Annotated in this window: 47 protein-coding genes, 1 tRNA gene and 1 pseudogene (2 of these 49 running past the window's edge); 25 read left to right on the top strand and 24 right to left on the bottom strand. The window is 72.3% G+C overall.

Annotation, left to right across the window (positions count from 1 at the left end):
* Positions 1-1,602: the 5' portion of a serine/threonine-protein kinase gene (locus BBK14_RS24305; protein ID WP_071065568.1), read on the bottom strand. The gene continues 153 nt to the left of window position 1, outside the view; 1,602 of the gene's 1,755 nt are visible here — the first part of the coding sequence; it begins with the start codon at positions 1,600-1,602; its stop codon lies beyond the left edge, outside the window.
* Between the two features lie 362 nt (positions 1,603-1,964).
* Between BBK14_RS24305 and BBK14_RS24300 the strand changes: the two genes are divergently transcribed.
* A complete protein-coding gene (locus BBK14_RS24300) occupies positions 1,965-2,558 on the top strand; it encodes a MarR family winged helix-turn-helix transcriptional regulator (protein WP_071065567.1) in 594 nt (197 codons plus the stop codon).
* Between the two features lie 19 nt (positions 2,559-2,577).
* Here BBK14_RS24300 and BBK14_RS24295 read toward each other — a convergent pair whose 3' ends face one another.
* Positions 2,578-3,078 carry a hypothetical protein gene (locus BBK14_RS24295; RefSeq protein ID WP_071065566.1) on the bottom strand — a complete coding sequence of 167 codons (501 nt, stop codon included), beginning with the start codon at positions 3,076-3,078 and terminating at the stop codon, positions 2,578-2,580.
* Between the two features lie 271 nt (positions 3,079-3,349).
* Here BBK14_RS24295 and BBK14_RS24290 point away from each other — a divergent pair, with 271 nt between their 5' ends.
* Positions 3,350-4,321, top strand: coding sequence for a GlxA family transcriptional regulator (locus BBK14_RS24290; RefSeq protein WP_071065565.1), 972 nt, complete (start codon positions 3,350-3,352; stop codon positions 4,319-4,321).
* Here the strand turns inward: BBK14_RS24290 and BBK14_RS24285 are convergent.
* Together BBK14_RS24285 and BBK14_RS24280 are read right to left on the bottom strand one after the other, a co-directional pair.
* A complete protein-coding gene (locus BBK14_RS24285; RefSeq protein ID WP_071065564.1) occupies positions 4,305-5,147 on the bottom strand; it encodes an enoyl-CoA hydratase-related protein in 843 nt (280 codons plus the stop codon). The two genes, BBK14_RS24290 and BBK14_RS24285, sit on opposite strands and share 17 nt — an antisense overlap.
* 130 nt (positions 5,148-5,277) lie before the next feature.
* Positions 5,278-6,246 carry an HdeD family acid-resistance protein gene (locus BBK14_RS24280; protein WP_071065563.1) on the bottom strand — a complete coding sequence of 323 codons (969 nt, stop codon included), beginning with the start codon at positions 6,244-6,246 and terminating at the stop codon, positions 5,278-5,280.
* Positions 6,247-6,483: 237 nt separating this feature from the next.
* Here BBK14_RS24280 and BBK14_RS24275 point away from each other — a divergent pair, with 237 nt between their 5' ends.
* The 3 genes from BBK14_RS24275 (at position 6,484) to BBK14_RS24265 (ending at position 9,531) form a co-directional block, all read left to right on the top strand.
* The gene (locus BBK14_RS24275; protein ID WP_071065562.1) at positions 6,484-7,491 is read left to right on the top strand and encodes an LLM class F420-dependent oxidoreductase; all 1,008 of its coding nucleotides are present in this window, start codon (positions 6,484-6,486) and stop codon (positions 7,489-7,491) included.
* Between the two features lie 195 nt (positions 7,492-7,686).
* Entirely contained in the window at positions 7,687-8,622 is a 936-nt protein-coding gene (locus BBK14_RS24270; protein ID WP_241831812.1) for a DUF2889 domain-containing protein, read from the top strand.
* Between the two features lie 78 nt (positions 8,623-8,700).
* Complete coding sequence (locus BBK14_RS24265; RefSeq protein ID WP_071065560.1) at positions 8,701-9,531, top strand: crotonase/enoyl-CoA hydratase family protein; 831 nt, start codon at positions 8,701-8,703, stop codon at positions 9,529-9,531.
* A 76-nt stretch (positions 9,532-9,607) separates the two neighbouring features.
* On the opposite strand, the gene BBK14_RS24260 is transcribed toward BBK14_RS24265, so the two are convergent.
* The 4 genes from BBK14_RS24260 to BBK14_RS24245 all read right to left on the bottom strand — a co-directional run bounded on the left by BBK14_RS24260 (position 9,608) and on the right by BBK14_RS24245 (position 14,743).
* The gene (locus BBK14_RS24260) at positions 9,608-11,023 is read right to left on the bottom strand and encodes an HNH endonuclease signature motif containing protein (protein ID WP_116430143.1); all 1,416 of its coding nucleotides are present in this window, start codon (positions 11,021-11,023) and stop codon (positions 9,608-9,610) included.
* A gap of 661 nt (positions 11,024-11,684) precedes the next feature.
* Positions 11,685-12,218 carry a DUF427 domain-containing protein gene (locus tag BBK14_RS24255; protein WP_241831811.1) on the bottom strand — a complete coding sequence of 178 codons (534 nt, stop codon included), beginning with the start codon at positions 12,216-12,218 and terminating at the stop codon, positions 11,685-11,687.
* A gap of 209 nt (positions 12,219-12,427) precedes the next feature.
* Positions 12,428-13,753 carry a DUF427 domain-containing protein gene (locus BBK14_RS24250; protein ID WP_241831810.1) on the bottom strand — a complete coding sequence of 442 codons (1,326 nt, stop codon included), beginning with the start codon at positions 13,751-13,753 and terminating at the stop codon, positions 12,428-12,430.
* Between the two features lie 93 nt (positions 13,754-13,846).
* Positions 13,847-14,743 (bottom strand): alpha/beta fold hydrolase, encoded by an 897-nt coding sequence (locus BBK14_RS24245; RefSeq protein ID WP_071065556.1) that lies wholly within the window; start codon positions 14,741-14,743, stop codon positions 13,847-13,849.
* Positions 14,744-14,825: 82 nt separating this feature from the next.
* On the opposite strand from BBK14_RS24245, the gene ddaH reads away from it, so the two are divergent.
* Positions 14,826-15,782 carry a dimethylargininase gene (gene ddaH / locus BBK14_RS24240; RefSeq protein WP_338045497.1) on the top strand — a complete coding sequence of 319 codons (957 nt, stop codon included), beginning with the start codon at positions 14,826-14,828 and terminating at the stop codon, positions 15,780-15,782.
* Between the two features lie 209 nt (positions 15,783-15,991).
* Complete coding sequence (locus BBK14_RS39125) at positions 15,992-16,138, top strand: hypothetical protein (RefSeq protein WP_165938603.1); 147 nt, start codon at positions 15,992-15,994, stop codon at positions 16,136-16,138.
* A 92-nt stretch (positions 16,139-16,230) separates the two neighbouring features.
* On the opposite strand, the gene BBK14_RS24235 is transcribed toward BBK14_RS39125, so the two are convergent.
* Positions 16,231-16,560: a hypothetical protein gene (locus tag BBK14_RS24235; protein ID WP_071065554.1), complete on the bottom strand. Its 330-nt coding sequence runs from the start codon at positions 16,558-16,560 to the stop codon at positions 16,231-16,233.
* Between the two features lie 504 nt (positions 16,561-17,064).
* On the opposite strand from BBK14_RS24235, the gene BBK14_RS24230 reads away from it, so the two are divergent.
* Genes BBK14_RS24230 through BBK14_RS24220 form a run of 3 tightly spaced genes read left to right on the top strand, consistent with a single transcriptional unit; the run spans position 17,065 to position 20,838 of the window.
* On the top strand, positions 17,065-18,240 hold the full coding sequence (locus BBK14_RS24230; RefSeq protein ID WP_071065553.1) for an LLM class flavin-dependent oxidoreductase: 1,176 nt from the start codon (positions 17,065-17,067) through the stop codon (positions 18,238-18,240).
* A gap of 5 nt (positions 18,241-18,245) precedes the next feature.
* Positions 18,246-19,442, top strand: a complete 1,197-nt coding sequence (locus BBK14_RS24225) for an LLM class flavin-dependent oxidoreductase (RefSeq protein WP_071065552.1) — start codon at positions 18,246-18,248, stop codon at positions 19,440-19,442.
* A 28-nt stretch (positions 19,443-19,470) separates the two neighbouring features.
* Positions 19,471-20,838 carry an NtaA/DmoA family FMN-dependent monooxygenase gene (locus BBK14_RS24220; RefSeq protein WP_071065551.1) on the top strand — a complete coding sequence of 456 codons (1,368 nt, stop codon included), beginning with the start codon at positions 19,471-19,473 and terminating at the stop codon, positions 20,836-20,838.
* A gap of 87 nt (positions 20,839-20,925) precedes the next feature.
* On the opposite strand, the gene BBK14_RS24215 is transcribed toward BBK14_RS24220, so the two are convergent.
* The 7 genes and pseudogenes from BBK14_RS24215 to BBK14_RS40550 all read right to left on the bottom strand — a co-directional run bounded on the left by BBK14_RS24215 (position 20,926) and on the right by BBK14_RS40550 (position 28,434).
* On the bottom strand, positions 20,926-22,332 hold the full coding sequence (locus tag BBK14_RS24215) for an FAD-binding oxidoreductase (protein WP_071065646.1): 1,407 nt from the start codon (positions 22,330-22,332) through the stop codon (positions 20,926-20,928).
* The gene (locus BBK14_RS24210) at positions 22,329-24,167 is read right to left on the bottom strand and encodes a rhodanese-like domain-containing protein (protein WP_071065550.1); all 1,839 of its coding nucleotides are present in this window, start codon (positions 24,165-24,167) and stop codon (positions 22,329-22,331) included. Before BBK14_RS24210 ends, BBK14_RS24215 begins: the two co-directional genes overlap by 4 nt.
* Positions 24,164-25,455, bottom strand: a pseudogene (locus BBK14_RS24205) (ATP-binding cassette domain-containing protein). The gene BBK14_RS24210 and the pseudogene BBK14_RS24205 overlap by 4 nt, the downstream one beginning before the upstream one ends.
* A gap of 164 nt (positions 25,456-25,619) precedes the next feature.
* A complete protein-coding gene (locus BBK14_RS35835) occupies positions 25,620-26,402 on the bottom strand; it encodes an ABC transporter permease (RefSeq protein WP_083391210.1) in 783 nt (260 codons plus the stop codon).
* Between the two features lie 112 nt (positions 26,403-26,514).
* The gene (locus BBK14_RS24195; protein WP_071065549.1) at positions 26,515-27,699 is read right to left on the bottom strand and encodes an acyl-CoA dehydrogenase family protein; all 1,185 of its coding nucleotides are present in this window, start codon (positions 27,697-27,699) and stop codon (positions 26,515-26,517) included.
* 52 nt (positions 27,700-27,751) lie between these two features.
* Positions 27,752-28,075 (bottom strand): alpha/beta fold hydrolase, encoded by a 324-nt coding sequence (locus tag BBK14_RS40555; protein ID WP_241831809.1) that lies wholly within the window; start codon positions 28,073-28,075, stop codon positions 27,752-27,754.
* Positions 28,076-28,116: 41 nt separating this feature from the next.
* Positions 28,117-28,434 (bottom strand): alpha/beta hydrolase, encoded by a 318-nt coding sequence (locus BBK14_RS40550; protein WP_241831808.1) that lies wholly within the window; start codon positions 28,432-28,434, stop codon positions 28,117-28,119.
* A 504-nt stretch (positions 28,435-28,938) separates the two neighbouring features.
* Here BBK14_RS40550 and BBK14_RS24185 point away from each other — a divergent pair.
* Positions 28,939-29,820, top strand: coding sequence for a LysR family transcriptional regulator (locus tag BBK14_RS24185; RefSeq protein WP_071065548.1), 882 nt, complete (start codon positions 28,939-28,941; stop codon positions 29,818-29,820).
* A gap of 80 nt (positions 29,821-29,900) precedes the next feature.
* On the opposite strand, the gene BBK14_RS24180 is transcribed toward BBK14_RS24185, so the two are convergent.
* Entirely contained in the window at positions 29,901-30,338 is a 438-nt protein-coding gene (locus tag BBK14_RS24180) for a nitroreductase family deazaflavin-dependent oxidoreductase (protein ID WP_071065547.1), read from the bottom strand.
* Positions 30,339-30,554: 216 nt separating this feature from the next.
* Between BBK14_RS24180 and BBK14_RS24175 the strand changes: the two genes are divergently transcribed.
* Positions 30,555-31,472, top strand: a complete 918-nt coding sequence (locus tag BBK14_RS24175) for an alpha/beta fold hydrolase (protein ID WP_241831807.1) — start codon at positions 30,555-30,557, stop codon at positions 31,470-31,472.
* Between the two features lie 838 nt (positions 31,473-32,310).
* On the top strand, positions 32,311-33,579 hold the full coding sequence (locus tag BBK14_RS24170) for an ABC transporter substrate-binding protein (RefSeq protein WP_071065545.1): 1,269 nt from the start codon (positions 32,311-32,313) through the stop codon (positions 33,577-33,579).
* A 43-nt stretch (positions 33,580-33,622) separates the two neighbouring features.
* Here BBK14_RS24170 and BBK14_RS24165 read toward each other — a convergent pair whose 3' ends face one another.
* From BBK14_RS24165 to BBK14_RS24150, 4 genes are all read right to left on the bottom strand, one after another.
* A complete protein-coding gene (locus BBK14_RS24165; protein WP_071065544.1) occupies positions 33,623-34,078 on the bottom strand; it encodes an NUDIX domain-containing protein in 456 nt (151 codons plus the stop codon).
* Between the two features lie 17 nt (positions 34,079-34,095).
* Positions 34,096-36,678, bottom strand: coding sequence for an alpha-amylase family glycosyl hydrolase (locus BBK14_RS24160; RefSeq protein WP_241831806.1), 2,583 nt, complete (start codon positions 36,676-36,678; stop codon positions 34,096-34,098).
* A gap of 91 nt (positions 36,679-36,769) precedes the next feature.
* Positions 36,770-37,480 (bottom strand): DUF6629 family protein, encoded by a 711-nt coding sequence (locus tag BBK14_RS24155; RefSeq protein WP_071065542.1) that lies wholly within the window; start codon positions 37,478-37,480, stop codon positions 36,770-36,772.
* Positions 37,481-37,688: 208 nt separating this feature from the next.
* Positions 37,689-38,999, bottom strand: a complete 1,311-nt coding sequence (locus tag BBK14_RS24150) for a Kelch repeat-containing protein (protein WP_071065541.1) — start codon at positions 38,997-38,999, stop codon at positions 37,689-37,691.
* Positions 39,000-39,228: 229 nt separating this feature from the next.
* Here BBK14_RS24150 and BBK14_RS41405 point away from each other — a divergent pair, with 229 nt between their 5' ends.
* From BBK14_RS41405 to BBK14_RS24140, 3 genes are all read left to right on the top strand, one after another.
* Positions 39,229-39,360, top strand: a complete 132-nt coding sequence (locus BBK14_RS41405) for a hypothetical protein (protein ID WP_255565716.1) — start codon at positions 39,229-39,231, stop codon at positions 39,358-39,360.
* A gap of 239 nt (positions 39,361-39,599) precedes the next feature.
* Positions 39,600-39,977 (top strand): nitroreductase/quinone reductase family protein, encoded by a 378-nt coding sequence (locus tag BBK14_RS24145; protein ID WP_083391226.1) that lies wholly within the window; start codon positions 39,600-39,602, stop codon positions 39,975-39,977.
* The gene (locus BBK14_RS24140; RefSeq protein WP_071065539.1) at positions 39,977-41,197 is read left to right on the top strand and encodes an SDR family NAD(P)-dependent oxidoreductase; all 1,221 of its coding nucleotides are present in this window, start codon (positions 39,977-39,979) and stop codon (positions 41,195-41,197) included. The genes BBK14_RS24145 and BBK14_RS24140 overlap by 1 nt, the downstream gene beginning before the upstream one ends.
* Positions 41,198-41,203: 6 nt before the next feature.
* On the opposite strand, the gene BBK14_RS38475 is transcribed toward BBK14_RS24140, so the two are convergent.
* Positions 41,204-41,353, bottom strand: a complete 150-nt coding sequence (locus BBK14_RS38475) for a hypothetical protein (protein ID WP_157904326.1) — start codon at positions 41,351-41,353, stop codon at positions 41,204-41,206.
* 305 nt (positions 41,354-41,658) lie between these two features.
* Positions 41,659-41,734, bottom strand: a tRNA-Leu gene (locus tag BBK14_RS24130).
* A 165-nt stretch (positions 41,735-41,899) separates the two neighbouring features.
* Here BBK14_RS24130 and BBK14_RS24125 point away from each other — a divergent pair.
* The 7 genes from BBK14_RS24125 to BBK14_RS24095 all read left to right on the top strand — a co-directional run bounded on the left by BBK14_RS24125 (position 41,900) and on the right by BBK14_RS24095 (position 50,177).
* The gene (locus BBK14_RS24125) at positions 41,900-42,499 is read left to right on the top strand and encodes an ANTAR domain-containing response regulator (protein ID WP_020459639.1); all 600 of its coding nucleotides are present in this window, start codon (positions 41,900-41,902) and stop codon (positions 42,497-42,499) included.
* Positions 42,496-44,319 carry a branched-chain amino acid ABC transporter substrate-binding protein gene (locus BBK14_RS24120; protein ID WP_241831805.1) on the top strand — a complete coding sequence of 608 codons (1,824 nt, stop codon included), beginning with the start codon at positions 42,496-42,498 and terminating at the stop codon, positions 44,317-44,319. The genes BBK14_RS24125 and BBK14_RS24120 overlap by 4 nt, the downstream gene beginning before the upstream one ends.
* 155 nt (positions 44,320-44,474) lie before the next feature.
* Complete coding sequence (locus tag BBK14_RS24115) at positions 44,475-45,686, top strand: branched-chain amino acid ABC transporter substrate-binding protein (protein WP_020459641.1); 1,212 nt, start codon at positions 44,475-44,477, stop codon at positions 45,684-45,686.
* Between the two features lie 33 nt (positions 45,687-45,719).
* A complete protein-coding gene (locus BBK14_RS24110) occupies positions 45,720-46,649 on the top strand; it encodes a branched-chain amino acid ABC transporter permease (protein ID WP_071065537.1) in 930 nt (309 codons plus the stop codon).
* Between the two features lie 107 nt (positions 46,650-46,756).
* Entirely contained in the window at positions 46,757-48,217 is a 1,461-nt protein-coding gene (locus BBK14_RS24105; protein WP_071065644.1) for a branched-chain amino acid ABC transporter permease, read from the top strand.
* Positions 48,214-49,050, top strand: a complete 837-nt coding sequence (locus BBK14_RS24100; RefSeq protein ID WP_071065536.1) for an ABC transporter ATP-binding protein — start codon at positions 48,214-48,216, stop codon at positions 49,048-49,050. Before BBK14_RS24105 ends, BBK14_RS24100 begins: the two co-directional genes overlap by 4 nt.
* Positions 49,047-50,177: an ABC transporter ATP-binding protein gene (locus BBK14_RS24095; RefSeq protein WP_071065535.1), complete on the top strand. Its 1,131-nt coding sequence runs from the start codon at positions 49,047-49,049 to the stop codon at positions 50,175-50,177. Before BBK14_RS24100 ends, BBK14_RS24095 begins: the two co-directional genes overlap by 4 nt.
* A 206-nt stretch (positions 50,178-50,383) precedes the next feature.
* Here BBK14_RS24095 and BBK14_RS24090 read toward each other — a convergent pair whose 3' ends face one another.
* Positions 50,384-50,878, bottom strand: a complete 495-nt coding sequence (locus BBK14_RS24090; RefSeq protein ID WP_083391209.1) for a PaaI family thioesterase — start codon at positions 50,876-50,878, stop codon at positions 50,384-50,386.
* 171 nt (positions 50,879-51,049) lie between these two features.
* On the opposite strand from BBK14_RS24090, the gene polA reads away from it, so the two are divergent.
* Together polA and BBK14_RS24080 are read left to right on the top strand one after the other, a co-directional pair.
* Positions 51,050-53,785, top strand: coding sequence for a DNA polymerase I (gene polA, locus BBK14_RS24085; protein WP_071065534.1), 2,736 nt, complete (start codon positions 51,050-51,052; stop codon positions 53,783-53,785).
* A gap of 323 nt (positions 53,786-54,108) precedes the next feature.
* On the top strand, positions 54,109-57,429 hold the 5' portion of the coding sequence (locus BBK14_RS24080) for an EAL domain-containing protein (RefSeq protein WP_071065533.1). The gene runs 237 nt beyond the window's last position; 3,321 of the gene's 3,558 nt are visible here — the first part of the coding sequence; its start codon is at positions 54,109-54,111; the stop codon falls past the right edge of the window.

Below are 57,429 nucleotides of genomic sequence, written 5' to 3'. Positions count from 1 at the left end.
CCCGATGTCACGCAGGACCACCTCGGGCCCGGAACCCGCCGCGGTGCTGATGCCCACGAGCTGCTGGTCACCGACGCACCGGATCGGCGCGTCACCTCCCAACGCCCCCAGCCCGACCAGGGTGACCTCGGAGTGGCCGACCGTCTGACCGCTCTCGCCGGGCCGCAGCGTGATCACGACGTCCTGCGCGACCCCCAGCCGCGAGATGATGCGTCCCTCCCAGGTGCCGGCGTATCCGGCCGGCAGGGCTCCCGGCACCGTGGGACCCGACCCGCCCGAGGGCGCCGAACCCGAGCTCGCCGGCGGCCCGCCGACGGTCGGCCTCGAGGTCGGTTGGTCGAGGAGGTCGGTCAGGGAGCCGATCCCGGCGGTGGCCTTGGGGCTCGCGCCGGCGTCCGCGCCGCCGCCGTCCGAGCCGCCGTCCGAGCCGCGCAGGGCGACCAGCAGGACGGCCGTCACGATCACGGCGAGGCACACGACACCCAGGGCGGCCACGGTCACGAGGGCGCGCCGCCCACCGGCCGGCGGGGCGTCGGGCCCGACCGGGGTGCCCGATGGTGCGGCCGGTGCGCCCGGTGGTGCGGCCCGCGATACACCCGATGGTGCGGCCGCTGTGGCTGGCGGTGCGGCCGGCTCCGGCGGCCATGGCAGTGCCCGGTTGTTATCTTCCGATGTGGCGTGGTCGTTCGTCACGGTGGTGGTGGCGGGGACGTCCAGGTCGAGGAGCGCGACGGCCTGCCGGCTCAGCCCGGTGACCAGGTCCTGCGGCAGCCATCCGGCGGTGATCAGTTCGGCGGCGCCGCCGCCCGGGACGAGCTCCGCGAGCACGTCAAGCGGCCCCGGGCGCTCACCCGGCGCCTTGCGCAGGCAGGCGTCCACGATGCCGCGCAGCTCGGCAGGGACGGCGTCGAGCCGTGGCTCGCCCGCCAGGATGCCGTACATCACCGCGGGCATCCCGCTGCCCGAGAACGGGCCTGATCCCGTCGCGGCGAAGGTGAGCACCGAGCCGAGGGCGAAGACGTCGCTGGCCGGCCCCACCTCCTGCCCGCCGATCTGCTCGGGTGACATGAAGGCCGGCGAGCCGATCGCGGACCCGGAATGGGTGAGCACGGTGGCGTCGAACGCGCGGGAGATCCCGAAGTCGATGACCCGTGGCCCGTCCAGGCCGAGCAGCACGTTCGAGGGCTTGAGATCGCGGTGCACCAGGCCGGCGGCGTGCACGGCGCTCAGCGCCTCGGCGAGGCCGGCACCCAGCGCCCGCATGGTCGGTACCGGAAGTGGGCCGCGCCGGCGCACCGCCTCCAGCAGGGACGGTCCCGGGACGTACCCGGTGACCAGGTAGGGCTGCTCGGCGTCCGGGTCGGCGTCGATCACCGGCGCGGTCCAGGCGCCGCCGACCCGGCGGGCGGCCTCGACCTCGCGGCGGAACCGGGCGCGGAACGTCGGATCGCCGGCGAACTCCGGCCGGATCACCTTGACGGCGACGGTGCGCCCGCCCGGGCCGCGGGCCAGGTACACCCGGCCCATCCCGCCGGCGCCGAGCAGGCCGAGCAGCCGGTATCCGCCGGTGGTCCGGGGATCATCCGCGCGGAGGGGTTCCATCCGGGACGACTCCTCCCGCCCGTCGCGGACTGCCGGTCGGGGCCGCCGGCCGTCCCGCGCGGCCGGCCCCGTCCCGCCGCCGCGCGACTCAGGCGACCTGGAACGATCGTTTGGGCAGTCCCATCATGTAACCCTCGGCCGGGACGATGAGCGGCGCCTCGGGCCGCGGCGGGTCCGGCTCCGGCCCGGGCCTGCGGTGGCCGATCCCCGGAGTGTCGCAGGTCATCCGGAAGCGGCGGCGGTCCGAACCCGCTGAAGTCGTAGACAAGGGGGCGGCGGACGTCCGGGACGCCGGCCGGCACGCAGGCCCGGCCCGCCGTCCACCGGTCGGTACATCAAGTCGGAAGGCACAGGCAGACAGCTTGAACGCGCACGCAGGTCACGGGTCGGATGGCGCGGGGGGCCGGGGAGCGGGCCACGACCCCGGCCAGGGTGCCGGTCGCGAGCACGACCACGGGAGCGGCCGAGCGGGGGAGACCGCCGCCGAGCCCCGCTGGCTCGACGCCGACGAACGGGCGGCCTGGCGCGGTCTGATCGGTGTGATGACCCGGCTGCCCGCCGCCCTCGACACCCAGCTCCGCCGGGACGCCGGACTGAGCCACTTCGAGTACTCGGTGCTGGTCGGGCTCTCGGAGGCACCGAACCGGACGCTCGCGATGGCTCGGCTCGCCCAGTTCACCTGCGGCTCGCTGTCCAGGCTCTCGCACGCGGTCAAGCGTCTCGAGGACAAGGGCTGGGTGCGCCGCGCCCCGTGCGCGGCCGACGGACGAGTCACGAACGCCACGCTGACCGACACCGGTTTCGCGAAGCTGGCCGACTCCGCTCCCGGCCATGTGGAGACCGTTCGCGACCTGGTCGTCGAGGCGCTCGCGCGCGACCAGCTCGACCAGCTCGCGGCCATCTGCGGCCAGATCCTCGACCGCCTCGACACCGCGCCGCCGCCCCGGCCCCGCTGAACCGCCGGCCCGGGCCGGGTCAGACGCCTGTGGTCGACCCCGGACGGGCGATCATCAGCACCGTGACCACGGCCCACAGCAGGCTGAACATGCCGGTGGTCATCGCGAGCCGCTTCGTCCGGGCGGTGACGGCCGCCGGGTTCGCGTGCCCGGCGCCGGCCGGCCCGGTGGCCCCGCCTGGGGCGATCTCCTCCAGAAGCTGCCGCTGCCACGGGAGGACCACCGCCGCCAGCAGCACCGCGGCCAGCCCCGTCAGGATGATCGAGGTGACGAGCCACGGGTCGCCGAGGACGTCCATGCTCGCGGCGGTGGCGAAACCGAAGATCGGCACGGTGATGCCGATCGCCGCGTAGACGTTGCAGATGCGGTGCAGCGTGCCGACCACTCCCGCCGTCCTGACGTCGCCCGGGTCACGCAGCGCCGCCCGCACCGCCGGCGCGTACATGCTCGCCGCGACCGTCACCGGGCCGATGGCGATGATCGCTACGAGAACGTGGACGCTCAACAGGAATGTGGTCACGGGTCCGTCCTGGGAGTGCGGAGGCAGCCGGAGGATGCGGCAACCGCCACGGTAGGCGCCGAACCGCCGCTTTCGTGAGTGGCAGGAGTGCCATCTACCGACGGATTCCCGCCACGGGGACTCCTCCCCTTCGGCCCTTGACACCCACAGCTGTCGGCGGTGAATAGTTCCTGTTCATGGCGTAATACCCCCGTGAGCTGGGCTCAGGTCAGGGGTGGGACCGGCGGGATCGCCCGTTGGCGGGAAACAGTTGCCTGGTTATCGTCCTGCCATGCACACCGTGGCGGTTCTCGCCCTCGAGGGCGTGGTCCCCTTCGATCTCGCGGTGCCCGTCGACACCTTCGGCCGTGCCCGGCTCCCCGACGGCCGGGCGGCCTATCGGGTGAAGATCTGCGCTGGTAGGAGCATCAGCGGCACCGTCGAGGCCGACGGCGGGGCGTTCTCCCTGCGGGCCCCCTGGGGGCTGGACGCGCTCGCCGAGGCCGACACGATCGTCGTCCCCGGCGTCGGCGAGCAGGCCGGACCCCTGCCCCCGGAGTCCGTCACCGCGCTGCGGGCCGCCGCCGCGCGCGGCACCCGTATCGCCTCCGTCTGCGTCGGTGCGTTCCTGCTCGCGCAGACCGGCCTGCTGGACGGCCTGCGCGCGACCACGCACTGGATCGCCGCCGAGGAGCTCGCCCGCCGTCATCCCGCCGTGCAAGTGGACCCGAACGTGCTGTTCGTCGACAACGGGCAGATCCTGACCTCGGCCGGCGCCGCGGCCGGCCTCGACCTGTGCCTGCACATGATCCGCTCCGACCATGGGGTCGCCGTGGCCGCGGACGTCGCCCGGCTGTCGGTCGTCCCGCTGGCCAGGGAAGGAGGCCAGGCCCAGTTCATCGTCCGCGACCGCCCGCCGCCGGACGGCTCCGTCCTCGAACCACTGCTGCGGTGGATGGAGGCGAACTGCCACCGCCCGTTGACGGTGGACGACCTCGCCGCCCAGGCGATGACGAGCCCACGCACGCTCAACCGCCGCTTCCGCGAACAGACGGGCACGACCCCGTCCCAGTGGCTGCACCGGGTGCGCCTGCGGCAGGCGCAGTACCTGCTTGAGACCACCGGGCACTCGGTGGAGCGGATCGCCGCGCAGGTCGGCTTCGGATCGCCCACCGCCTTCCGGGACGGGTTCCGCCGGCTGGTCGGCACCAGCCCCCAGGCCTACCGCCGGGCCTTCCGTGACGCTGTCACGCCTCCCGGGTAGGGAGCGCGTCGAAGACGGCGGGCCGCTTCTCCGTGCGCGCGGTCAGCGCCTCCGCGAGCCCTGGGCCCTCGAAGGCGATGTCCATCCGGCGGAGCGTGTCGGTCAGCGCGTCGTCCTGGGAACGATCGAGGTCCAGGTAGACCTGTTCCTTGATCATTGCCAGCGAGAACGGCGAGCAGTTCTCGACCAGGTCCTTCGCGTAGGCGACCGCGGCCTCCAGAACGGTCCCGTCGGGGACGACCTGCTGGACGAGCCCGAGCTTCGCAGCCTCCTGGGCGCCGATGGTCCGCCCGGTGAGAAGCAGGTCCAGCGCCGGCTGGAGGCCGATGGCCCGTGGCAGCAGCCAGGAGACGCCGTACTCCGCCGCGAGACCGAGCCGGGAGAACGCGGTCGCGATCTTGGCTGACTCGGCGGCGATCCGGATGTCGCTGCCCATCATGTAGGCGAAACCGATGCCCACCGCGGCGCCGTTCACCGCGGCGATCACCGGCTTGCGCAGGCGCATCGTGAGGGCCGGCAGGTCCTCGCGAGCCGGTACGAACTTCTTGATCGCTTCGGCGCCGTCGCGCAGCACCGCAAGATCGGCTCCGGCGCAGAAGCCCGCGCCGGCACCAGTGACCACGATTGCCCGGACCTGCGGGTCGTCATCCGCCGCACGCAGGGCGGCCGCATAGGCGAGCGCCATCGTGCTGGTCACCGCGTTGCGTGCCTGCGGCCGGTTGAACGTGATGACGCAGACGCCGTCGCGGATCTCGGTCAGGATCTCCTTCTCATCGGTCTCCGCCGTCACCGTGCCCGCCTCCGTCACCGCGCCTGCCTCCGTCATCGTTTGTCGTCGTCCGTGAGCGTAGGCGACCGCGGGCAGGCGATGCGCCCGCTTGTGACATGCCTTGTTCGTGGCGGCCGGGAAACCCCGACCGCCACTTTCTGCTTCTGATCAATTACGTTCCACTCGGTTACCTTCCACCGCGAACCCGGGTGTCGCCGCGTGCCTGCGACCGCGCGGACTCGGCGGTGGCGCGTCCGCTGAAGCCGCTCTCGGCCAGCGTGTCCACCCCCTGCTCGTCGGCCCGACCACTGGACCGGAACGCCGCGGCCACCTTCGTCAGACCGGTGACGAGCGCGGCCAGCGCGACCCACAGGACGACGAACGAGTAGGTCGGGTAGTGGTGCGCCGCCGCCCAGAAGGCGATGCCGATCGAGAAGGCACCGATCGCCAGCGGCGCCCACCACGGAGCCCCACCACGCAGGTTCCCGGCAGCCGTGCCGAAGGTCGGGCCACCGCGGTCGACGCGCCGATGCGCGAACGCCGTCGCGATGGCGTGGATGCCCGCGACCAGCAGATACCACGCCACCATGCGGGCCACCACGGTGAGCGTGGGCGCCGGCCAGGCGAGCGCGACGATGCCGCCGATGACGAACAGCAGCGCCAGCAACGCATGCGTGGGGCGCCAGTCCGCCGCGGCCGTCATCGCGGCGGCGAGCTCACTGACCGCTGCGACCAACAGCATGATCCCGAGCAGGATGGCGATCGACTTCCCGGTGGTGAGGCCGAACATCGGTATGGCCAGCGCGAACAGGATCCATCCGATCCCGAGCATCAGCAGCGCGGGACCAGCCTTGGCCGCCAGTCCCGGGCCACCGAGGGTGCCGCTGCCGCCAGCGCCCGTCCGGCCGCCGTGCGCGTGCTCACCACGCAGGTGGTCAGGCTGGTTCTGGTAGGTGCGGTCGGGCGTCCGGGAGCGATCGGCGAAGATCGTCTGGTCGTCCGTACCCGCGTTCGGATGCTCTGCGCTCCCCCTACCCGATGCGGAATCTCCACCTGATCGGGTGGATCGGGTGGAGAAGTCGTCGGGCAGCTCCGGATCGGCGCGCCCGCCGCGTCGTTCACGCCGCGGACCGCCGGCGCCAGTAGATGCACTCATGAAGTCATCCCCTCCAGTGGAGTGGTGGTTGTGCCGCCTGTCCTCCTTCGCGCGTGCTCCTCATGTGTCCTCCGGTCTCTCACGTGCCCTGGGTACGGGCATGTCATACCGTGCGTGACGAGATCGGTCCGATCGGTGCACATGACGGACGTGGTGGCAGGATCGGTTGCCTGCGTCGGTCCGCTGGCACCAACCTGATGACCGGCGGCGTGCCCGGGACTGCAACGAGGAGACGCGATGAAGATCGATTTCACTCTGTCTGACGACATCGCCTCGACCTCGACCACTGCCGCCCGCGTCGAGAAGGAGGGGTACGCCGGCGCCTGGGTCGGGGAGACCCGGCACGACCCGTTCATGCAGTGTCTTCAGGCCGCGACCGCGACCAGTTCCCTGACGGTCGGGACATCGATCGCGATCGCGTTTGGCCGCACGCCGATGACACTGGCGAATCTGGGATACGACCTGGCGCAGTACAGCGAGGGCCGGTTTGTCCTCGGCCTCGGATCGCAGATCAAGCCGCACATCGAGAAGCGCTTCTCGATGCCGTGGTCGCACCCCGCCGCCCGCATGCGTGAGCTCATCCTGGCGATCCGGGCAATCTGGGACTGCTGGCAGAACGGCACAAAGCTGGACTTCCGCGGCGATTTCTACACCCACACGCTCATGACCCCGTTCTTCACCCCCAAGCCGCACTCCTTCGGCCCGCCCCCGATCTACCTCGCCGGGGTGGGACCCGGCATGACCGAGGTCGCCGGCGAGGTCGCGGACGGGTTCCTCGTCCATCCCTTCAGCACCATGCGCTACGTCGAGGAGGTGACGATTCCCGCACTGCTGCGCGGCCGGGCCAAGGCCGGCAAGACCGACCTGGAGGACTTCACGATCTGCGGGCCTTCCTTCGTCACCATCGGCCGGACCGCACAGGAGATGGACCGCGCGGTGGCCGCCACCAAGAAGCAGATCGCCTTCTACGGCTCCACCCCCGCCTACCGCGCCGTCTTCGACATGCACGGCTGGGGCGAGGTGCAGCCCGAGCTGACGGCCCTCTCCAAGCAGGGCCGCTGGGATGACATGGCCGACCTGGTGACCGACGAGATGATGGCCGAGTTCTCCGTCGTAGGCACCCCCGAGGAGGTCGGCCGCGCACTCGGCGAGAAGATCGGCGGCGTCTACGCCCGGACAACGCTCTACGACTCGGGCGGCTCCGACCCGGCGCACTGGCCCGCGGTGCTCGACGCGGCCCGCTGACCCGCCCGGCACGCCCCATCGGGAATGGGTAGCCGTCGCCAGGTGTCCTCCTAGGCGAGCCCCGAGTGACAAAGGGGGATAGGGATGGCCTCGAACTGGGAGCTTGTGCCCCCACCGCCTGCGGAGCCGCCACTGCACCCGCGGCGCGGCATACACGAGCCGACCGCAGGCAGCCCCCCGCGCCGTCCCGGTTCGGTGCGGCGAACGATCACACTCGACTCGCTGCGCCCGGACGGCCCGACCGGAAACCTGATCCTGATCGGCCGCGGTCGGGACCTGGCCACCGGCCCCGAGGGCGCCGCCTCCGTGATCGCCGAGGCGATGTTCCGCTTCGAGATCGCCTTCCAGAGCCGTCGCGAAATCCTGCGCGTCGAGACTGCTCCAGAGGTCCCCGAACTGGCCGGCCTCATCGGCGTGAGCTCCACATCCGGCTTCCGTCGTCACCTGGCCGAGATCGTGCCGGAGCTCCGGGCCACCCATCCGTTGCTTGCCGCGTTGTTCGACGATGCCCCGGTGACCTCGCTCGTCTCCGGCTACGCGACAGCTCGCATGGGCCTCGTTCACGGCGATGGACGGATCATGCTGGCGCAGGCCGACCAATGCGCAGGCTGGGCGCGCGGCGCGACGATCATCAACTCGATCGAGGACGGGAACGGCCCACCCATGGTCACCGGCCCACGGGCGCCGTCCCTGCTGGTGCCCGATGATCCGATGGCATGGCATGCGCTGACCGGACTGCCTCCGCACGGCATGCGGCGGGCCCGCCGCCTTGACCTGCTGCCCGCCGGCGTCGACGCACTGCAGGTGGACGTGCTTTTCCGGGACAGCTACCAGTCCGACAGCGGACCTGAGGCCGTCATCCACGAGTACACGGTGAACGCGCTGCTCGACCCGGAGACAATGACGTTCACCGAGATCGAGTCGACTCCGCGCGCGCTGCCGTGGGTCGAGTGCCCGAGCGCGGCCGCGAGCGCCGCCCGGCTGGCTGGCGCCGCAGCCGCAGACGTCCGGCAGGTCGTGGGCACAACCTTCCGCGGTACGTCTACCTGCACGCACCTGAACGACACACTGCGATCGCTCGGCGATGTCCCCGCCCTGGCGGCCATGCTGCCAGGGCGCTCGGCACCGTAGGTGTGATCTTGCGGCGAGTGTGTCGATGGGAGAAGGTGGACGGATTCGGACGGGACACAGTTTCTTCGGGAGTCTTTCGTGGGTAGCCGCAGTTTCGAGATAGACGTGGTCGATAAGGTCGCATGGCTCGTTCTCTCCAGGCCGGAAGAACTCAACACGCTTCAACCGGATTTCTGGCGAGATCTCCCCCTGGCCGTTTCGAAGATTGACCAGGACGGAGGCGTCCGGGTGCTCGTGATCTCGTCGACCGGTCGACACTTCACCGCGGGCCTGGACCTGAATGTCTTCGGCGGCACGGAGCTTTTTCCGGACGGAGAGCCGGCTCGTGTCAACATGGCCCGCCGCTCGCTTATTCTTCGCATGCAGGGCGCTCTCACTGCGCTGGAACGGGTGCGCTTCCCCGTTCTCGCGGCGGTGCAGGGCGGTTGTGTCGGGGGCGGCCTCGACCTTGTGACGGCCTGCGACATGCGTTATGCCACCGCGGACGCGTTTTTCGTTGTTCAGGAGACAAAGATCGGAATTACCGCCGATCTCGGCACACTGCAGCGACTCCCCAAGGTAATTCCGGACGGAGTTGCGCGTGAGCTCGTCTACACCGGTCGTCGACTTCCCGCCGACCGTGCGCTCGCCGTCGGCCTGGTGAACGAGGTCTACCCGGATCAGGAAGCGATGCTGCGCGGTGTACGCGAGGTTGCGGAGGAAATTGCCGCCAACAGCCCAATGGCGGTCTGGGGGAGCAAGGAGATGCTGCTCTACTCGCGCGATCACCCCGTCGCCGACGCCCTGGCACACACGGCAACCTGGCAGGCGGGGGCACTTCAGCCAGTAGACGTTACCGAGTCGATTCAGGCCCGGATGGAGAAGCGCGTCCCGAGCTACCCGGATCTCCCGTCGACCTCGGATACCTGACGGCGCCGTCGTCCGAATCCGAGTGTCCTGTCGAAGCCCGTCCTGTACGAGATCGAATCCCTCCTCGTGGTTCGCCTCAGGAGGGTGGGTTGTCCCTGTCGTCGGGTCGGTTGGTGTTGGGTGATGGGTTGGGGTGGTGGTAGGGGTCTGGGTTGATGGTGATGGTGTGGCCGAGGGCGGTGGTCCAGTGGAAGATACCGGGTTCTGGTTGGTGGATTTTCCATTTTCCTTGGTGTCGCATGCGGTGGTGGCGGCGGCAGAGGAGCCCGAGGTTTCGGGTCACGGTGGGTCCGTGGTCGGTGTGGGGGATGGTGTGGTCGATATCGCAGTGGATCGCCTGTCGGGTGCAGCCTGGGTGTCGGCATGTCCGGTCGCGGGTTCGGATGTGGCGTGTCTGGGCGGGTGTCGGGTGGCGGCGGTTGGCGACTTCGAGGAGGTGTCCGCGGGGGTCGGTGAGGATGCGCCGCCAGGTTGATCCCGGCCGGTGGGCCATGTCGTGGGCGATGGCGGCGGGGATGCTCCCGATTCCGGGGATCTCGCCTGGGGCTGTGGAGGTGCCGAGCAGGGTGGTGATGGGGACGATGACCTGGACGTCGCAGCTGAGGGGCTGGGCGTGTTGTGTGCGGCCGGTGAGGAGGTCGACGAGTACGTCGGCGCGGATCTGGTCGGTGGTTCTGTTGTCGGCTGTGGTGTTCTGGGTGGAGATTCGGCGGGCGAGTTGGTCGATGCGCTGGTAGCAGGCATGGGCTTCGTCGGCGGGGAGGAAGGCGGTCAGCCTGCTGGCGTTGTCTTCGCTGGTGAGGATCCGAACCCGGCGTTCGGCTTTTCGTGCTTGGGTGCGTGCGGTGGAACCGTCGGGGTCGAGGGTGTGTACGGCGCGTCGGGTGGCGTCGGTGAAGGCTTCTCTGGTGCGGCGGGGGCCGCCGTGGAGTACGTGTTTTTCGACGGCTGCCGCGAGGTCGTCGTCCAGGGGTCGTGTGGCGCGTGCGAGGGTGTGGAGTCGTGGGAGGTCGATGCGGCCTTTTCTCAGTTCGTGGAGTGCGTGGGGGAGGCGGTTGGTGATGGTGCGGGCGTGGGACATGTCGCGGGCGGCGGTGGTGGGGGAGACGCTGATCTCGATGGCGACGTCCTCGGGTGCGAGCTCGCTGGGCGCTGCGGTGGTTGTGGTGTTGTCGGGTGAGCAGATCCGGGCGAGTGCGGCGAGGTCCTCGATCATTTCTGCCTGAATCCAGCCCAGGAGCATGGCCTTGCTCTGGTAGTTGTCGAGGTGATGGCGGAATTGTTCGGCAGCCGACCCGCTGCCGGAGATCTGGTTGGCCTCCTCGGTTTGTGTGATGGCGATTTCCTGCGCCGTTGTGAAGGTCGGTCTGGTGTCTCCGGTCAGTTCGGCGTGTGCGGCTGCGAGCACGTTGAGGAGGATTTTCGGGTGCCGCTTTGGCTGCTCTGTATTCGTCTCCGACGTCTGGGGCGGGGTGTGGCTGGGTGTGTGCATGGGGATGACCGCCTGCCAACGCGAGACCGTTTCGAACGTGCGTTCGACTCTAGGTGGGGTTGGTGCGGTCAGGCAAGCGTGCTCGTTGACGAGACCACAAATGTGTCTCCTGCGTTCGCGGGGGAGGTCCCCGGGCTGTGTGAGCGTGCCGGCGAGATGGTTCTCGCCCGTCTCGTCGCACCCCGCTACTGGTGTCCCGACCAGGTATTTTTCCCGGCGGAGGGACCGGCCCGGACGCGGTGCGCGAAGGCTGTCGGTCGGCCCGGCAAGGCGGTTGACCGGATTGGGTGGTCCGCGTAGCGTCGTCGCGGACAGTGATTGTCGGCGGGTGTCACCGTCGCATTGACGGCAGGGCTAAATGTCGTCGAATCTATAAATGAATTCGAGGGTTATCAAATAAACAGTGCCTGGATGGTTGGGTGGTTCCGGTGTCGCGGGATTCTCTGCGCCACGTCGGGTTCGTGGGCCGGCCAGAGTTGAGGGCGGAGTGGTCGGTGCGACTTTTCGGGCCGAGTCACACCGCCGTCGCCTGCGATCACACCCGCACTTCGGCCATCCAGGAGATCATGCCCTGGGTGGCCGCGCGGTGATCGCGGCTGGGTCGGCCGATGGCGGCCCAGCCGTGATGCACCCCAGCTGCTGGGAACGGCGACTTACCCGGTCAGCACCGTCCGCCGTTACTGCAGGTCGGTCCGTCCGGCTGCGGMTCGAGGTCCTCGAGGGCGCGGGTCGGGGCGGGCAGATCGTGCCTCACCGTCACACGCGATCCGTCGAAGCTCAGCAGGCCGGAGATCGGGATACTTTCGGGGAGCGGATCCTCGTACGACCAGGCGACGTCCTCCACGACGACGTCCCCGACGATCGCCGACCAGTAGGACGCGGCTCCCTTGTAGGGGCAGTAGGTCGTCGTCGTGCTCGGGCGGAGAAGTCCCATGTCGACCTGCTGGCGGCGAACGTACAGCCGTGGTGCGAGCGCGGACTCGTACAGGGCGACGGTGTCCGAGGTGTCGACGAGGACCGCGTCGCCGACCTCGACGCGCAGGCGCCGAGTCGAGCGAAGGCAGTCGACCCGGTGGTAGGGGTTGCGCGGATGCCCGAGCATCCGTTCCTCTTCTTCCCACCATTCGTCGACAGCGTCCCATGGAACCCGTACGTGTCCTGCGACGGCGGGCTCGGGTTCGGATGCCACAGTCACCTGGACATCCTCGGAGGGGAACGCATAGGTCGGAGGTTGTCCCGGTGCATGAACCAGCAGCACTCGCTCGCTGTCGATCACGGTCCGACCGTCGGAACGGCCGCGTACCCGACGTTGGAAGGGCTCGACGTAGACAAGCGGTGTCGGGAGAGACGCGCTGAAGCGGCCGGCTGGCCGCGTGGACAGGGGGCCTCGTCCAGTCGTGAGACTCATAGCGCGGTCCTGTCGTCGACCGCGCGCCCGTCATTCCTGAAGCCCCGCATCATGGCGTCGACGGTGAACGACGAGATCAGTGCATCGGCCTCGTCGTAGACCCGGCATTCGGAATGGGTCATTCCGTCGCCGGCGAAGGTCGACAGATGGTGATAGCGCATCCAGTGGTCGGCCCGGASATTGGAGTGAAAGGAGATGCCAATCGCGTTGATCCCCATCGACAGCGTGCGATGGGCCTGGTTCTGGCCGACCCCCTCATGCGGGCGCAGGGCGGCGGCGATGGAGATGTGCCCGGTGAACTGGGCGAGCAGCCCGGCCTGTAGGCACGGGTCGTCCGGCACCGTGCGGAACCGGACCCATGTGTCGATGACCGGAGGACCCACGGGCGCGGCCGGGTCGTCGGTGTACGCCGCGTCGACCATGCGGATGTCGCGTCCGGTCACGGACATGTCGTAGGGCTTGCTGTCGTAGGGGCCTGCGGATGGCGGCGGGGCCGCGGAGTGGCGGACGACGTCCGGTGCGGTGACATCGAGCAGCAGGGTGCCGCTGGCGCGCCGCTTTCCGCGCTGGGAGACGTGTACTGCCAGCGTTGTGAAGCTCCGGCCGGAGCTGAGCTCGTCCACCTCGAACTCGAGAGGTTCGCGCGCGTCCGCTGCCCGGTAGAACACCATGTGCGCCGAGACAACCCGCCGCCCGGGCGCGTGGCGGCCGCCGGCCACCACGGCCTGCCCGAGCATCTGGCTGCCTTCGACGACAGGCCGCCGGGGATCAGCAAGGGCCACGCTGACGTATCTGCGGTCGCCGGCCTGGCGGACATTCATGATGTCGATGAGATCTGAGGCGTCGCCCCAGGTGGGGAAGCGTTTGATCGTGCTGTCGCGGGGCTGCTCGCCGGGGAGCTCGTCGACGATCTCCACCCGGACCCGGTCGTGATCGAAGGCGGCAAAGTCGGTCAGCCACTCCAGGCCGGAAGCCGGCTGGGTGAAGGCCCACAGCGCGTCCCGGCCGTCGACCGTCGTCGTGCTGGCGGGGTCGTGCCAGTCGACGGCGTCGGCGTCGACCTTCCCCTCGAGGGACCACAAGCGTGCCGTGCCCTTCACCGGGCACGACACCGTCCGGCCCTCGTCTCCGAAGGAGTCGAACCGGATGTCGGAGCGTGGAAAGTAAAGGACGGGGACCTGCCCCGGTTCCTGTACCCGGACGGCGGCTGTCGACTCCGCGACCAGGGTGTCACCCCACCACGCTCGGGCCGGGTAGGGGCATGGCTGCCGAGTTAAAGCCGGATCGCTTGCCGACGTCGCGTCGGCCGTTACAGGCTGCACGTCACAGGAAGCTAACACTGTGCCCAGGGTTGGGACGAGGAATCCGGAGTCGAGGGGCATCGGACCCGACTGTTTCGAGCCGTCGGTGGCCGCTCAGTGGGTGCCCGCCGTCGAGGACAGGCGGGTCAGCCACCCGAGGACCAGTGAGTTGAACACCTCGGGGTGCTCCTGATGCAGCCAGTGGCCGCCCGGCAGCACGTGAACCTCGTCGGACGGGCCCGCGGACAAGTCGCGTTCCCATTCTGCCTGGTCGGCGCGCCGTTCCCCGTACACGGACAGCACGGGGCAGGTCCGCTTGGCCAGGTAGTCGTCGCTCTGCTCCCGGCGGCCGAACTGGTCGACATCCAGCCACATGCCGGCGAAGGCCGCCTGGGCCACGTCGACAGGTACGCCCAGCGCACGTCGTCGGTGCCAGGTCGTCAGGTGCTCGGGGGTGTCGGGGCCAGCCAGCGCCGCGAGATACCTCAGCAGGCGCTCGACCCCGCCCGGCTCGCCGAGGTTCGCCAGCGACCGTGCGGATCTCTCAACGTCAGCTTCGGGCAGGCCGTAGGCGGGCTCCACCGCGACGACGGCGCGGACGAGATCGGGATGTTCCACGGCCAGCGCACTGGCGACCATCGCGCCCAGCGAGTGTCCGACGGCGACCACCCCGCCGTTGCTCGCGGTCACCCCCAACTCGCGAAGCAGGGCCGCGATGTCGGCGGCCAGGATCCGCGGCCGCAGCCCCTTCGAACCGGTGGACCGACCGTGGCCACGCAGATCGACGGCGATCACGCGGTGGCGCCGGAGGAAGGCTGGGATCTGGAAGTTCCAGTCGTGCGAGTCGCAACACCAACCGTGGACGAGCACCAGGGGCGGGGGTGCGCTGGGTGCTCTCGTCCCGTTCAGGCTCACCGGGCCTGGGCTCTCACCGAGGATCGCGGTCCCGTCCCGGGCCGGATCGTCGGTGAAGAACAGCCTGGTCTCGACCCCGAGGTCGAAGTACGGCATCGGTAGCCCCCGTTCGCTAGACGACGTTCGTTGACAATGGACTCGGGTGAGGACGCCGAGTCCGGCCCTGGAAGGCCTGCGCATGGCACGGACGAAGTCCTGCCAGACCGACGATCCGTGTCCGTCCGATGTTCCCGTGATTCCGCGGTTGTCTCGTCCGCGGGGCCTGCGGCGGCGGGCTGGCATCCTGGGGTGCGTGGACGCTGCCCCGGGAGATTCGACTGTCTCGCGTCGAGCCTCTGCCCGCAGGTACCTCATGTGTCCACCGGAGTACTTCGACGTCACCTATGCCATCAACCCGTGGATGCGCCCCGAGGTACCGACGGACCTCGCCCGGGTACACGCCCAGTGGGAGGCGCTGCGGGCCGTGTATCTGGGGCTGGGCCACCAGGTCGAGTTGGTCGAGCCGGTTCCCGGGCTACCGGACATGGTCTACGCGGCCAACGGCGGCCTGGTCGTCGACGACGTCGCGGTCGGGGCGCGTTTCCGGTACCCGCAGCGGCGGGCCGAGGCTGACCACTACCTCGACTGGTTCCGCGGGGCTGGAATGCGGCGGGTGCACGCCCCGTCGTACGTCAACGAGGGCGAAGGAGATTTCCTGCCGGTCGGCGGCGTTGTCCTGGCCGGGACGGGTTTCCGTACCGAGCCACGTGCGCACGCCGAGGTGGCGGGTGTTCTCGGCCGCAGGGTGCTGACCCTGGAGCTGGTCGATCCGCGTTTCTACCATCTCGACACCGCGCTCTGTGTCCTCACCGAGGACCTTGTCGCGTACTACCCGGCGGCATTCAGCGCGCGTAGCAACGCCCTGCTCCAGGAGACGTTTCCGGGGGCTCTCACGGTGTCCGAGCGGGAGGCGGTCGCGTTCGCGCTGAACGCGGTCAGTGATGGGCTGCACGTGGTGATCTCGGCCGATGCTGTCGGGTTCGCGAGCACTCTGCGTGACCATGGATTCATCCCGGTCGGCGTGGCCACGGATGAGATCCGGCGGGGTGGCGGCGGCGCGAAATGCTGCACGCTGGAACTGCGTCCGGCCGGCTGAGCCTGGCCGACTGAGCTCGGGAGTGCTCACCAAGCGAGACCGCCGCGCCGTTTCGGCGAAGATCGTGCACGTTCCGTGGACGCGCCGGGCGTGGCAATCAGGACAACTTTCGCCTGATGCGCTGTGGAGGTACTTTCTATCGCGGCATGAAGTACTCTGGAGAGAATCATCGGGACGACGTCGGACAACCTATGACTAAAATTGTTACGATGGTCGCGGCCGTGGACGGCCTGCCGACCATAGAAGAAACAGATGCAATGCTGGTCGAGCTGAACCGGCTTCCACGGGATCCGGTGGTGACCGATCTGATCGACGAGCTGCTGGATTTCCGGTCGCTCCTCGCCGCCGCCGTCTGAGCGGCTGCTCCGAAGCGACCGGAACCCGGCTACGCCGGACGGTGTTTCCGCCCTACCGGGCAGGTGACGCCGTCCGGTGAGACCTCATCGGGTCACTGCTGCGCCCCGAACGGCTGGCCCTGCTGCTGGCTGCCCTGGCCGCCCTGGCCGAACTGGTTGTACTGGCTGGAACCGAGCCGGTCGCGTGAGGCGCCGCCGCCCAGGGCCGAGCCGGCTCCGACAAGCTCCTGGATACGGTTCTCGACGTACCGCTCGCTGTGGTTCGTCTTGTCCGCGATCCGCGCAACGAGGTCGTTGACGCTGGTCGACGCGTCCAGGTCGGCGGTGCTCACCTGACCGAACTGGTCCAGGATGCGGTAGCGGATCTGGCGCCAGTTCTGCCGAAGCTGCTGCTCCACCTGCTGTGCCTGCTGCTGCTCCATGGTTCGGGAGACTCCTTTCAGTCGGGCTTTTTATTTCCCGCTAGGCGGCGCCCATGACGCTACCCCAGAAGCGCTTCCCGGCAAAGTCGAGGACTAATTATGTGGGCTGGTGGCAGGGTGGGTGTGGCGTCCATCTCCGTCGGGCGAATCCTGAATTTCGAGCTGTTCTAAATAGTTCGGATTCTGCGGTCTGGTCGGCGGGTCACGGGATGTTCGACGGCTTTGTTGCGGCGCGGGCGCGTGCGTCGGCATTGCCGCTCGCCGCCGATCGCGGGAGCGCCGGTCGCGGATGGGGCGGCGGGCGGGCGAACCCGGCGCGATCCCGCACACGGACCGGCGCGGGCGAAACTGCCCGGGCGGAACGGTCCCGGCTGAACGATCCGGGCGGAACGCGGGCCGGCAGAGTGGTCAGGGGGCTGGACAGCGTGCGGCGACAGCCATATCTTCACTAATTGACTGAACAAAGTGGGGTTACTGACGGTGGTCGAAGGGCGGTGGCTTCCCATGCCCCCAGCAGGCTCAGTCCCGCTGTCGGTGCTCGACCTGGCCCCCCTCCCCTCGGGATCCTCGGCGGCCGACGCGCTGCGCAACACGCTCGATCTGGCCCGGCAGGCCGAGCGGTTCGGCTACGCCCGCTACTGGCTCGCCGAGCATCACCTGACCCCGGGGGTCGCCTCCGCCGCACCCGCCGTTCTGATCGCCCTGGTCGCAGCGGCGACGGAGAGGATCAGGGTCGGCTCCGGGGCGGTCCAGACCGGGCATGACACGGCGGTGGTCGTCGCCGAGCAGTTCGGCACGATCGCGCACCTTCACCCCGGGCGGGTCGACCTGGGGCTTGGTCGATCCAACCTGGGCCGCTTGGTCGACCGGGCCGCCAAGCCCACGCCGAACGGCACAGCGCAGCCCCTGAACGGCACAGCGCAGCCGCCGCCTCGACCCTCGGCGCGGGTGGTCGACGGCCTGCTCCTCCCTGAGTCGCCGGCGGTCACCTTCGACGTGGAGCGCCTCGGCCGGCAGTTGCGGCTGGTCGGTTTCCGGGACGGACCCGAGGAGGACTACACCGCGCTGGTCCGCGACATCCAGGCGTTCGTCGGTGGTACCTACCGTGCGCCTGACGGTACGGCGCTGTCCGCGCCGGCCGCGGAGGGCGCAGATCTGGAGATCTGGATCCTGGCGGCGACCGCGGGCGGGAGCGCGCTCACGGCCGCGGCCCTCGGCCTGCCGCTCGGCGCGAATTACCACATCGTCCCGTCGACGGTGCTCGAGACGATCGCGGCGTACCGGGCCGCGTTCCGGCCCGGCGTGCTGAACGAGCCGCGGGTGATGGTCTCCGCCGACGTCGTCGTCGCGTCGGACGACGAGACCGCCCGCCGGCTCGCCAGCGGCTACGGTCCGTGGGTGGCCAGCATCCGCGCGGGCGGTGGCGCCATCCCGTACCCGAGCCCTGGGGAGGTGGCGGCGCGCGGGCTGAGCGACGCCGAGCGGGCACTGGTCGCCGACCGGGTGGACACCCAGTTCGTCGGCTCGCCCGAGACGGTCCTGCGGGGGCTGCGGGTCCTGCGGGACGCCACCGGCGCCGACGAGCTGCTGATCACCACGATCACCCACGATCACGCCGATCGCGTGCGTTCCTACGAGCTGCTCGCCGAGGCCTGGTCCCGGTCGAGCGCGGTGGGCTGACATCGATGACCGGTCCCACCGCCCCGGGCGAGCTGCGGCTCGCCGTCGCGCTCGACGGCTGCGGCTGGCACCCCGCCGCCTGGCGGGAGCCCGACGCCCGTCCCCGCGAGCTGTTCTCCGGCCGTTACTGGACGGAGCTCGTCCAGGAAGCCGAGCGTGGCCGGCTCGACTTCGTGACGATCGAGGACACGCTGGCGCTGCAGTCGTCCCGGTATGACGGCCCGGACGGCCGGGTCGACCAGGTCCGCGGCCGGCTCGACGCTGTCCTGGTGGCGGCCCGCGCCGCGCCGCGCACGCGGGCCATCGGCCTCGTCCCGACGGTGGTCGTGACGCACACCGAGCCGTTCCACGTGGCCAAGGCCGTCGCCACTCTCGACCATGTCAGTTCCGGGCGGGCCGGGGTGCGGGTCAGGGTCCGCGCGGGGCGGGACGAGGCCGCCCATTTCGGCCGTCGTGACCTGCCGCCGGCGCGGCCCGCGGACCTGTTCGACGAGGCCGCGGACTACGTCGAGGTCATGCGCCGGCTGTGGGACAGCTGGGAGGACGACGCCGAGATCCGCGACGTGGCCACGGGGCGGTTCATCGACCGCGACAAGCTGCACCACATCGACTTCGCGGGCCGGTGGTTCAGCGTGCGGGGTCCGTCGATCGTGCCGCGCCCGCCGCAGGGGCAGCCGCTGGTCACCGCGCTCGCGCACGCGGCCGTCCCGTACCGTTTCGCCGCGGGTTCGGTGGACCTCGTCCACGTGACACCGCGCGACGCCGCCGACGCGGCGCGGATCCTGCGCGACCTGCGGGCCGAGCAGGCCGCGGCCGGGCGGCTCGCGGAGTCCCTGCGGGTGTTCGCCGACCTGGTGGTGTTCCTCGACGACGCTGAGGGCCGGGCCGCCGCGCGCAGGGCCCGCCTGGACGAGCTCGCGGGCCGGGAGTTCCGGTCGGACGCCGCCGTCTTCGCCGGCACGCCGGCCGGCCTCGCCGACGTCCTCGAGGAGTGGGCGGGGGCGGGTATCGACGGATTTCAGCTGCGTCCGGCGGGGGTTCCCACCGATCTGACCGCGATCACCCGCGGGCTGGTGCCGGAGCTCCGGCGTCGTGGCCTGGTTCCGCCCGAGTACGGCGCGGGCACGCTGCGCGGCCTGCTCGGGTTCCCCCGGGCGGCCAACCGCTACGCCGCCGCCCCACCCGAACCCGCCGCCACCTGACGCGTCCRTCCTGACCGGGAGGAACCGGATGAGCAGCCCGACCAGGCAGATCCACCTCGCCGCGCACTTCCCGGGCGTGAACAACACGACCGTGTGGAGCGACCCGCGTTCGGGCAGCCACATCGCGTTCGAGTCGTTCGTCCATTTCGCCCGGACGGCGGAACGGGCGAAGTTCGACTTCCTGTTCCTGGCGGAGGGGCTGCGGCTGCGGGAGCAGCGCGGGCGCATCCACGACCTGGACGTCGTCGGGCGTCCAGACACGTTCACCGTGCTCGCGGCGCTGGCGGCGGTGACCGACCGGCTGGGTCTGGCCGGGACCATCAACTCGACGTTCAACGAGCCGTACGAGGTGGCCCGCCAGTTCGCCAGTCTCGACCATCTCTCCGACGGGCGCGCCGCGTGGAACGTCGTCACCTCCTGGGACGCGTTCACCGGGGAGAACTTCCGCCGTGGTGGCTTCCTGGCCGAGGAGCAGCGCTACGAGCGCGCCGAGCTGTTCCTGCGGACGGCCAGCGAGCTGTTCGACTCCTGGCGGGGGGACGAGATCGTCGCGGACAAGGAGTCCGGCGTCTTCCTGGCCGATGCCAAGGCGGGGGCGTTCGAGCACCACGACGCCCACTTCGACATCAGCGGGCAGTTCACGGTGCCGCGCAGCCCGCAGGGCCGGCCGGTGATCTTCCAGGCCGGTGACTCCGACGCGGGCCGGGAGTTCGCCGCCCGGTCCGCCGACGCGATCTTCAGCCGGCACAGCACGTTCGACGCCGGGCAGGCGTTCCACGCGGACGTCAAGCGCCGCCTCGCCCGCTACGGCCGTGCGCCCGAGGATCTCCTCGTCCTGCCGGCGGCGACGTTCGTCCTGGGCGACACCGACGCGCAGGCGCGGGAACGGGCCGAGGAGGTCCGCCGCCAGCAGGTCAGCGGCGCCACCGCGATCCAGTTCCTCGAGCAGGTGTGGAACCGCGACCTCGGTGACCACGATCCGGACGGGCCGCTGCCCGAGGTCGACCCCCAGCCCGGGGAGAACACGGTCGCCCAGGGCAGGGCGAGCGTGCGGATGTACGAGGACCGGCTGGCCACCGCCCGCCGCTGGCGCGAGATCGCCGAGGCGGGGAAGCTCACCACCCGCGAGCTGGTCATCGAGGTCAGCGGGCGGCAGGCGTTCGTCGGCAGCCCGGCGACCGTCGCGGACACGATCAACCGGTTCGTACAGGCCCGCGCGGCGGACGGGTTCATCCTCGTCCCGCACATCACCCCCGCCGGCCTGGACGAGTTCGCGGACACGGTCGTCCCGCTGCTCCAGGAACGCGGCGTGTTCCGGGCCGACTACACGGGGACGACGCTGCGCGACCATCTCGGTCTCGCCCCGGTACCAGGATGGCCGGTTCACGCGGTCTGAGGCTTTTCTGCGGCAGACCCGGGTAGTGGCCAACAGGGACGGTCGCTGCCCGAGATCGAGGCCGACCTCGGGATGGCGGTGATCCGGTCACAGGCCGCGACCGGGCGAGAGGATCCCGGTCGGGTCGAACAGGCGCCGCAGCCGCTGCTGCAGGGAGTGGTTCGTCGTCCCGAGCTCCGCGCCGAGCCAGCGGCGCTTGAGCGCGCCGATCCCGTGCTCGCCGGTCACGGTGCCGCCCAGGTCGAGTGCGGTCTGGAAGATCAGGTCGGCGGCCTTCCACGCCTCGGCCGGGATCTCGTCCGTCTCCCCGGCGGGGCCGCCCGCGCCGCCCGTGCGGTCCACGACGATGATCGGGTGCAGGTTGCCGTCGGCCGCGTGGGCGATGGTGAAGATCTGGACACCGGTATCGGCGCCGATCTCGGCGATCCGGGCCGCCGCCCGCGCCAGCCGCGACCGGGGGACGGCGATGTCCTCGATCAGCACCCGGCCGATCCGTTCGAGGGCCGGCAGCGCCGCCCGGCGCGCCGCCAGCAGCTCCGCCGCCGCCGGGTCCGTGGTGTCCGCGGAGCGGCGCACCGCGCGGGCGCGGCCGCGCAGCACCGCCTCGACGGCGTCGGCCTCGTCGCCGGCTCCGGCGCCGTCGGTCTGGACGAGCAGGAAGGCCTGTCCCGAGGTGGCGAGGTCGCTGCCCGTCGCCGCGTCCACGGCCCGCATGGTCGGCCCGTCGAGCAGCTCCGCCATGGCCACCACGATCCCGGTGGCCATGATCTCGGTGACCGCGTCCACGGCGGCGCCGAAGGAGTCGAAGAACGCCGCCAGGGTGACCGTGCGTCGCGGCGCGGGCCGCAGCCGCAGGGTGGCTCCGACGACGACGCCGAGCGTGCCCTCCGAGCCGACGAACAGCCCGGTCAGGTCGTAGCCGGCGACGCCCTTGACGGTGCGCCGCCCGGTGCTGACCAGCTCGCCGTCGGCGAGGACCACGTCCAGGCCGAGCACGGACTCCCGGGTCACGCCGTACTTGGCGCACCGCAGGCCGCCCGCGTTGGTGGCGATGTTCCCGCCGACGGTGGAGATCGCCGAGCTGGCCGGGTCGGGGGAGTAGGTCAGGCCCACCGCCCGCGCGGCCCGGTCCAGGTCGTCGGTGATCACCCCGGGCTCGACGACGGCGACCGCGTCCGCCACCGACAGCTCGCGGATGCGGTTCATGCCGGCGAGGTCGAGGATCACGGCCCCGTCCGGGGCCGCGGCGCCGCCGGCCAGACCTGTTCCGGCGCCCCGCACCGTCACCGGGACCCCCCGGGCGACCGCCTCGCGCAGCACCGCCCGCACGTCGTCGACGGTGCGCGCGAACGCGACGCCGAGCGGCCGCCCCGGCGGATGCCATCCTGAGCGGTCGAGCCGGTGGGCGTCGACGACCGCGTCGTCCTGGCTCCACCGCCCGCCCGGCAGTGCCGCCGCGAACGCCTCGCCGGCCGTGAGCCGCCGGTCCGTCATGGCCCGGTGGCGACGGGCCGCTGCGGGTCCGAGGACCAGGCGGACCACGAGCCCGGGTAGAGCGCGGCCTCGATGCCGGCGGCGGCCAGCGCCGCGATCTCGTGCGCCGCGGTCACCCCGGAGCCGCAGTAGACACCGACCGGTTCGCCCGCGCCGGTCGTCCCCAGTGCGGCGAAGCGCTCCCGCAGCCGTTCCGGGGAGAGGAACCGGCCGTGCTCGTCCAGGTTGTCGCCGGTGGACGCGCTGACCGCGCCGGGGATGTGGCCGGCGCGCGGGTCGACCGGTTCGATCTCGCCGCGGAAGCGCTCCGCGGCGCGGGCGTCCAGCAGCACGCCGTCGCGGGCGACCCGGGCCGCCTCGTCCGCGTCGAGGGTGGGCAGGTGACCGGCGTCGAGGACGACGTCACCCGGCTCGGGGACGACGTCGCCGGTAGCCAGCTCGAATCCGGCCTCCCGCCAGGCGCCGAGCGCGCCGTCGAGGATGCGGACGTCCGTCAGACCGGCCCAGCGCAGCAGCCACCAGGCCCGCGCGGCGGCCAGCCCGCCGTTGTCGTCGTACACGACGACTCCCCGGCCGGTCGCCACCCCCCAGCGTCGGGCCGCCCGCTGCAGGTCCTCGACGGCGGGCAGCGGATGGCGTCCCGCGGTCCCGCCCGGCGGGGCGGCCAGCTCGGTGTCCAGGTCGACGTACACCGCGCCCGGCAGGTGGCCGGCCAGGTAGTGGTCCCGCCCGTGCGGGTCGCCCAGCGCCCAGCGGACGTCGAGCAGCACCGGCGCGCGGGCCGTCGTGAGCTCGTCGTGCAGTCGCTTCGCGTCGACGAGGACGTCACCGGCGCGCGGCGCGGAGGCGAGCAGTTCGGCGATGTCGCTCTCGCCCAGGCCACCCGGCCCCAGCCCGCCCCGGGCGGCGAGGGCGATGTGTCGCTGCACGCCCGCGTTCAGCGGGGCGGACGTCCCGTGCAGGCGGGCGAGCAGCGCGATCTCGCCGTTGAGGAAGTCCGATTCCACCGAGGCACCGCGGGCCAGGCTCTGCCACGTCGAGCTGCCCTGGCGCGGATGGCCGGGGATGTCGTGCAGGACGAAGCCGGACAGGTCCAGCCCGGTGTCGCCGGAGAGCAGGTCGGTCACCTCGACCCCGGCGTTGGTCAGCACCTCGCGGGCCTCGGTGACGAGGGCCGCGCCCAGCGTCTCGCGGGCCTTGCCGGGCGGGTAGACCGCGTCGAGGTTGTAGGCGAGGTTCCCGAGCAGTTTCCCGGCCTTCCACCGTTCGACGTCCGGGACGACCTTCACGCCGAACTGCGCGCGGCGCAGGTCGGCGGCGATCCGCGTCGCCGCCGCACTCTCGCCCCGCGGTGCGCGCCCCAGGTAGAAGGCGCCGGCCAGGGGAGCGGCCGGCGAGACCACCTCGCCGGGCGTCGAGTAGGACGAGGGGATGATCACGACCGCGTCGATGACGGTGTCGAACCTGCGCAGCGCGGTGCGGGCGTTCTCCACCCCGTTCTGCAGGAGCAGGATGGGCAGCTGCTCGGCGGCGGTGCCACCCGGGCGTACCGGCTGCCACGCCCACTGGGCGACCAGGGCCTCGGTGTCCTGGGACTTGGTGGCCAGGACCAGCACGTCGCCGGGGAGCAGGTCGATCTCGTCCGGACCGCCGACGGCGGGGAGGGGGAGGCGCCGGTCGGAGTCGGGCCGGATGTAACGCAGGCCGCCGGCGCGCAGCGCCTCCAGGTTCGCCCCGCGGGCGACCAGGACGGCGTCGATGCCCGCGCCGTGCAGCTGGGCGGCGACGGTTGCCCCGACGGCACCCGCTCCGATGATGACGTATCTGCTGGTCATTCCGTCTCCTCAGGTCGAGGTGCCGCGAGCGCGGCGGCGAATCGCTGGCCGGGGATCGCGCCGAGCAGTTCCCGGGTGTGGTCCTGCACCGACACGTCGAGCGCCGAGACCGGCTCGTCGAGGAACACCAGTTCGGGTGCCAGCGCGAGCGCCCGSGCGATCGCCACCCGCTGGCGCTGGCCGCCGGAGAGCTCGGTCGGGCGGCGGTCGCGGAAGTCCCGCGGCAGCGCCACCTGGTCGAGCAGTTCGCTCACCCGCGCCTGGCGGCTCGCCCGGGTGCCCACCCGGAACGACACGAGCGGTTCGGCGATCGGCTCGGCGACGGTGAAGCGCGGGTCGAGGGAGGAGAACGGGTTCTGGTGGACGAGCTGGAACCGGTCGTCGGGGCCTCCAGCCGCATCGCGATCCGCAGCGCGGTGGTCTTGCCGGATCCGGACTCGCCGACGAGGCCGAGGGTCTGCCCGCGGCGCACGGTCAGGCTCACGTCCTCCAGCGCCCGGAAGGTGCGCGCGCCCCCTCTCGTCCGGGGCAGGGTGAAGTCCTTGGTGACCCCGTCGAGGCGCAGGATCTCCGGCGCGGTCCGCACCTCGGTGAACCGCGGGACGACCTGCCCCGCGCCGGACAGCGCGGGAGCGGCGCCGATCAGCCGCCGGGTGTACGGGTCGCACGGCGCGAGCAGGACCGTCGCCGGCTCACCCCGCTCGACCACCCGGCCGTCCCGCAGGACGACGACGTGGTCGGCGCGGTCCGCGGCGACACCGAGGTCGTGGGTGATGATCAGCAGGGCGGTGCGGGTCTCGCTGACCAGCCGGGCGAGATGGTCGAGGATCCGGCGCTGGACGGTCACGTCGAGTGCACTGGTCGGCTCGTCGGCGACGATCAGCCGCGGATGGCCCGCCAGCGCGATGGCGATCAGCACCCGCTGGCGCATGCCGCCGGAGAGCTGGTGCGGGTACTGCCGCGCGCGCGGGACGGGCTCGTCGAGGCCGGCGCGTTCGAGTGCCTCGACCACCGCGGCGGACAGCAGCCGGCGGTCGACGCCGCGTCGGCGCGCCGCCTCGGCGACCTGTCCGCCGACGCGCATCGTCGGGTTCAGCCCCACCATCGGGTCCTGGGGGATGAGACCGACGACCGGGCCGCGCAGTGCCCGCAGAGTGCGCTCGCCGGCCCGGGTGACGTCGGCGCCGCCGATCCGGATCGTGCCCGCGGTGATCCGCCCGTTGGCGGGCAGCAGGCCGAGGACGGCGTTGGCCGTGGTGGTCTTGCCCGATCCCGACTCACCCACCATCGCGACGGTCTCACCGGGGGCGATGACGAGGTCGAGGTCGGTCACCGCGGGATGGGCGACACCGGAGCGGTCGAGGTAGGCGACGCCCAGCCCGGCCAGCTCCACGACGAACCCGCCGTCCGTGCCTGCCACCGGTACCGGCGTCGGGGTCGGGGTGGGCGGGTTCACTGCCACCGTCGCACCTCCTCCAGGGTCCGGGCGATGTGGTTCAGGCTGAACACGACCAGCCCGACGAACAGGCCCGGCAGCAGCGACAGCCAGGGGCTGGTGATGAGGTAGTTGCGCCCGCTGGATATCAGCGTGCCCCATTCGGCGGCGGGAGGCGCCGCCCCGAAACCGAGGAAGCTCAGCGCGGAGATCGCCAGCACCGCGGTGCCGAAGTCGAGGACGGCGAGTACGGCCACCGGACCCCACGAGTTCGGCAGCACGTGCCGCAGCAGCACCCGTCCCCAGGACGCCCCGCCGGTCCGGGCGGCCTCCACGTAGGCCTGACCGCGGACCCGGAAGACCTCTGCTCTGGTGGTGCGGGCGAAACCGGGTGCGATGCCGACACCGACCGCGTTCGCGTCGAGCGGGGTGCCGTCGCTGAACGTCACGCCGTCGCGCAGGACGAAGGTGTACTCGGTGGCGTCCGGGTTCACCTTCCAGCTCTTCGCCAGCCAGGGCACGATCTTCCCGGTCTCGGGGTCCTGGTCGGTGAGCGAGTCGGCGAAGTTCCGGTTGATGCTGCGGGTCTCGATCACGTAGACCTGGTTCGGGTCGAAGCAGCTCTGCAGGCTGCTCCAGAACGCGATCTTCAGGGTGCCGCCCGGTACCGGGGTCCCGGTGTCCGTGCCGCCGCCGTCTCCACCGGACCCGCCGCCCCCGCACGCCGCCAGGGTGGCGGAGGCGAGGACGGCTGCCGCGGTGAGTCGCCGCGTGGATCGGCGGCGGCGCGAGGTGCTCATGGTCAGGGTGCTCCTCTAGCGATGAGCTCAGGTAGTGGTGATCTCAGGACGTTGGGGATCCTCGGAACCTGTGCAGGGCGGGAGGAACCGGTCGGCGTGACCGGATGGTCGTTCAGCGCGCGAGCGCGTGGCGGCCGGCGACCAGCAGCGCGGTGTCCTCCTGCGGCGGGTGGACCCGGGCGCACAGCACGTCCCGAAGGTGGCGCTCGAGTGGGTTGTGCCTGGTCAGCGCGGGATTGCCGATCGCGGCGACGGCTGTCTGCACCGCCGTGACGGCGGCCCGGACGATGAGCGGCTTCGCGAGCACCAGACGCTGCGGGGGGATCGACTCACCGGCGTCGATGCGGCGGCCCAGCCCGAAGGCGAGCTCCTCGGCCAGGACGAGCTGGGCCTCGATCTCCCCGGCCACGGCCTGGATGCGTTCGGTGGTGGCGATCGGACGTCCCAGCCCGGTCGGGACGCGCTCCTGGGCGAACCGGGCGAAGAAGTCCCGCGCGGCCCGGGCGACCCCGACGTACAGGGCGGACGCTCCCAGCGCCACGCCGGCGAACGCCGCGTCGCCCCGGTGCTCCGACGCCGGCGCCCCCTGGAAGTTCTCGGCCGGGATCTCCACGTCGGTGTAGATCGCGTCGTGGGTGCTGCTGGCCCGCAGGCCGAGATGGTCCCAGGTGCGCTCGATCCTGATCCCGGGGGAGTCTCCGGGGACGATCGCGTGGCCCTGCAGCGGATCGGCGTCGTCGGTCGCCGCCCACACCAGGTGGTAACTCAGCCCCTCCGAACCCGTCGCATAGCCCTTGTGCCCGTTGAGGACCCAGCCGGACGCCGTCCGCCGGATCGTCGTGGCCGGCAGCCCGCCGCGGACCGGCGCGCCCAGCTCGTGCTCGGCGCGGATCGCGTTGATCAGCACCGGCTGCTCGAGGGAGTCGCGGACGACCTTGCGGTAGAGCTCGTCGGGCCACCACGGGTCCTTGCTCTGCAAGGCGTGCTGGAACACGGTCATCGCGGTGATCAGGGCGACGGACGGGTCGCCCTGCCCCAACGCCCCGAACACCCGGATGCTGTCGACGGAGCTCAGGTCGGCGCCGCCGTAGCGCGGGGCGATGCCGAGGCGCAGCAGGCCCGCGCCGTGGACCACCCGAAGGCCCCGCCAGGGGAACTCGGCCGAGCGGTCGTGTTCCTCCGCGGTGGCGGCGAGCTGGGCGGTCACCGCGGCGAGGGCGTCGTCGGTGACGTCCACCGGCGGGAGTGCCGACCGCGCGTCGACGGTCGGCGTCGTCGCACCGAGCTCGATGGTCATGGCGTTCCTCCGCGGCGTGGGACGGGCATCGTCGGCGTGGACGTGGGAGTCGTCATGCCCAGCTCGTCCACTCGGCGATCCGGGGGAGCGCGGCGGCCGGGGCGGCGAGCCCGGCCGGGCCACTCTCCGTCTGGGGAAGGGCCCGAAGCCGCTCGAGGAACAGGACGATGACGGCCGCGGCGGTGCGGTGCGTGGCGTCGTTGAGCGCGTCGTGTCGGCCGCCGGCGATGGTCACGAACTCCGCGGACGGCGCCTTCGTGACGCTCGCCCTGGCCGCCCGCACCGGGCTGACCAGGTCGGCGTCACCATGGACGGCGAGCACCGGCACCCGTACCAGGCCCAGGTCGGCGGCGGCGGCGAGCCAGCCGGCGGGCACCGGGTCCAGCAGCGCGCCGCGCCGAACCCGCGGGTCGTTGCTCAGCCGCGACTGGTGGGTGGGGCAGGCGGTGCGCTCGGCCAGCTCGTTCTCCCAGGAGTCCGCCCGGGCAGGTCCGGGTCGTCGAGCAGCTCGCGGACGCGGGCCCGGGCCCCGTCCTCGTCGCTGGTCGCGTCGGCGACCACCCTGACCTTGTACCCGTCGGCCGCGATCCGGGTGCCGAACCGCTCGTAGACACCAGGGTGCTCGCCGCGGCCGGCGACCAGGATCACCGTGCCGCGCGGGGCCACGGGCTGCGGGTTGTCCCACCCGGCCACCGCGTTGGCCGGGGCGTCCTGGACGACTTGGAAGGAGGTCATCGCTGAAGTCCTGTCGTGTGCGGTCGGGTGGCCGCCACGGACGTCGATCCGCGGGCGGCGCGTGGCGTGGTGAGTTGGGGCATGCCCCGCCCACGCAGCCGGATCTGACGGCGCGGGGTGGATACCGGGGCGCCGGCCTGTGCCCCGAGGGGTACGTCAGGCGACCGCGGCCGCGGGGCCTCGGTGCCGGGCCGAGAGGCAGGAACCGGCCCGCCGGGACCGGCCCGGTCTGCCGCCGTCCCGACCGCGCGGCGCGGACGCACGGGCGGTCAGTGAGCGCGACAGCAGGCCGAGGCGAGGGTTCCGTAGTCGACGAAACGTCGGCGGGTGAGGACCCGCGGCGCTGCCGCGACGCCCGCCGGGTGCCGGCCGGTGGCACTCGCTCGTCCCGGCGCGCTCCCGCCCACATTCCCCAGCATGTGCATCAGGATGGTTGGAAAATCGGGCAGTGTAAAGCCGCCCCGAGTGATCAAACTGATCGCAAAACATGATAGATCACATAGAATGGCTGTCGTGTCCAACACGCTGGATCTGACGGCGCTGCGCAGTCTCGTGGCCATCGCCGACTGCGGTGGATTCCGCCGCGCGGCCGAGGCGTTGTGCATCTCCCAGTCGGCGGTGAGCCAGCACGTGCGCCGGCTGGAGAAGGTGGTGGGCCGGCCCCTGGTCGAGCTGGTCGGCCGCGGCTCCCGGTTCACCCCCGACGGCGAGCTGCTGCTCTCCGCCGGGCGGCGCATCCTCGCCACCCACGACGACGCGCTGGAGCTGCTCGGAGTGGGCGCGTCCGTCCTACAGCGCCTGATCACCGTCGGCTCGACCGAGCACGCCGCCGACCACCTGATCCCCCGGGTGATGGCCGTGCTCACCGAGCAGTTCCCGGACGTCGAGGTCAGGTTCCGCCTCGACCGCGGCGTCCGGCTCGCCCACGCCCTCGACCGCGGCACGCTGGACGTCGCCGTCCTGGTCGGGACGGGCGGCAGCCCCGCGGGGCGCCCGGCCGGGCTGCTCCCGCTGGCGTGGTACTCGGCCCCCGGCTGGCTCGTCCCGCCGCCGGACCGCCCGCTGCCCCTGGTCGCGGTCGACGACCCGTGCACGATCCGCACCCAGGCCCTGACGACCCTCGCCCGCGCCGGCCGGGTCGCGTCGGTCGTCGGCGAGTCCGGCTACCTGGCGGGGGTCCTGCACGCGGCGCGGGCCGGCGTCGGAGTCGCCCTGCTGGCGGACGTCGGCCCGCCGCCGCAGGGCCTCGAGCGGCGGGCGGACCTTCCCGCGGTCGACCCCGAGCCCATGCAGGTCCGGCTGCGCCGCGGAGCCTCCCCACGGCTGGCCAGCCTCATCGCCGACGCGGTCGCATGCGCCCTCGCCGCCGGCCGCGCCCCCGCCTGACCACCCCCGCGGGCCGCTCACGGTCGCAGCGGGATGGCGAATCTGCCAGGTCGAGGTGGCCGGGGTGGTGGAAGTGACTGCTAGGAAACCGGTTCCAGGACGAAGACGGGGATCACCCGGTCGGTCTTTTTCTGGTAGTCCGCATAATCGGGCCAGACCGCTATGGCGCGTTCCCACCACAGCGCCTTCTCGTCACCGGTCACCTCGCGGGCGATCATGTCCTGGTTGACCGTGCCGTCCCGTAGCTCGACCCGGGGGTGGGCGAGGACGTTGTGGTACCAGACGGGATGCTTGGGCGCACCGCCGAGCGAGGCGATGATGGCATAGCGGCCGTCGTGCTCGACCCGCATCACCGGGCTCTTTCGGATCTTGCCCGACTTCGCGCCCAGGGTGGTGACGATGACCACGGGCACACCGCGCAGCTCGGTGCCCTTGGTCCCGCCGGAGCTCTCGTACTCCTCGACCTGCTTGCGTACCCATTCGGCCGGACTCGGTTCGTATTCACCAGTGAGAGGCATGCCGCGAGTCAACACCGGTGGGCCCGGCGCCATGCCCGAGGGGGCGGGTGTCGTCCACCGGCGATGCCGGTTCCGGGTCCGGACGGCGCACGAGGCGCCTAACGTCGTTCCGACCGGCGATCGAGCATGGGGGCTTGCCGAGGCATGAGCGACAGCACGGGCACAAGCGACAGCGCGGGCACAGGTGAAAACGCGGGCGCGAGCGGCGAGGCTGGCATGGTCTCGAAGTGGGTCGACCTGGACGGCCCCGTGCACTACGCGGAGTTCGGCGCGCCCGGAACCATCGGCGGGAGCCCGCCGGTGGTGTGCGTCCACGGCCTCGGCGGGTCGTACACCAACTGGCTCGCGCTGGCACCCCTGCTCGCCTCGACGTCCCGCGTGCTCGCGCCCGACCTCGCCGGCCACGGCCGCACCCCGCTCGGCAACCGCGGTGCCGACGTGTCGGCGAACCACCTCCTGCTGGACCGCTTCCTGGCCGAGGTCGTGGGGGAGCCGGTGATCCTCGTCGGGAACTCGATGGGCGCTCTGATCAGCATGCTGCAGGCGGTTCGTCGCCCGGAGTCGGTGTGCGGGCTGGTCCTGCTGGATCCCGCGCTGCCGCTGCGCCGCGGCGGCTGGCCGGAGCCGCTGGTCGTCGCGTCGTTCGCCGCCGTGGTCCTCCCGGGACTCGGGGCGTGGGCGCTCGCCCGGCGCCGCGCCCGGGTCGGCCCCGCCGGCATCGTGGCCCAGACCCTGCGCCTCTGCGCGACGGATCCCGCCCGGATCCCGTCCGTCGCGGTCGAGGCACTGGTCGACCTCGGCCACGAGCGGGCGGGCATGGACGGGGTCGAGCGCGCCTATGTCGCCGCCGCCCGGTCCGTGGTGCGCCGGGTCGTCCGCGGCGGCCCGCTGCGGCGGCTGATCCGCCAGGTGGACGTCCCGACGCTGCTCGTGCACGGGTCGGACGACCGGCTCATCCCGGTGGCGCTGGCCCGGGACGCCGCCGGCCTGCGTCCCGACTGGCGGCTGGCGGTCGTCGCCGGCTGCGGGCACCTGCCCCAGCTCGAGGACGCGGCCGGGACGGCCGAGCTCCTGACGGGATGGTGGGAGCAGACGGGGGACGCCACCGACGGCGCGCGGAAAGCAGTGGTGTGAGGCCGCGGAACTGACGGGCCGAGGATCGGGTCTGGCCGGCCGAGGGGTTGTCGTGTGGATTTTCTCGCATCGCCCCGGCTGTTCCGCCCGACGCCGCCGGGCCCGGTGACGTGATGCCGGTCGCATCTTCCCCTGTGGCGACTGGTAATCAGCGCCTCGAGCCGGGCCCGGTGACCTGTCGCGATCACTGTCTCGATCGCTTTGAAGCAACGGAGAGACAATCATCGGATCTTCCGGATGACACGGCGGGTCACCATCGGCCCGCGCGGAAGCGTGGCGGGAAATTCGGCGGGATGTGCTGGTGCGCAGACATAGCGGTGCCAGGCCCTGAGTCGCACGCCCGTGTGCGGCCGGTGGCCTCCCCGTCTCTGCCACAGAACGTGACTGTCGGGGGGTCGAGAAGATGCGATCATTGTTCGTATGTAGTCTTTGACTACGGAAAGTCTTCTGCTTCACATGGAGAGATTCATTAAGAGCTATGGTTGGCCATAAATTGTTCTGACGAAGTTGGTTCATCGCTTCCCGCTGTGTGCCGGCCACCTTGCTCCGGTGTGCTTCGGTAGGTCACCTAGCCGGCCGGTCGGCTAGGCGGCCAGGCCCGTCCGGGGGCAGTCCAGTGGTCGGTATGTTCGCCATGTCATCCGTTCGGCCTTTGTGCTCCGGATCGGTGCTTCGTCCTGATCGATACCTGTTTCGGGTGTTGATCGGCGGCGGCATGGTTGTCGCCGGACACGAGTGACCCGGTTCAGTCGCCTGTGGGCGGCGCGGGCGTGCCTGGGCATGCGGCCACCGATTGTCGCCATGTCGCCGAATGTCGTGGAATCTGGAAGGTGGCTTTGTGCTGGTATTTCGTACGAGGTTGCTCGCCGCGGCGCTCGTGACGGCCGCCCTGGCGGCGGCCTGCGGCTCCAGCGAGTCCTCCGGCGTGGACGCGGCGGCGTCGCCCTGCGCTCCCGGAGTCACGGACGACGAGGTCAACGTCGGTATTATCTACCCGGACACCGGTGTGCTCTCGGCACAGTTCACCGGCTACCGGTTCGGCGTCGAGGCCCGGTTCGCCGAGGCGAACGCCGCCGGTGGCGTCGGCGGCCGGCAGATCTCGACGATCTGGCGGGACGACGAGTTCGACTCCGCCGGCAACCTGCAGGCGGCCCGCGAGCTTCTCCGCGAGAATGTGTTCGCGGTTCTCGAGTACACCGCGCATTCCGAACAGTCCGCGCCGCTGTTGCACGACAAGGGAATTCCGGTGGTGGGCGTCGCGGACCAGGCCGCGTGGGCCGACAACGACAACATGTTCCCGCTCGCGTATCAGGTCGACGACACCGACGCGACCAGCACTCTCGGAGATTTCGTCCGGGCCCAGGGCGGCACCCGCGCGGCCCTCATCACGACGACGATCACCGAGTCGTCGGTCATGTACGCCCAGAACGCCCGCCGGAGCCTGGAGGCTGCCGGCATCCCGGTCGTCTTCGCGGACACGAACGCCACGGTGAGCTCACCGGAGGCCGTGCAGCGGATCGTCGGCAGCGGCGCCGACACGCTGATCTCGCTCGCCTCGCTCGACCTCTACTCCGGCGCGGTGACGGCGGCGGCCGCGGCGAACAGGCCGTTCAAGGTGGCGCTCTCGCCCATCACCTACGACGCACACCTGCTCAACACGCCGATCGCGCGCGCTCTGGCCGGCACCTACTCGACCGTGGGCTTCAGCGCGATCGAGCGGAACCTGCCCGCGCACCGCGCCTACCTGGCCGCGATGACCACCTACGCGCCGGAGATCCAGCCGCCGACGCAGCTGAGCTCCATCTACGGCTACATCACCGCGGACCTGTTCCTGCGGGGCCTGCAGGCGCAGCAGGGCTGCCCCACCCGCGAGTCGTACATCCGCGGGCTGCGCGGGGTGACCGACTACGACGGGGGCGGGCTGCTCAACCAGCCGGTCGACCTGTCCGCCGGCAAGCGCACGGTCGACCTGTGCACGGACTTCGTCCGGGTCTCCGCCGCCGGGAACGCCTTCGAGCCCGTCGGCGCGAAGCCGCTGTGCGGCCAGGTGATCAGCGGCGCGGCCCAGGGAGGCGCCGGGGCGTCCGTGCCAGCCCGGGGGCGGTGACTCCCGCGGCGACGGTGAGCCCCTGCCGGTGAGCTCGTTCCGGTCAGCCCGTTCCGGTCAGTGCGGCCCAGGCGGCGCGTAGCGCCGGGAGTAACGGCAGCGTGAGCGCCTGGCTCGCCGACACCCAGCGCCAGCCGGCGGTCTCCCAGTTGGCGGCCGCCGGCTCGAACGTGTCCACCACGTTCAGGACCAGCGTCGTGTAGGACCACTCGCCGTGGTCGTCGACGTACTCGTGGGCCGGGGTGGCCTCACGGGAGACGCCGGCGGGCAGCGGCCCGAGCTCCTCCTCGGCCTCCCGCAGCGCCCCGGCCAGGGCGGACTCCCCGGGATGCAGCGCCCCGCCGGGCAGTGCCCAGGTACCGCCCTGGTGCGACCGGGGATGGCGCAGGACGAGCAGGTACCGCGGATCGCCGTCGGCGGCGGCACGCAGCAGTACTCCCGCGGCGCCGAGCGCGCCCCAGTGCTCGCAGCCGCGCGAGCAGAAGACAAAGCGTTCCATTGGCCAAGCTTGCCTCGTCAGCGCCCGCCTCGTCGGCGCACGCCGGGCAGGCGCAGGCGCAGGCGGCGGGGGCGGGCCGGGACGTCCGACGGCCCGTCGGTCAGGCCGGCGCCGCGCCGGCGGCGGCGGAACACCACGGCACCGGCGGCCGGCAGATCGACCCGCACGCTGTCGCCCCGTGGGGACAGCGACCGGCGCGAGCCGCCCGCCCGTCCGCCGAACCGTGGCGCGTCGGTGTCCAGCACCGGCTTCCACCGCCGGCCGGCCAGCGACGGATGCGACAGCCCGAACCTGGGCAGCGGATCGTTGTTCAGGCTGACCACGACCAGGATCTCCTCGCCGCGGTCCCAGCGGCGGAACGCCAGCACCCGCGCGGTGTCGTCGGCGCCGACCAGTTCGACCGTGCGCGAGCGCAGCGCCGGGCTGCCCAGCCGCAGCGTGACGAGCGCCCGATAGCAGGCGAACAGCTCGGCGCCCTCGCCCGCGCGCAGCCCGGCGAGGTCCTCCTTGGCCTCGGCGAACCCGTCGTGGGTGTAGGCCCGCCGGGCTCCCACCTCGTCGCCCATGAGGAACATCGGCGTGCCGGGCGAAAGCAGGGTCAGCGCCGCGGCGCAGCGCAGCCGCGCGAACGCGAACCAGGCCGTGTCGCCGTGCAGCGGCGCGTGGTCGACGGCGACGAGGATGTTGCGGGCCGAGTGCTCGGAGTTGCCGGCCTCGTCGTGGCTTTCGGTGTAGACGACCGTGTGGTCCGCGGCGGCGGTGAACGCCTTGGCGAACAGGCTCATGGCCAGCGGGCCGGCGGGGTCGCGCCCCGCGGTGTGCAGCAGCTTGGCGTACTCCGGTCCCTCGCCCTTGTCGCCGACGAGGTGGTGGTAGAAGTCGACGTACCAGTGGGCGTCGAAGCCGAGCCCGCCGGACTCGGCGGGGCGGGTGACCTCCGCCCAGCCGGAGTGGTCCTCGGCGATGAGGATCACGTCCGGGTCCACCAGGCGCAGCGTCTGGCACAGCTCCCGCAGGAACTTGCGGCCGGCGATGTTCGCCGCCGCAACGGGCCGCCCGTCGGCGTGCAGGCTGTTGTAGGCGTGGATGGACGTCGTCTGGTCCACCCGCAGCCCGTCGATGTGGAACTCGTCGAGCAGCGCCACCGCGCTCGCGACGAACAGCGCACGTACGTTCTCGTCGGAGTAGCGCGGCGCCCAGCCCGAGGAGACGTTGTCGAGGTATCCGCCGTCCGGGTGCGGGTGGTCGTCCTCGGCGCCCTCGTACCAGTAGTAGATGTTGCGGCTCGGCGCGGTGCTGTCGTACTGCCAGGCGGAACGCTGCGCGTTCGGCGTGTAGTGGTTGTAGACGACGTCCATCAGGACGGCCACGCCCCGCTGGTGGCAGGCCCGCACGAACCGGCGCAGCGCCGCCCGCCCGCCCGCGCTCTGCTTCACCGCCAGGAAGTGCGAGCTGCCGTAACCCCAGGACCTCGTCCCGGCGAACTCGAACATGGGCAGCAGCTCGACGGCGTTCACCCCGAGGTCGATGAGGTGGTCGACGAACGCGAGCGCGTCGGCGAACGTGCCGGCCCCGGTGTGCCCGAAGCCCAGCGCGCCCACGTGCAGCTCGTAGATGACCAGGTCCTCGACCCGCCGGGGGACGGGTCGGGCCGGGTCGAACTCGTCGGCCCAGAACCGCTCGTCGTCCCGGGTGTCGACGACGACCGAGCAGCTCACCGAGCCGTCAAGGTCCTCGGCCGGGCCGTCGTGGTGGGCGCCGCAGGGGTCGACGTCCCCGGTGCCGCACTGCTGCGCCGAGTACATGTCCGAGCGCCAGGCGACGGACCCGTCGTCGCGGGTGACGCGGTAGAGGTAGCGCCGTCCGACCCAGTCGGCGAAGCCGGGTGCGGCCGCCTCCCACCAGCCGCCGCCGACCTGGCGCATCGGCAGCCTGGTGATCAGCTCGTCCTCACCGTGGCCGTCGTCGGCGATGTAGCCGCCGGGCCCGGCGAAGRCCACCTCGACGGCGAGCGCGTGCGGCGCCCAGACCCGGAACCGGATCCGTTCCCGGGCGTCCGAGCTGACGGCGGCGCCTGAGCCGCTGTGGCCGCTGGGGCCGCCTGAGCCGCCGCCCGTGCTGACCGTGCTGACCGGGCTGCCCAGGTCTCTCGAGCCGACGGGCAGGACGCGCCGGGCGCCGTTGTGCCGGTGGGCGGCCAGGCGGAACTCCGCGCGCACCACCGGCCCGCACCCCGGGCCGACCTCGAACCGCCGGACCTGCTCCGTCGCCCCGGGATCCGGGACCTCGGCGGGGATCCCCCACACCTGCGAGCCGTCGGGACGGGTCAGCCAGACGCCCCAGTCGAAGGTCCGGGAGACGCTCGCGTCCACCGTGACGGTGGCCCGGTAGGCGGCGCAGCCGTCCTCGGCGGTGAACTCCTCCATCGGCGTGGACGACCAGCTCCCCGCCTGCAGCCCGTGCTCGTCCCAGCTCCCGACCAGCCGGGCCCCGTTCGCGATCCGCCGGCCGACGCCGGTGTGGTAGACGACGTCCACGCGGACGGCGCCGGTGGCGGGTGACGGGCCCACATGCCGGTCGGCGCCATGCTCTGTCGTCACGTCGTCCCATCGGTAGACCTCGGCCGGCGCTCGCGGCCTGCCATGTCTGCCCAAGAATGTCACGTTTCGTGCCGCCAACGGCGTGGCGGGTTCACCCGTCCGGATGACGCGGCGCCATCTGGTGACCGGGCCGGGGGACGCTGGCCGGAGCGCCCGCCGGGGTCCGCCCGCGCAGGTGGGCGGCGATCGCGACGCTGGTCACCGCCGCCCACGCGCACCACAGCGAGGTCACCGCCTCGGTCGAGACCCAGGCGAGGACGGCGACCGCGAGCAGGTTCGCCGCGCCGAACCAGCGCAGGAACGGCCGCCCGGAGAGCAGCAGCACCCCGCAGGTGCTCACCAGGTAGAGCGCGATCGGCACCGAGCCCATCCACAGGTGCACCGTGTAGGTGATGTGGCGTTCGTCGGCGTGGGCCCGGACCGGGCCGGTGACCAGCGCGAACGCCAGCCAGCCGGCGCACACCGCGCCCGCCGCGAGCGCCGCCGCCCCGGCGCGGCGGCGGGCGGGCACCCGCTCCAGCGCCAGCACCGCCACCGGGACGTACAAGGGAAGGATCACGAACGCGAACGCGAGGTACACCGCGGTCGCCGCCGTCAGCGCCGCCGCGTTCGTCTCGGTGCCACCGAGCTCACCGCGCACGCCCCACCAGACGAACGCCTCCGTCAGCGTGTGCGCCGCGAACAGCACGGGGAGTGCCGCCATCGGCCAGGCGGCGCGCTTGGGGACGTGGCGCAGGGCGTCCACCCCCACCGCTCCGATGATCGCCGCCGCCGCCACGTCCGCCTCGGGTGAGAAGCACATCGGGCCTCCGCTCATCCGGTCCGGCCGGCAGGCCGGTGTTTGTCCGCTCTTGAACGGCTGTTACCAGGTCCGGCCCGCCGCTGTCCCGGGAACGGCTTCGCGCGCACGCGTCGGCGCTGTTCCCCGTGGAGATCCACGGGGAACAGCGCCGACGGCTGGTGCTGATCAGATCGACGTCACGTCACGTGACGCCTGGTTGGCGCGGTCGCTACTCGCCCAGGGCCGCGGCCGAGTCGAGCGGGGCACCGGAACCGGACGTCCCGCCCGCCACGTAGACGCGGCCGTCGCCACCGGTGGCCGCGCCGTGGCCGGAGCGCGCGGTGAGGGCGCTGCTCGCACCCGCGGACCAGCGGTCGCCGTCCGGGGTGAACACCTGGGTGGAGCCGACGGTGTCGCCGTCGCTGTCCCGCCCGCCGACGACGTAGACCCGGCCGTCCGGCCCGGTCGCGCCCGCGGCCTCGGAGACACCCGTCGGCAGGTCGGCCACCTTCGCCCAGGAGCCGTCCGCCGAACCCGAGCCCGGCGTGTAGGCGTAGGCGTCGGACGACGCGGAGCTGCCGTCGCTGCCGCCCGCGGCGAGAATCCGCCCGTCCGGCAGGCCGACCAGCACCGGTGCACCGGCACCGGACGGCGGCGCACCGCCCGTCGTCCAGTCACCGGAGTCGGGGTCGTAGACCGCCAGGGTCGTCGCGTCGAGGACGTAGATCTTCCCGTCGGTGCCGCGGGTGGCGCTCGGCGTGCCCATCGGGCGCGGCAGCGACGGGCCCTCCGTCCAGTCACCGCTCGACGGCGTGTACACCTCGACGGTGTCGGTCGGGGTGCCGCCGCCGGTCTGGCCGCCGATCGCGTAGATCCGGCCGTCGGTGTCGGTCGCGGCGGCCAGGTGGTCGCGCGCGGTCGGCAGGGCCGGGGCGTTCGACCAGGCGTCCCGCTTCGGGTCGTAGACCTGGACGGTGTCAACCGGGGCGCCGGCCACAGTCGCACCGCCGGTCGTCCCGCCGCCCGTCGCGCCGGTCGGCGTGGCGGTCGGCGTGCCGCCGCCGGCCGGCGAGGTCGGCGTGGCGGTCGGCGTGGCGGTCGGCGTGGCGGTCGGCGTCGCGGTCGGCGTCGCGGTCGGCGTCGCGGTCGGCGTCGCGGTCGGCGTCGCGGGCACGCCCCCGCCGACCCCACCACCGCCCGCGGTGATCGCCTCGCCGCCGAGGAGGTAGATCCGGCCGTCGCATCCCGTGGTGGCCGCGACATGGGCGCGCGGCGCCGGAAGGTCGGCGGCGGTCTCCCAGGTGCGCAGCGGGCCGGCGATGTGGGGCAGCGGCGGGCAGGCGGCGGCCGCGCCCGCGGACGGCTGTGGGGACGTGCTGGCCGGGCTTGTGGGACTGGGCGTACCGGTCGTGGGCGTACCGGTCGGCAGGGCCTCGGCGCCCGGCGCGAGCAGCGCCGGTGTCGCCAGAGCCGCCGCCAGCGCGGTGCTCAGGACCAACGCGCGTGAGGCGCATCTGCGGGACGTTCGTGACCAACTCATGGGTTCCCCCTCCGCGGCCCCGGCTGGGACCGGACCACTGGGTGGACGGGCGTGGGAGACCACCACCGCGAGTGCTGGCGCGCGGCGGCGGTCGGTGCTCGAGGGTCTCGGTCGAGGTCTGGGTCGAGGCCATGCCGGTGGTAACGATGGGCACGCACTGTCTTCCCACTGCTTCGCAGAGTAGTCATCGCTGTGGGTGACATCGCTGGGTCACCCGGTCGAGGTGTCCATGGCCGCGGTGCCGTCGGTCGCCCGGCTGCCGGCCCTCACCTGCTTCGCCGCACCTCGCCGGGCCGGGCCGTCGCCGGGCCGTCGCCGGGTCCAGACGCTCCGCGGCCGTCACCGGGTGTCGGTGACCTGACCAGGGCGGGGCCGGCGCACACCCGTAGTCTTGCTCCGCGGGACGCCGTCCGGCCGTCGCCGGACCGGCATGGCGGTGGCCCGCCCACGTACCGGCGCCGGGTGGCGCCGGTGCCCGCGTCGCGATCCGCGGGCCGGCCTCGGGACGGGTCGGCACGCGGCGGAGCAGCAGGGGATCGGGGCGAAGCCATGGTGAGCGACCGCAGTCTGAAGACCTTGAACGCCACGCACAGGCGCCTGATGAGACTGACCCGCGGCCGGCTCGGATGGCGGGCCGGCGGCATGCCCGTCCTGGAGCTCACCACGACCGGGCGGCGCAGCGGCCGGGCACACACCGTCATGCTCACCTCCCCGCTGCGGGATGGCGACGCCATCGTCCTGGTGGCGTCGCGGGCCGGCGACGACCGACATCCCGACTGGTACCTGAACATCTGCGCCACCGCGGACGTCGAGGTCCGGGTCAGGGGCGGGTCGTGGCGGCCGATGCGCGCGCGGGTGGCGACACCGCCGGAACGGGAGCGGCTGTGGCCCCGCGTGGTGGCGGACAGCCGCTGGTACGAGAGCTATCAGGCCAAGTCGAAGCGGGTGATCCCGCTCGTCCTGCTCGAGCCGCGCTGATGCGGCCCGGCGCCCGGGACGCGGGCTGGAGCCTGGCCGACGTGCCGGACCAGCGGGGACGGACCGCCGTCGTCACCGGTGCGAACAGCGGCATCGGCTTCGAGGCGGCGAAGGTGCTCGCCGAGCGCGGCGCGACCGTCATCCTGGCCTGCCGCGAGCCGGCCCGGGCCGAGCAGGCCGCGGCACGCATCCGAGCCGCCGCGCCGCGGGCGGACGTCCACGTCGAGCCGCTCGACCTGATCTCGATGACCTCCGTGCGCGCGGCCGCCGAACGGATCCGGGCCGCCCACCCGCGGCTTGACCTGCTCGTCAACAACGCCGGGGTGATGCTGCCCCCACCCGGCCCGAGCGGCGACGGGCTTGGCTGCGACGGCATCGAGCCGACGTTCGGGGTCAACCACCTGGGGCACTTCGCGCTGACGGGCCTGCTGCTCGACCGCATCCTGGCGACTCCGCACTCGCGGATCGTCACGGTCAGCAGCCTCGCCCACCTGGTCGGCCGCCTCGACCTCGAGCAGCTGCGCCGCCTCCCGCCACGCGCTGACCGACCGGGGGACATCCGACCGGTGGTCGTGCCCGACCAGCGCGCCGGGTCGCCGTCCGAGCCGCTCTCAGCGTCGCCGTCCGGGCAGCGTGCACCCGCGCGCGGGGAGCGTGACAGCGCCGCCAGGGACAGCGCCGCCAGGGACAGCGGGCGCCCGGCCCACCAGCGGCTGCGGCGCTCGCCGGGCATGCCGGGCATGCCGGGCATGGGTCGGCGGCTGCCCCGGCAGCGCCTGCCGTATCCGACATCCAAGCTGGCGAACCTGATGTTCACCTTCGAGTTACAGCGCCGGCTCGCGGCCACCGGCGCGTCGACGATCGCGGTGGCCGCGCACCCGGGAATCGCCCGGACCGGGCTCACCCGCAACCTCATGCCCCCGGCGCGGGTGTTCATGGGCCTGCGCCTGGCGCCGCTGATGTCGTGGCTGGTCCAGGACCCGGAGATCGGCGCGCTCGCCACCGTCCGAGCCGCCCTCGACCCGGCGGCGCGCGCCGGTGACTACTACGGGCCGGCGGGCCTCTTCCACAGCACGGGCCTGCCCGTCGCCGTGCGCTCCAGTGCCCGCTCGCGCGACACCCACCTGCAGCACCGGCTGTGGGTGGAGTCCGAGCGGCTCACCGGGGTCAGCTACGACTTCCACCGCAGTCTCGAACGGCCGTCGCCGTCGCGGGCCTGACGGGCCTCAAAGGCCGAGGCCGAGGCTGAGGTCGCCGAGGATCAGTATCGACCCGACGAACACCACGAGAGCGCCGACCGCGGCCCCGATCGCGCCGACGAGGTCGAACGTCCCGATCCGGTGGTGCCACCGGCGGTACGGCGGTTGATCAACCAAGGGTTCTTCGTGAAGTTGTTCGTCGGTGGTGACGGCGGCGTGGAACGGGCGACACGGGCCGAGCTGTTCGCGGCGTTGCTGGCGGAGGTCGGCGGTGGAGGTGATTGCCGCGTTGCGGAGCGAGGCGTCCGGCAATGTGGTGGCCGAGGAAGTGCTGGATACCTCGGGCGAGCGGTCTGTCGGCCCTGGGGCTCGGGCCGGCGTGCGGCCTTCGGAGGTGTTCGAACGTATGTGCGATGACGGCGTGGAAAGTCCGTGGTCACCAGGGATTCCCGAGGATGGGAATGGTGTACGCAATGATCTTGTGGTACCCCGGGTGGGATTCGAACCCACACTGTCGGTGGTTTGARCACCGTCTCTCTGCCGTTGGAGTACCGGGGCCTGCCTGGTCCGCGCGGGGAGAACCGATGCGGAACCTCTCGTGGACGACTCTAGCCGGGTAGGGTGCGATTCGACCTCCCGGCCCGGTCAGATTACGGGCCGGCCGGTCGCAGCCCGCGTCAGCCACCCGAACGTGACGACCGCACAATCCAGGAGTTCAACTCGATGAGCCAGCCTTCCTCGACGCCGCGTCGGGTGTTGATCGCTGAGGACGAAGCGTTGATCCGGCTGGACCTCAGGGAGATGCTCCAGGAAGAGGGCTACGAGGTCGTCGGTGAGGCGGGGGACGGCGAGACCGCTGTGGCCCTCGCGGGGAAGCTGCGCCCCGACCTCGTGATCCTGGACGTCAAGATGCCGAAGATGGACGGCATCGACGCGGGCGCGCGGATCGCCAAGGAGCGCATCGCCCCGGTGGTCATCCTCACCGCGTTCAGTCAGCGCGAGCTCGTGGAGCGGGCGCGCGAGGCGGGGGCCATGGCGTACGTGGTCAAGCCGTTCCAGAAGAAGGACCTGCTCCCGACCATCGAGATGGCGATGAGCCGGTTCACCGAGATCGTCAGCCTCGAGGCCGAGGTCGAGGATCTGCAGGGGCGCCTGGAGGCTCGCAAGATCATTGAGCGGGCGAAGGGCGTACTGCAGACCGAGCACGGGATGACCGAGCCGGACGCGTTCCGCTGGATCCAGCGGACGTCGATGAACCAGCGCCGGACGATGCGCGCCGTCGCGGAGGCTGTGCTCTCCGGTGAGGCGCTGCCCAGCTCGTGAGCCCGCGCGACCCGGGCCCGGGCCCGGACCCGGACCCGGCCACCAGGCCGGAGCGGGCCACCGGTTCGGACGCGGCTACCGGCCCGGAGCCGGCAACGGGTCCCGCCCAGGTCACCGATCCGGATTCGGGCCCGGAGCCCGCGGCGGGCCGGAATCCAGCAGGCGGTTCAGCGCCCGCGGCGGGCTCGGAGCCGGCGCGGCCGGCTGCCGGGGTGACACTCGCCGGGTGGGTGCGTCCGGTGTCGCGGGCGGTGCCGTCCGCCGCGCGCCGGCTGGACCACTGGGCCCGCAGGTCGGCGCGTGACACCCGGGGGCGGGTCGTTCTCGCCGCGGTGCTGGTGCTGGTGCTCGCTGTCCCCACCGGGCTCGGCCTGGGGCTCGCCGCGGTGCTGGACGGTGCTGGTTCTGGAGCATCGGCGACGAAGGTCGCCACGATCGGCGTGATGGCGCCCCTGTCGGGGGGCTCGGCCGACGCGGGCGTGAGTGTGCGCGACGCGGTCACCCTCGCGGTCGAGGAGGCCAACCGGCAGGGGGCCGTCCCGGGCTGGAAGCTCGAGGTGGCCGCCCACGACGACCTCGCCCGCCCCGACGGCGGCGCGGCCGGGGCGGATCTGTTCGCCGACGACAGCCGGGTGATCGGGGTCGTCGGCCCGCTCAGCTCCAGCGTGGCGATGGTGTCCCTGGACAGGCTGAGCAGCGTGGGCATCCCGGTGATCTCGCCGTCCAACGCGGAGCCGACGCTGACGGCGCCGGAGAGCGCGTCGAACACCCGCCCGTATCCCACGTACTTCCGGCTCAGCGGCACCGACGAACTGCTCGCCCAGGTGACGGCCGACTATGCCGTGAACACGCTGGGGCGCTCGCGGATCAGTGCCGTCGACGGCGGCCCGGACTACGGCACGATCACGCTCGCGGAGCGGTTCGCCCGGCACGCGCGGGCCGCGGGGGCGACCGTGCCGACGGTGCACCGGGTCGACGGTGCGTCGACCGCCGGCGAGCAGGTCCGCGAGACGGCGAAGGCCATCCAGGACGAGGCGCCCGATCTGGTGTACCTGGCGACGGGTGCCGGCTTCGCCGGCGAGCTGCGTGGAGCGCTCGCGGACGAGGGGGTGGCCGTCCAGGTGATGGGCGCGGACGGCCTGCTCGACCGCGACTACGTGGAGCGCTCGGACTCCGCGGCGGACGGTGACGTCGTCGCGGACCTGTCGGTGCCGCTGTCACGCCTCCCGGCGGCCGGGGCGTTCGTGGCGGCCTACTCGGAGCGGTTCGGCGGGCCAACGGTGGGCGCGGACGGGCTCCTGCCCGACGGGACGTCCATTGAGCCGGAGCCGGAGCCGGAACCAGAGCCGGCGCCGACGGCTTCCGGCGCTCCGGGTCATGCCACGGCCACGGCCACGTCCGCGTCCGTGGACCCGAGCCACACGTCCGGTTCCGCGTCCGCGGCCGACGAGGCGGGCGCGAGCGGATCCGGCGCGAGCGAGGCCGGTACGGCGAGCCCCTCGGAGCGTGAGCTGGAGGTGCGCCGCGCCCGGGACGCCGCCCTGGCGGATCTGCGGGAGGCGGCGATCCCGCCGGTGGCGGCCTACGCCTACGACGCCGCGCGGGCGCTGATCCGGGCGGCGGCGGCGGTCCTGCCCGGCCGGACGGAGGTGGACATGGCGACCCGCCAGGCGCTGGTCCGCGCGGTCGGTGCCGGGGACTTCGCCGGAGTCACCGGCCAGGTCGCCTTCGACACGAAGGGCGACGTCATCGATCCGCGTGTGGTGCTGTACTCGGTGCTCGGTGGAAACTTCGTCCCGTTGCAGGTCGACTCGCCCTGATTGCTTCCCGCGACGTCTGGGTGTCAAAGCACGTCTAGTACCACGTGAAGTCACGACACTCTTACTTTCAGCTTTCATCGCTCGGGTGGAGCCGCTAGGTTTCCGCTGCGCGGAGCGCGCCCGCGCGCCGGTGGAAAGCAGCGGAAGGACGTGGCATGACGGGCAGCCCACGCACCCCTCGACCCAGGACCAGACGGGCCGGGGTCCTGCGGCCGGTCGCCGGGGTGGTCGCGGGCCTGGCGATGGTCGGCGCGGCGTTGACCGCCTGCGGCGGTGGTGACTCGAACGAGGCCGGTACCAAGGAGTTCCTCATCGGCTTCCAGGGGCCGCTGTCCGGGGAGAACCAGCAGCTCGGCATCAACGCCTACAACGGCGTGCTGACCGCCGTCGACCTGGCCAACCGCACCGGCGGCCTGCCGTTCACCCTGCGGATCGTCGCCTCCGACGACCAGGGCGTGCCCGAGCAGGGGCCGACCGCCGCCCAGAAGCTCATCGACAACCCGGACGTCGTCGCGGTCGTCGGCCCGGTGTTCTCCGCGCCGACGAAGGCCAGCGAGCCGCTGTACAGCCAGACAGGCCTGCTGTCGGTCAGCCCGTCGGCGACCGCCCCGGCGCTCACCGACCTCGGGTTCACCAGCTTCTACCGGGTGATCGCGCCGGACACCGTGCAGGGCGCCGGCGCCGCCGAGTACCTCGCCAAGGTCGTGAAGGCCAAGCGCGTCTACTCGCTGGACGACCGCAGCGAGTACGGCACCGGCCTCTCCGGCGCCGTCGAGCGCGGCCTGAAGCAGGCGGGCGTCGCCTACACCCACGACGGGATCAACCCGACGAAGGACTACACCTCCCAGGCGACGAAGATCATGGCGGACGGCGCCGACGCCGTCTACTACTCCGGGTACTACTCCGACTTCGCGCTCCTCACGAAGGCGCTGCGCAGCAAGGGGTACGACGGGGCGATCCTCAGCGGCGACGGCTCGAACGACGACCAGTACATCCGCCAGGCCGGCGCGGCGAACGCCGAGGGCACGCTCATCACCTGCCCCTGCTCGGACGCCAACACCGACCCGGCCGCCACCGGCTTCGTCAGCGAGTACAAGAAGGTCAACAGCGGCCTGAAGCCGGGCACGTACTCCGGCGAGGCCTACGACGCCACCAACGCCATCATCTCGGTGCTGCGCAAGCTCGGGACCGGCGCCAGCCGCGAGTCGGTGCTCGCCGACTTCGGCTCGGTCGACTTCCCCGGGGTGACCAAGCGGATCCGCTTCGAGCGCAACGGTGACGTCCAGGGCTCAACCGTCTACGTGTACCAGGTGAAGGACGGCCAGCGCGTGGTGCTCGGGCCGGTCAGCTCGCTCGTCAAGCCGTGACCGGCCGGCGAGCACCTTCCCGGCGGGTGGGGCATGGGCTCGGCTGAGCAGATCAGCCAGCTCACGATCGACGGTCTCATGGTGGGCGCGCTCTACGCGGTGATCGCCCTGGGGTACACGCTCGTCTACGGGGTTCTGCAGCTGATCAACTTCGCGCACAGCGAGGTGTTCATGCTCGGCGCGTTCGGCGGGCTCTTCGCCAGCCGGGCGCTGGTCCCGGCGGGCGCCACCCCGTCCGGTCTCACGTCGGCTGGGCTGGTGCTGTTCGGGCTGGTGGCAGGCGCGCTGGCCGGCGCCGCGGCCGCGTACGCGCTGGAACGCTGCGCCTACCGGCCGCTGCGCCGTCGCGGCGCGCCCCGGCTCGCCTACCTGATCAGCGCGATCGGGGCCTCGCTGTTCGCCTTCAACCTGGCCGGCAAGGAGTTCGGCCGGCAGAGCATCCCGGTGCCCGACCTGTTCACCAACGGGACCGTGGTGACGGTGCTCGGCGCGGAGATCTCCACGCAGTCGCTGGTCATCGCCTGCACGGCGCTGGCGATGCTGCTCGCCGTAGACCACCTCGTGGCCGGAACCCGGCTGGGGCAGTCCGTGCGCGCGGTGGCCCAGGACGCCGAGTGCGCCGGCCTGATGGGCGTGGACGTCCAGAAGGTCATCGTCGTGACATTCGTGCTCGGCGGGCTGCTGGCCGGCGCGGGCGGGTTCCTCTACGCGATGACCTTCAACGCCTCGTACACGATGGGGTTCGTCCCGGGGATCAAGGCCTTCACCGCGGCGGTGCTTGGCGGGATCGGCAACGTGCGCGGCGCGGTCCTCGGCGGGCTGCTGCTCGGCCTGGTCGAGAGCTTCGGCGGCTACCTGTTCGACGCCTCCTACAAGAACGTCATCGCCTTCACGGTGCTGGTGCTGGTGCTGCTGGTGCGCCCGTCCGGTCTGCTCGGGACCAGGCTGGGGCGGCCGGCGTGAAGCTCCGCCGGCCCGCGCCGCGGCGGTCGCCCGCGGTCCGGTCGCATTCCGTCCGGGCACGGAAGGCCCAGTCGCGGCGGGCCCAGCTGCGAGAACTGCGGTCGCGGATGGCCCGGCCGGGGGCGGCCCGGCCGGGGGGTGTGCCCTGGCCGGTCGTGGCCAGGTCGCCGGCGGCCCGGCGGCTGGGTGCCTGCCTGTTCCTGGCCGTGATCGCCGCGGTGGTGACGGGCCCGTCCGGGGACGCCGACCGCCCACTGGCGGGGATCGAAGGCTCGTTCACGCCCGCGCGGGCGGCCGGGTTCGCTGCCGGGGGACTCGCGCTGTGGGCGCTGTCGATCGGTGCCGACCGGCTGACGACCCGGCTCCGGTCCGCCGGCCACGGCGCCGCGCTGGGCGGCGGTCGCCTGGCCGCGCTGGGCGGCGGGGCGTGGGTGACGCCGGCCGGTGCCGCGTGGGCGTCGTTCCGCCGGGGCCGTTGGGCGGCATTCCGCCGGGGCCGGTGGTCGGCGCCGGCGGGCAACCTGGCGCTGCTCGCCGTCGCCGTGGCGGTCCCGCCGCTGCTGTCCACGGCGGCCCAGCAGGCGCTGGTGAGCGAGATCGGGATCTACGCCCTGCTCGCCCTCGGCCTGAACGTCGTCGTCGGCTACGCCGGACTGCTCGATCTCGGCTACATCGCCTTCTTCGCGATCGGCGCCTACACCACGGCCTACGTGACGTCCGCGGACGCGATGCCCTGGCACGCGCCCTGGCAGGTCAACCCGTTCTTCGCGCTACCCGTCGCACTGGTCGTGGCGGCCGTCGCGGGTGTCGTCCTGGGCGGCCCCACGCTGCGCCTGCGCGGGGACTACCTGGCCATCGTCACCCTCGGGTTCGGCGAGATCGTCCAGTTGCTCGCGAACAACGCCGACGGCGTCACCGGCGGCCCGCGCGGCGTGTTCGGCCTGCCGCCGCTGTCGGTCGACCTGCCGGGTGTGCACTACTCCTGGGGCCTGAGGCCGTTGCCCTACTACTACCTCCTCGTCGTCCTGATCGTGCTCGTCATGGTGGTCTTCGGCCGGTGGGAGCGCTCCCGGACCGGCCGGGCCTGGACGGCGATCCGCCAGGACGAGGTGGCCGCCGAGGCCACGGGCGTGGCGACGATGCGGATGAAGCTGCTGGCCTTCGCCGTCGGCGCGTCCGTGTCGGGCTTCGCCGGCGTGGTCCTGGCGACCAAGCAGTTCTTCAACCCGCAGACGTTCGGCCTGCAGTCCTCCCTCCTCGTGCTGACCATCGTGATCTTCGGTGGTATGGGCTCGCGGCTCGGCGTGGTGCTCGGGGCGCTGGTCCTGCAGGGGACGGCCTTCCTCCTGCGTGACACGGTCCCGCCCGCGGACCGCTACATCTACTTCGGCGCAGTGGTGATCCTGATGATGATCTTCCGTCCGCAGGGCCTGCTGCCGCCGCGGGGCCCGCGGGCACCCGCCAGCCCCGGCCCGGCCGCCGCCCCGGAGCGCCCGGCGGTTCCCACCGAGCGCGCCGGAGCCCCGGGACCAGCCGGGCCCGCAGCGTCGACCGAGGCGGCGCGGTGACCGGCCGGCCCATCCCCGGCCCGCGGCCGTCGACGACCCTCGGGCCGGTCCTGGACGTCCGCGACGTCACCCTGCGCTTCGGTGGGCTGACCAGCCTGGACGGCGTCTCGCTGCGCCAGGACCGGGGAAGCGTGCTGGCCGTCATCGGCCCGAACGGGGCCGGGAAGACGTCCCTGTTCAACTGCCTGACCGGTGCCTACCGGCCGCAGCGGGGCAGCGCGCGCTTCTGGCCCGCGGATGACGGCGTCGAGCTGGTCGGGCGGTCCCCGCACCGGGTCGCGCGGCTCGGCGTGGCCCGGACGTTCCAGAACATCCGCCTGTTTCCCGAGATGTCGGCGGTGGAGAACGTGCAGGTCGGCGTCGAGGTGCGGGCCCGGCCGGGGGCGCTGCGCGGGCTGCTGCCGACCAGGGCCGTGCGGCGGGAGGAACGGGAGACCCTCGACCGCTGCCATGAGCTGCTGGACTTCGTCGGGCTGGGCCACCGTGCCGAGCGGCCGGCGGCCGCCCTGGCCTACGGGGAGCAGCGACGGCTGGAGATCGCCCGCGCGCTCGGAACGTCCCCCTCGCTGCTTCTGCTCGACGAGCCGGCCGCGGGTGCCACCGCCGCGGAGCGCACGGACCTCGTCACGCTCATCCACGCCATCGCGGGGCGGGGGATCTCGGTGCTTCTCATCGAGCACGACATCCGGCTGGTGGCCGCGGTCGCCCGCGCGATCGTCGTGCTCAACTTCGGCCGGGTGATCGCCGCGGGACGTCCCGACGAGGTTCGGGCCGACCCCGCCGTCGTCGAGGCCTACCTCGGCGAACCGGACGAGAGGCGGGACGGGCCGTGACACCGGAGGGGAACCCCCTCGACGGATCGCCACTCGAGAACATCGCGCCGCTGGAGAACATCTCGCCGGTCGACAGCACGCCGCCGACCGGGAGTGCCTCACAGGTCGGGAGTGCACCGCAGGCCGGGAGCGTCTCGGCGTTCAGGAGCACGATTCCGGCCGGGACGTTGGTCGACCTGACCGTTCCCGAGCGACCGCTGTTGGACGTGCGCGACGCCGAGGTGGCCTACGGAGCCGTAACCGCGCTGCGGGGGATCTCGCTGCGGGTGGACCCGGGCGAGGTGGTGGCCCTGCTCGGCGCGAACGGAGCCGGGAAGACCACCACCCTGCGGATGATCTCCGGACTCCTCCCGCCCGCTCGCGGCTCGGTCTGGTTCGACGGCGCCCGCCTGGCTGGCACCGGCAGCGGCACCGGGCTCGGCGGCACTGGCACCGGCGGCGGTACCAGCGGGCACAGCGGTACCAGTGGGCACAGCGGTACCAGTGGGAACTGCGGTACCAGTGGGCACTGCGGCGCCGGTGCCTGGTCCGACGGCACGCGGGACTCGCCGGGGCTGCCGGTGCACCGGGTAGCCGCGCTCGGCATCAGCCATGTGCCCGAGGGACGGCGGATCTTCCCGGCGATGACGGTGGCCGAGRACCTCGCGATGGGCGCCTACACCGACCGCCGCCGGGCCTGGAGCCGTGCCGGCCGGGAAGCCCGCCGGGAAGCCCGCCGGGACGTCCGCCGTGGCCTCGACCGCGTGCACGCGCTGTTCCCACGCCTCGCCGAGCGGGACCGCCAGCCCGCGGGCACGCTCTCCGGCGGGGAGCAGCAGATGCTGGCGATCGGGCGGGCGCTGATGGCCCGGCCCCGGCTGGTCCTGCTGGACGAGCCCTCTCTCGGGCTGGCCCCGAAACTGGTCGCGACGATCTTCGAAGTGATCGAGGAGATCAACGCGGACGGGGTGACCGTCCTGCTGGTGGAGCAGAACGCGGCGGCGGCGCTGCGGATCGCGCACCGGGGCTACGTCCTGGACACCGGCCAGGTGGCACTCGCGGGCAGTGCTGACGAGCTGGCCCGCGACCCCCGGGTGCGCGACGCCTACCTGGGCAGCCCGAGCGATTCCGACGCCGTGGCACCCTAGATTCCGACGCCGTGGCACCGAAGTGGCACCGGTGCCGGGGATGTGGCTCGCGGGGCCTGTGGCCGGCGCTTTGGCGAATGCCCGGGGTGGACTTTGGTGCCGTCCGAACCTTCCCCGTGCCCGGCGTTTTCTACTCGTCCGCCCCGGGCGTCCACCTGCAGTCGACGGTAGCAGGGCGGCTGCGCGCGCCGTTCACCGCGTACCGGTCACGGCTTGCGGTCCGCGTCGCCCGATCCCGGCGCCGGGACCTTCCCGCCGGCCGGTGGGCGGTCGCGCAGCATGCAGGTCAGCCGGCAGGTGCACACCGCCCGGCCGGCCTCGTCAGCGACCCGGATGTCGTAGGTGGCCAGCGTCGACCCCCCGTGCACCTGAGTCGCGACCGCCGTCACGACGCCGTCGGTGACCGCGCGGTGGTGGGTGGCGTTGATCTCGATCCCGACGGCGACCCGGTCGGCCCCGGCCGAGAGCATCGAGGCGACCGAGCCGACGGTCTCCGCGAGCGCCACCGAGGCACCGCCGTGCAGCAGGCCGTAGGGCTGGCGGTTGCCGGCGACCGGCATCGTGGCGACCACGCGCTGCGCGCTCGCCTCCGTCAGCACGATCCCCAGGCGTTCGCCGAGCTCGCCGCGGTGCTCGTTGAGCTCATTGAGCATGTTGATCTGATCGTCCGTACTCGTCGCCGTTCTGGACACGTCGAGCACATTAGTTCAATTCCTCCGATCATGGAGTTCCGCGGAACCTCGGAACTCCCACAGACCGCGACCACCACGAACAGCTCGGCGTAGGGCTCGTGGCGCGTCCCGGTTGTATCTCCTCCTGGCCCTCCGCCGGACATGCGCGGACCTGTCGTACCCACGGCCTAGACTCGCCGCGTGCCTGCGACTACCTCGTCCCCGTCCAGCAGCTCGTCGGCGGCCAGCCGTGCGTCGGCGTCCGCGGACCGTCCCCGGCTGYTGCTGCTCGACGGGCACTCGCTGGCCTACCGCGCCTTCTTCGCGCTCCCGGTGGAGAACTTCTCGACCAGCACCGGCCAGCCGACGAACGCCGTCTACGGCTTCACCTCGATGCTGATCAACGTCCTGCGCGACGAGAAGCCCACGCATGTCGCCGTCGCGTGGGATCTGCCGACCCCGACGTTCCGGCACACGCAGTACGCCGAGTACAAGGCCGGTCGCTCGGAGACGCCGGCGGACTTCGTCGGCCAGGTCGCGCTGATCCACCAGGTCTGCGACGCGCTGGCGGTGCCAGGGGTGAGCGCCGCCGGCTATGAGGCCGACGACGTGATCGCCACCCTCGCCACCCAGGCGTCCGCGGAGGGGATGGACGTCCTGGTCGTGACCGGCGACCGCGACGCGCTGCAGCTGGTGAACGAGCGGGTGACGGTGCTGATGACCCGCAAGGGCATCAGCGACATGACGCGTTTCACCCCCGACGAGGTGCAGGCCAAGTACGGCCTGTCCCCGGTGCAGTACCCCGACTTCGCCGCGCTGCGCGGCGACCCGTCCGACAACCTGCCCTCGGTGCCCGGGGTGGGGGAGAAGACGGCCACCAAGTGGATCCAGCAGTTCGGCTCGCTGGCCGAGCTGGTCGACCGGGCCGACGAGATCGGTGGCAAGACCGGCGCGTCGCTGCGGGAGCACCTGTCCAACGTCATCCGTAACCGTTCGCTGACCGAGCTGGCCCGTGAGGTGCCGCTGGAGCTGACGCCGGCAGACCTGCGCCTGCACCCCTGGGATCGCGAGGCCGTCCACCAGCTCTTCGACACGCTGCAGTTCCGGGTGCTGCGGGAGCGGCTGTACGCGGCGCTGTCGGTGGCGCCGCCGGCCGCCGACGAGGGCTTCGAGATCGAGCTGAGCATGCTCGGGCCGGACGAACTCGCCTCGTGGCTCGCCGAGCACGCCTCCGGCGCCGGCCGCACGGGCCTGCACCTGCGCGGCACCTGGGGCCGGGGCACCGGGGTGATCGTCTCGGTGGCCCTCGCCGCCGCCGACGGCGCCGCCGCCTGGATCGACCCGACCCAGCTCACCGCCGGCGACTCCGCGGCCCTCGGCAACTGGCTGGCGGACCCGGACAGGGCGAAGGCCGGCCACGACCTCAAGGGCCCGATGCTGGCGCTGGCCGAGGCCGGTTTCACCCTGGCCGGTGTCACCAGCGACACCGCGCTCGCGGCCTACCTGGCGCTGCCCGGCCAGCGCTCCTTCGACCTCGCCGACCTGGCCCTGCGCTACCTGCACCGCGAGCTGAAGTCGGACGCCCCGAGCAACGGCCAGCTCACCCTCGACGGCTCCGGCGAGGCCGACGAGGCGGAGGCCGACGCGATCCGCGCCCGGGCCGCGCTCGAGCTGGCCGACGCCCTCGACGGCGACCTGGAGCGCAGGTCCGCGGCCCGCCTGCTGCGGGAGATGGAACTCCCGCTGGTGACCGTCCTGGCGACGATGGAGCGCGCGGGCATCGCGGCCGACGAGGATCACCTCCTCGAGCTGCAGAAGCACTACGGCGGTGAGGTGTCCGACGTCGCCGCACAGGCGCACGGCATCGTCGGGCGCGCCTTCAACCTCGGCTCGCCCAAGCAGCTCCAGCAGATCCTGTTCGACGAGCTCGCGCTCCCGAAGACCAAGCGCATCAAGACCGGCTACACGACCGACGCCGACGCGCTGGCGTGGCTGGCCACCCAGTCCGACCACCCGCTGATCCCCGTGCTGCTGCACCACCGCGACGTCGCCCGGCTCAAGACCGTCGTCGACTCACTCATCCCGATGATCGACGACGCCGGCCGGATCCACACCACGTTCAACCAGATGATCGCGGCGACCGGCCGGCTGTCGTCCACCGACCCGAACCTGCAGAACATCCCGATCCGCACCCCGCAGGGCCGGCAGATCCGGCAGGCGTTCGTGGTCGGCCAGGGGTACGAGACACTGCTGACGGCCGACTACTCGCAGATCGAGATGCGGCTGATGGCGCACCTGTCCGGTGATGCCGGCCTCATCGAGGCGTTCGCGTCGGGCGAGGACCTCCATTCCTTCGTGGCCGCGCAGGCGTTCGGGCTGCCGGTCTCCGAGGTCGATCCCGAGCTGCGCCGGCGTATCAAGGCGATGTCCTACGGGCTGGCCTACGGCCTGTCCGCCTTCGGGCTCGCCGGCCAACTCGGAATCGCCCCCGATGAGGCACGCGAGCAGATGGACGCCTATTTCGCCCGTTTCGGTGGCGTCCGGGACTTTCTGCGCGGGGTCGTCGACCAGGCCCGCCGTGATGGTTACACCGAGACCATCATGGGCCGCCGCCGTTACCTGCCCGATCTGACCAGCGACAACACCCAGCGCCGGCAGATGGCCGAGCGGATGGCGCTGAACGCCCCCATCCAGGGATCGGCGGCCGACATCATCAAGATCGCGATGTTGGGCGTGGGTCGGGCGCTGCGCTCGCGTGACCTGAGCTCCAGGCTGCTGCTGCAGGTGCACGACGAACTCGTCCTGGAGATCGCCCCCGGCGAGCGGGCTGAGGTCGAGGCGCTGGTCCGAGCCGAGATGGGTAGCGCGTACGAGATGTCCGTGCCGCTCGAGGTGAGCGTCGGCGCCGGCCGGACCTGGGACGAAGCCGGTCACTGACACCGGCGACCGGAGCCTGGCTTCCCTGGTTTCCGCCTCTTTTCCGCCTTTCCGGCGATGGAGTCGACAATCCCAGCCGTGGTCATCGTCGTCGGCGTTGAATCATCCGGAATTCACGCTGCCTGTCCGAAATGTGGTTGGTAAAGCGTCGTCGCGGACGTTAGATTCATTCGGTTTTTGGTTATGTTCTGAATACGTCAGGTCTCTGTCGTCCGCGCGGGGGTCCGGCGCGCCCGGGCCCCGTCGGCCACTGGCCGCCACAACGGCGCCGGTCAGCGCCCAGCGCCGGGGACCTGCCGCGGCCAGGGAGAGGGGGACGGGTCGTGACCAGCGGTCCCGTAGTGGTCGACCGTCGCCGCCTGCTAGTGGTCCTCACCGTCGGGATGGTGGGGTTCTTCCTGTTGGTCCTGACCGTCCCCGGATCCCCGGGGCGGCTGCGTGCCGGGACGTGGATCGCACTGGCCATCGCGCTGGTCAACCTGGCCCTCATCCAGCGGCTCGTCACCGCCCACGAGCGGTGGCCGTGGCTGGCCGCGCTCGCCGCCGCCTCGATGGCGGCCGGGATGGGAGTCGCGGCCGCGGACGCCATACCCGGGGAGGAAAGCCAGCTGTTTCTGCTGTGGTTCCCCTGGATCGCCAGCTACTGCGGTGTGCTCAGGCTCGGCTGGAGCCTGGCCATGGCGGCCTGGGTGGCCCTGACGCTGCTGCTGGCGGCGTCGGTCAACTCCGCTCTCGCCGGCTCGCCGGCGCTGCTGATCGCGGCGGCCGTCAGCTCGGCCGGCGGCTGCCTGGTGATGTACGTGCTGTTCCAGTGGCGCGGGGAGCATGCCTACTCCGATCCGCTGACGTCCCTGGTGGCACGCAGCGGGCTGACCCGTGCCGCGGACCCGGCGATCGCGCGGGCGGTCAAGAAGGACCGCGAGGCGGTCCTGCTCCTGCTCGACATCAACCGGTTCCGGGAGGTCAACGACGCGCTGGGGCACGAGGCCGGTGACGAGCTGCTGCGCCAGCTGGCCCGCGCTCTTCCCGCGGTGACGCCGCGGCCGTCCTTCGTCGGCCGGCTCGGCAGCGACGAGTTCGCGCTCGTCATCCCCGGCCCGCCCGGCGCGGACCGCCGTGACGACGACGAGCTGGGCGGTGGTGATGCCAGCCGCGGAGATCCGGACCGCGGCGGGTCCGCACACGGCGGCCCGCACCGGGGCGGGTCCGTGTCGACGTCGGCGAGTCGGGAGAGCGACCTGCGCGAGCTCGGCCGGTCGGTGCTGAGCCAGATCGAGGGGCCGTTCACCGTGCACGGCGTCGAGGTCGAGGTCGAGGCGAGCGCCGGGCTGGCGGTCGCCCCGCGCGACGGGGAGACGATCGGGTCGTTGCTGCCCTGCGCGGACGCGGCGCTGTCCCGGGCCAAGCGCGAGGGCGAGCGGGTCGGGCTGTGGGACGCGGGCATCGCGGGCGTGCGCTCCTGGGAGATCGCGCTGTACGCGGAGCTGCGCGCGGCCATCTCCAGGGACGAGCTCATCGTCTTCTACCAGCCGCTCCAGGCGGCGGCGACCGGGCGGATCGTCGGCGTCGAGGCTCTCGTGCGCTGGAGCCATCCGACCCGCGGGCTGTTGCCGCCCGGCGCGTTCCTGCCGATGGCGGAGCGCTCGGCGCTCATCGTCGACGTCACGAGGTGGGTGCTGGACGAGGCGCTGCGGCAGTGCGCCGCGTGGGCCGCCCGTGGGCTGCACGTGCCCGTCTCGGTGAACATCTCCGCCCGCATGCTCGTCCTGGACGACCTGCCCAGCCTGGTGACCGGAAGCCTGGCCCGCCACCAGCTCCCCCCGGACGTGCTGACCCTCGAGATCACCGAGAGCGCCCTGGTGACCCAGCCCGGCCGGGCCGCCGCCATGCTCCGGGAGCTGCGCAGCAAGGGGGTCAAGCTCGCCCTGGACGACTTCGGCACCGGTTACAGCTCGATGGAGATCCTCAAGGCGCTGCCGTTCGACGAGGTCAAGATCGACCGCGGGTTCGTCGCGGACGTCCGCGGCAGCCTGCTGGACGCGGCGATCGTGCGTTCGGTGCTGGACCTCGGCCACCGGCTCGGCCTGCGGGTCGTCGGCGAGGGCGTCGAGGACGACCGGACGCTGCGGATGATGACCGAGCTCGGCTGCGACATCCTGCAGGGCGACGCGGTCTCGCGCCCGCGCCCGCCGTCGCATCTCGAGGACCTGCTGGTGGAGCGAGTCGCGCCCGCCGAGCGCCCCGGCCCCGCCGACGGCTCCGCAGCCGCCGGTGGTGCTGTGCCGGTTGGTGGTGCTGTGCCGGTTGGCAGTGCTGTGCCGGTTGGTGACTCCGGATTGGGGTCGGCTGAGGAGTCCGCGGCGGAGAGACCCGGGCCGATCGTCAGTCCCGGAGGGGGCTCCTTCACGGTGTCGCAGACGCGGCGGTTCGGCGTTCTGGCCCCACAGGTCGAGGACGAGGCGGCGCGGGTCGCCGCGACCCGGCGCTACGACATCGCGTTCCGGCCGCGGACCTATCCGTTGGACGACGTGGCGGCGCTCGCGGCCGCGATGACCGGCTGCAACCTGGGATCGGTGCTCCTGATCGGCACCGACACGGAGATCTACCTGGGCCGCCACGGCCACGAGTTGAAGGACGTGCCGGCCCGGGTAGGGGTGGCCTCCCACGCCGTCGCGGCGGGGGAGCTGGTGGAGGTTCCCGACGCGATGCTCGACACCCGGTTCGCCCACGGGGCGAGGGCGTTCCCCGGCCGGCCGGGGCGCTTCATCGCCGCCGTCCCGATACGGACCTCCGACGGTCACGCCGTCGGCGCGATCACGATCAGCGACCGGATCCCGCGGCGGCTCACCCCGGGCCAGCGTGAGGCCATGGAGAGCCTCGCCCAGCACGCCGCGGTCATGATGGACGTCCGCCGGGAGGCCGCGCTGCTCGCCGTGGTCACCGACACCGCCCGGGCGCTGGACCAGCTCTGTTACCCGGATGATCTCCCGGCGGCCGCGTCCCTGGTCAGTGACGCCGCGCGGCACATGCTGGGCGGCGACGTCGTCACCGTCCTGATGTCCGACACGCCCGGCTCGACGGTCTACAGCTCCGTCGGGGCTTCCCTCGCGCCCGGGGCCACCTCCCTCATCAAGCCGGGGCAGCGGTTCAGCTCGAACGACGAGACGGTCATCGGTGAGGTCCTGCGGACACAGAGCCCGCTGTTCGTCCCGGACGCGCCGACCTTCCCCGGCTTCAACCTGGACATCGTCCGCGCCAGTGGTGTGGCCTCCGCGTTTCTCGTCCCGATCCCGGGGGAGGGCGGTGCGCTCGGCGTCATGTGCGCCCGCTGGCCGGCCCCGGTGGCCGCGATCGACCCGTCGCTGTACCGTGCGATGGCGCTGCTGGCCGGGCAGGTGGGGCACGGCCTCGGCCGGCTGCGGGCCGCCTCGGCTCGGGAGCACCACCCGGACGGCCCGGCCGGGCTGACCGGCCGGGCGGCCTTCCTCTCCACCTTGCAGGGGCTGTCGCCGGGCGCCGCGGTGTGCCTGTTCGACGTCCAGGCGGGCCGGGACAGGTTGACCTGTCGGTTCGCCGAGCTCCTGCGGGCCGTCTGCGACGAGTCCGCGTATCTCGCCCGCTGGTCGGACAGCCGGTTCGCGGTG

The organism is Parafrankia soli, from assembly GCF_001854695.1.
Lineage (GTDB): Bacteria > Actinomycetota > Actinomycetes > Frankiales > Frankiaceae > Parafrankia > Parafrankia soli.
Note: the sequence above shows the minus strand (reverse complement) of the source record. Positions and strands in the feature narration are given on the sequence as shown.

Coding starts and splice junctions, on each gene's coding strand:
- BBK14_RS24275 (WP_071065562.1), top strand. CDS start 6,484: ATGAAGATCGATTTCACTCTGTCTGACGACATCGCCTCGACCTCGACC.
- BBK14_RS24280 (WP_071065563.1), bottom strand. CDS start 6,246: ATGAGTGCATCTACTGGCGCCGGCGGTCCGCGGCGTGAACGACGCGGC.
- BBK14_RS24210 (WP_071065550.1), bottom strand. CDS start 24,167: ATGACCAGCAGATACGTCATCATCGGAGCGGGTGCCGTCGGGGCAACC.
- BBK14_RS24180 (WP_071065547.1), bottom strand. CDS start 30,338: ATGCCTCTCACTGGTGAATACGAACCGAGTCCGGCCGAATGGGTACGC.
- BBK14_RS24285 (WP_071065564.1), bottom strand. CDS start 5,147: ATGACGGAGGCAGGCGCGGTGACGGAGGCGGGCACGGTGACGGCGGAG.
- BBK14_RS24125 (WP_020459639.1), top strand. CDS start 41,900: ATGAGCCAGCCTTCCTCGACGCCGCGTCGGGTGTTGATCGCTGAGGAC.
- BBK14_RS24115 (WP_020459641.1), top strand. CDS start 44,475: ATGACGGGCAGCCCACGCACCCCTCGACCCAGGACCAGACGGGCCGGG.
- BBK14_RS24195 (WP_071065549.1), bottom strand. CDS start 27,699: ATGACCATCGAGCTCGGTGCGACGACGCCGACCGTCGACGCGCGGTCG.
- BBK14_RS24225 (WP_071065552.1), top strand. CDS start 18,246: ATGACCGGTCCCACCGCCCCGGGCGAGCTGCGGCTCGCCGTCGCGCTC.
- ddaH (WP_338045497.1), top strand. CDS start 14,826: ATGGCACGGACGAAGTCCTGCCAGACCGACGATCCGTGTCCGTCCGAT.
- BBK14_RS24230 (WP_071065553.1), top strand. CDS start 17,065: ATGCCCCCAGCAGGCTCAGTCCCGCTGTCGGTGCTCGACCTGGCCCCC.
- BBK14_RS24105 (WP_071065644.1), top strand. CDS start 46,757: ATGGCCCGGCCGGGGGCGGCCCGGCCGGGGGGTGTGCCCTGGCCGGTC.
- BBK14_RS24165 (WP_071065544.1), bottom strand. CDS start 34,078: ATGGAACGCTTTGTCTTCTGCTCGCGCGGCTGCGAGCACTGGGGCGCG.
- BBK14_RS24260 (WP_116430143.1), bottom strand. CDS start 11,023: ATGCACACACCCAGCCACACCCCGCCCCAGACGTCGGAGACGAATACA.
- BBK14_RS24175 (WP_241831807.1), top strand. CDS start 30,555: ATGGTCTCGAAGTGGGTCGACCTGGACGGCCCCGTGCACTACGCGGAG.
- BBK14_RS24290 (WP_071065565.1), top strand. CDS start 3,350: ATGCACACCGTGGCGGTTCTCGCCCTCGAGGGCGTGGTCCCCTTCGAT.
- BBK14_RS24150 (WP_071065541.1), bottom strand. CDS start 38,999: ATGAGTTGGTCACGAACGTCCCGCAGATGCGCCTCACGCGCGTTGGTC.
- BBK14_RS39125 (WP_165938603.1), top strand. CDS start 15,992: ATGGTCGCGGCCGTGGACGGCCTGCCGACCATAGAAGAAACAGATGCA.
- BBK14_RS40550 (WP_241831808.1), bottom strand. CDS start 28,434: ATGACCTCCTTCCAAGTCGTCCAGGACGCCCCGGCCAACGCGGTGGCC.
- BBK14_RS24245 (WP_071065556.1), bottom strand. CDS start 14,743: ATGCCGTACTTCGACCTCGGGGTCGAGACCAGGCTGTTCTTCACCGAC.
- BBK14_RS24155 (WP_071065542.1), bottom strand. CDS start 37,480: ATGTGCTTCTCACCCGAGGCGGACGTGGCGGCGGCGGCGATCATCGGA.
- BBK14_RS24220 (WP_071065551.1), top strand. CDS start 19,471: ATGAGCAGCCCGACCAGGCAGATCCACCTCGCCGCGCACTTCCCGGGC.
- BBK14_RS35835 (WP_083391210.1), bottom strand. CDS start 26,402: ATGAGCACCTCGCGCCGCCGCCGATCCACGCGGCGACTCACCGCGGCA.
- BBK14_RS41405 (WP_255565716.1), top strand. CDS start 39,229: ATGGCCGCGGTGCCGTCGGTCGCCCGGCTGCCGGCCCTCACCTGCTTC.
- BBK14_RS24140 (WP_071065539.1), top strand. CDS start 39,977: ATGCGGCCCGGCGCCCGGGACGCGGGCTGGAGCCTGGCCGACGTGCCG.
- BBK14_RS24145 (WP_083391226.1), top strand. CDS start 39,600: ATGAGACTGACCCGCGGCCGGCTCGGATGGCGGGCCGGCGGCATGCCC.
- BBK14_RS24215 (WP_071065646.1), bottom strand. CDS start 22,332: ATGACGGACCGGCGGCTCACGGCCGGCGAGGCGTTCGCGGCGGCACTG.
- BBK14_RS24235 (WP_071065554.1), bottom strand. CDS start 16,560: ATGGAGCAGCAGCAGGCACAGCAGGTGGAGCAGCAGCTTCGGCAGAAC.
- BBK14_RS24110 (WP_071065537.1), top strand. CDS start 45,720: ATGGGCTCGGCTGAGCAGATCAGCCAGCTCACGATCGACGGTCTCATG.
- BBK14_RS24185 (WP_071065548.1), top strand. CDS start 28,939: ATGGCTGTCGTGTCCAACACGCTGGATCTGACGGCGCTGCGCAGTCTC.